Origin of the sequence: Mesorhizobium dulcispinae (assembly GCF_033977345.1) — a bacterium.
GTDB lineage: Bacteria > Pseudomonadota > Alphaproteobacteria > Rhizobiales > Rhizobiaceae > Mesorhizobium > Mesorhizobium dulcispinae.
Map to the genome: position 1 here is coordinate 1 of NZ_JAVIIY010000026.1, position 56536 is coordinate 56536.

General features: G+C 64.6%; 52 protein-coding genes and 1 pseudogene (1 of these 53 cut by a window edge). 25 read left to right on the forward strand and 28 right to left on the reverse strand.

Annotation, left to right across the window (positions count from 1 at the left end; genetic code table 11):
• The 3 genes from RFN30_RS30015 to RFN30_RS30025 form a co-directional block, all read right to left on the reverse strand.
• Positions 1–460, reverse strand: a 460-nt coding sequence (locus tag RFN30_RS30015) for a TCP-1/cpn60 chaperonin family protein (RefSeq protein ID WP_320265621.1), incomplete at its 3' end; no start/stop codon positions are given.
• Positions 461–522: 62 nt separating this feature from the next.
• Positions 523–819: a co-chaperone GroES gene (gene groES / locus RFN30_RS30020; protein ID WP_040975262.1), complete on the reverse strand. Its 297-nt coding sequence runs from the start codon at positions 817–819 to the stop codon at positions 523–525.
• A gap of 303 nt (positions 820–1122) precedes the next feature.
• Positions 1123–1884, reverse strand: a complete 762-nt coding sequence (locus tag RFN30_RS30025) for an SDR family NAD(P)-dependent oxidoreductase (RefSeq protein WP_320265622.1) — start codon at positions 1882–1884, stop codon at positions 1123–1125.
• Positions 1885–1989: 105 nt separating this feature from the next.
• On the opposite strand from RFN30_RS30025, the gene RFN30_RS30030 reads away from it, so the two are divergent.
• A complete protein-coding gene (locus tag RFN30_RS30030) occupies positions 1990–2889 on the forward strand; it encodes a LysR family transcriptional regulator (RefSeq protein WP_320265623.1) in 900 nt (299 codons plus the stop codon).
• Between the two features lie 235 nt (positions 2890–3124).
• Here RFN30_RS30030 and RFN30_RS30035 read toward each other — a convergent pair whose 3' ends face one another.
• The gene (locus RFN30_RS30035) at positions 3125–3751 is read right to left on the reverse strand and encodes a TetR/AcrR family transcriptional regulator (protein WP_320265624.1); all 627 of its coding nucleotides are present in this window, start codon (positions 3749–3751) and stop codon (positions 3125–3127) included.
• A gap of 134 nt (positions 3752–3885) precedes the next feature.
• Between RFN30_RS30035 and RFN30_RS30040 the strand changes: the two genes are divergently transcribed.
• The 3 genes from RFN30_RS30040 to RFN30_RS30050 are packed head-to-tail and all read left to right on the forward strand — an operon-like array spanning position 3886 to position 7497.
• Positions 3886–5070: an MFS transporter gene (locus RFN30_RS30040; protein ID WP_320265625.1), complete on the forward strand. Its 1185-nt coding sequence runs from the start codon at positions 3886–3888 to the stop codon at positions 5068–5070.
• Positions 5071–5083: 13 nt separating this feature from the next.
• Positions 5084–6364, forward strand: a complete 1281-nt coding sequence (locus RFN30_RS30045; protein ID WP_320265626.1) for a D-arabinono-1,4-lactone oxidase — start codon at positions 5084–5086, stop codon at positions 6362–6364.
• Positions 6361–7497, forward strand: coding sequence for an alanine racemase (locus RFN30_RS30050; protein ID WP_320265627.1), 1137 nt, complete (start codon positions 6361–6363; stop codon positions 7495–7497). Before RFN30_RS30045 ends, RFN30_RS30050 begins: the two co-directional genes overlap by 4 nt.
• A 6-nt stretch (positions 7498–7503) precedes the next feature.
• On the opposite strand, the gene RFN30_RS30055 is transcribed toward RFN30_RS30050, so the two are convergent.
• Complete coding sequence (locus tag RFN30_RS30055) at positions 7504–7686, reverse strand: transcriptional regulator (protein WP_320265628.1); 183 nt, start codon at positions 7684–7686, stop codon at positions 7504–7506.
• 140 nt (positions 7687–7826) lie between these two features.
• On the opposite strand from RFN30_RS30055, the gene RFN30_RS30060 reads away from it, so the two are divergent.
• The gene (locus RFN30_RS30060; protein ID WP_320265629.1) at positions 7827–8762 is read left to right on the forward strand and encodes a bifunctional helix-turn-helix transcriptional regulator/GNAT family N-acetyltransferase; all 936 of its coding nucleotides are present in this window, start codon (positions 7827–7829) and stop codon (positions 8760–8762) included.
• 137 nt (positions 8763–8899) lie between these two features.
• Here the strand turns inward: RFN30_RS30060 and RFN30_RS30065 are convergent, their stop codons facing one another.
• Positions 8900–9733, reverse strand: coding sequence for an AraC family transcriptional regulator (locus RFN30_RS30065; RefSeq protein ID WP_320265630.1), 834 nt, complete (start codon positions 9731–9733; stop codon positions 8900–8902).
• Between the two features lie 149 nt (positions 9734–9882).
• Between RFN30_RS30065 and RFN30_RS30070 the strand changes: the two genes are divergently transcribed.
• On the forward strand, positions 9883–11376 hold the full coding sequence (locus tag RFN30_RS30070; RefSeq protein WP_320265631.1) for a winged helix-turn-helix domain-containing tetratricopeptide repeat protein: 1494 nt from the start codon (positions 9883–9885) through the stop codon (positions 11374–11376).
• Positions 11377–11602: 226 nt separating this feature from the next.
• Here the strand turns inward: RFN30_RS30070 and RFN30_RS30075 are convergent, their stop codons facing one another.
• From RFN30_RS30075 to RFN30_RS30130, 12 genes are all read right to left on the reverse strand, one after another.
• Complete coding sequence (locus RFN30_RS30075) at positions 11603–11935, reverse strand: hypothetical protein (protein WP_320265632.1); 333 nt, start codon at positions 11933–11935, stop codon at positions 11603–11605.
• Positions 11936–11962: 27 nt separating this feature from the next.
• Positions 11963–12142, reverse strand: a complete 180-nt coding sequence (locus RFN30_RS30080) for a hypothetical protein (RefSeq protein ID WP_320265633.1) — start codon at positions 12140–12142, stop codon at positions 11963–11965.
• Positions 12117–15218, reverse strand: coding sequence for an efflux RND transporter permease subunit (locus RFN30_RS30085; RefSeq protein WP_320265634.1), 3102 nt, complete (start codon positions 15216–15218; stop codon positions 12117–12119). The genes RFN30_RS30080 and RFN30_RS30085 overlap by 26 nt, the downstream gene beginning before the upstream one ends.
• A 118-nt stretch (positions 15219–15336) precedes the next feature.
• The gene (locus RFN30_RS30090; RefSeq protein WP_320265635.1) at positions 15337–16908 is read right to left on the reverse strand and encodes an FAD-dependent monooxygenase; all 1572 of its coding nucleotides are present in this window, start codon (positions 16906–16908) and stop codon (positions 15337–15339) included.
• Positions 16909–16910: 2 nt separating this feature from the next.
• Positions 16911–18050, reverse strand: a complete 1140-nt coding sequence (locus tag RFN30_RS30095) for an efflux RND transporter periplasmic adaptor subunit (RefSeq protein ID WP_320265636.1) — start codon at positions 18048–18050, stop codon at positions 16911–16913.
• A gap of 216 nt (positions 18051–18266) precedes the next feature.
• On the reverse strand, positions 18267–19202 hold the full coding sequence (locus tag RFN30_RS30100; protein WP_320265637.1) for a phosphatidate cytidylyltransferase: 936 nt from the start codon (positions 19200–19202) through the stop codon (positions 18267–18269).
• An 8-nt stretch (positions 19203–19210) separates the two neighbouring features.
• Positions 19211–19861 (reverse strand): lysophospholipid acyltransferase family protein, encoded by a 651-nt coding sequence (locus RFN30_RS30105; RefSeq protein WP_320265638.1) that lies wholly within the window; start codon positions 19859–19861, stop codon positions 19211–19213.
• Complete coding sequence (locus RFN30_RS30110; protein ID WP_320265639.1) at positions 19858–20301, reverse strand: hypothetical protein; 444 nt, start codon at positions 20299–20301, stop codon at positions 19858–19860. Before RFN30_RS30110 ends, RFN30_RS30105 begins: the two co-directional genes overlap by 4 nt.
• On the reverse strand, positions 20298–21629 hold the full coding sequence (locus tag RFN30_RS30115; RefSeq protein WP_320265640.1) for a phosphatase PAP2/dual specificity phosphatase family protein: 1332 nt from the start codon (positions 21627–21629) through the stop codon (positions 20298–20300). The genes RFN30_RS30110 and RFN30_RS30115 overlap by 4 nt, the downstream gene beginning before the upstream one ends.
• 13 nt (positions 21630–21642) lie before the next feature.
• Complete coding sequence (locus tag RFN30_RS30120) at positions 21643–23430, reverse strand: bifunctional alpha/beta hydrolase/class I SAM-dependent methyltransferase (RefSeq protein ID WP_320265641.1); 1788 nt, start codon at positions 23428–23430, stop codon at positions 21643–21645.
• 36 nt (positions 23431–23466) lie between these two features.
• Positions 23467–24075 carry a CDP-alcohol phosphatidyltransferase family protein gene (locus RFN30_RS30125; RefSeq protein WP_320265642.1) on the reverse strand — a complete coding sequence of 203 codons (609 nt, stop codon included), beginning with the start codon at positions 24073–24075 and terminating at the stop codon, positions 23467–23469.
• An 83-nt stretch (positions 24076–24158) separates the two neighbouring features.
• Complete coding sequence (locus RFN30_RS30130; protein ID WP_320265643.1) at positions 24159–25028, reverse strand: glucosamine inositolphosphorylceramide transferase family protein; 870 nt, start codon at positions 25026–25028, stop codon at positions 24159–24161.
• Between the two features lie 213 nt (positions 25029–25241).
• Between RFN30_RS30130 and RFN30_RS30135 the strand changes: the two genes are divergently transcribed.
• From RFN30_RS30135 to RFN30_RS30150, 4 genes and pseudogenes are all read left to right on the forward strand, one after another.
• Complete coding sequence (locus tag RFN30_RS30135; protein ID WP_320265644.1) at positions 25242–25721, forward strand: MarR family winged helix-turn-helix transcriptional regulator; 480 nt, start codon at positions 25242–25244, stop codon at positions 25719–25721.
• Positions 25718–26896 carry an HlyD family secretion protein gene (locus RFN30_RS30140; RefSeq protein ID WP_320265645.1) on the forward strand — a complete coding sequence of 393 codons (1179 nt, stop codon included), beginning with the start codon at positions 25718–25720 and terminating at the stop codon, positions 26894–26896. The genes RFN30_RS30135 and RFN30_RS30140 overlap by 4 nt, the downstream gene beginning before the upstream one ends.
• A 336-nt stretch (positions 26897–27232) precedes the next feature.
• Positions 27233–28765: a DHA2 family efflux MFS transporter permease subunit gene (locus tag RFN30_RS30145; protein WP_320265646.1), complete on the forward strand. Its 1533-nt coding sequence runs from the start codon at positions 27233–27235 to the stop codon at positions 28763–28765.
• A 76-nt stretch (positions 28766–28841) separates the two neighbouring features.
• Positions 28842–29102: pseudogene (locus RFN30_RS30150) on the forward strand (adenylate/guanylate cyclase domain-containing protein); the annotation flags it as partial.
• 115 nt (positions 29103–29217) lie between these two features.
• Here RFN30_RS30150 and RFN30_RS30155 read toward each other — a convergent pair.
• Positions 29218–29898 carry a peroxiredoxin-like family protein gene (locus tag RFN30_RS30155; protein ID WP_320265647.1) on the reverse strand — a complete coding sequence of 227 codons (681 nt, stop codon included), beginning with the start codon at positions 29896–29898 and terminating at the stop codon, positions 29218–29220.
• 425 nt (positions 29899–30323) lie between these two features.
• Positions 30324–30842 (reverse strand): CAP domain-containing protein, encoded by a 519-nt coding sequence (locus RFN30_RS30160; RefSeq protein WP_320265671.1) that lies wholly within the window; start codon positions 30840–30842, stop codon positions 30324–30326.
• 289 nt (positions 30843–31131) lie between these two features.
• Here RFN30_RS30160 and RFN30_RS30165 point away from each other — a divergent pair, with 289 nt between their 5' ends.
• The gene (locus tag RFN30_RS30165; RefSeq protein WP_320265648.1) at positions 31132–31956 is read left to right on the forward strand and encodes a DUF2189 domain-containing protein; all 825 of its coding nucleotides are present in this window, start codon (positions 31132–31134) and stop codon (positions 31954–31956) included.
• Between the two features lie 8 nt (positions 31957–31964).
• Here RFN30_RS30165 and RFN30_RS30170 read toward each other — a convergent pair whose 3' ends face one another.
• The 4 genes from RFN30_RS30170 to RFN30_RS30185 all read right to left on the reverse strand — a co-directional run bounded on the left by RFN30_RS30170 (position 31965) and on the right by RFN30_RS30185 (position 36421).
• A complete protein-coding gene (locus tag RFN30_RS30170; RefSeq protein ID WP_320265649.1) occupies positions 31965–32597 on the reverse strand; it encodes a LysE family translocator in 633 nt (210 codons plus the stop codon).
• Positions 32598–32705: 108 nt separating this feature from the next.
• The gene (locus tag RFN30_RS30175) at positions 32706–33134 is read right to left on the reverse strand and encodes a YybH family protein (RefSeq protein WP_320265650.1); all 429 of its coding nucleotides are present in this window, start codon (positions 33132–33134) and stop codon (positions 32706–32708) included.
• A gap of 100 nt (positions 33135–33234) precedes the next feature.
• Positions 33235–35208, reverse strand: a complete 1974-nt coding sequence (locus RFN30_RS30180) for a pilus assembly protein TadG-related protein (RefSeq protein ID WP_320265651.1) — start codon at positions 35206–35208, stop codon at positions 33235–33237.
• Positions 35209–35233: 25 nt separating this feature from the next.
• On the reverse strand, positions 35234–36421 hold the full coding sequence (locus RFN30_RS30185) for a TadE/TadG family type IV pilus assembly protein (protein ID WP_320265652.1): 1188 nt from the start codon (positions 36419–36421) through the stop codon (positions 35234–35236).
• 299 nt (positions 36422–36720) lie between these two features.
• Here RFN30_RS30185 and RFN30_RS30190 point away from each other — a divergent pair, with 299 nt between their 5' ends.
• Together RFN30_RS30190 and RFN30_RS30195 are read left to right on the forward strand one after the other, a co-directional pair.
• Positions 36721–37581 carry a TIGR01459 family HAD-type hydrolase gene (locus RFN30_RS30190; RefSeq protein ID WP_320265653.1) on the forward strand — a complete coding sequence of 287 codons (861 nt, stop codon included), beginning with the start codon at positions 36721–36723 and terminating at the stop codon, positions 37579–37581.
• A 148-nt stretch (positions 37582–37729) separates the two neighbouring features.
• Positions 37730–38713: a bifunctional riboflavin kinase/FAD synthetase gene (locus RFN30_RS30195; RefSeq protein WP_320265654.1), complete on the forward strand. Its 984-nt coding sequence runs from the start codon at positions 37730–37732 to the stop codon at positions 38711–38713.
• 7 nt (positions 38714–38720) lie between these two features.
• Here the strand turns inward: RFN30_RS30195 and RFN30_RS30200 are convergent, their stop codons facing one another.
• Positions 38721–39260 (reverse strand): HdeD family acid-resistance protein, encoded by a 540-nt coding sequence (locus tag RFN30_RS30200; protein ID WP_320265655.1) that lies wholly within the window; start codon positions 39258–39260, stop codon positions 38721–38723.
• 138 nt (positions 39261–39398) lie between these two features.
• On the opposite strand from RFN30_RS30200, the gene RFN30_RS30205 reads away from it, so the two are divergent.
• Both RFN30_RS30205 and RFN30_RS30210 read left to right on the forward strand, forming a co-directional pair.
• Positions 39399–40949 carry an acid phosphatase gene (locus RFN30_RS30205; RefSeq protein WP_320265656.1) on the forward strand — a complete coding sequence of 517 codons (1551 nt, stop codon included), beginning with the start codon at positions 39399–39401 and terminating at the stop codon, positions 40947–40949.
• Between the two features lie 8 nt (positions 40950–40957).
• A complete protein-coding gene (locus RFN30_RS30210) occupies positions 40958–41185 on the forward strand; it encodes a hypothetical protein (protein WP_320265657.1) in 228 nt (75 codons plus the stop codon).
• Between the two features lie 96 nt (positions 41186–41281).
• On the opposite strand, the gene RFN30_RS30215 is transcribed toward RFN30_RS30210, so the two are convergent.
• A complete protein-coding gene (locus RFN30_RS30215; protein ID WP_320265658.1) occupies positions 41282–42763 on the reverse strand; it encodes a CYTH and CHAD domain-containing protein in 1482 nt (493 codons plus the stop codon).
• Positions 42764–42924: 161 nt separating this feature from the next.
• Between RFN30_RS30215 and RFN30_RS30220 the strand changes: the two genes are divergently transcribed.
• On the forward strand, positions 42925–43104 hold the full coding sequence (locus tag RFN30_RS30220; RefSeq protein ID WP_320265659.1) for a hypothetical protein: 180 nt from the start codon (positions 42925–42927) through the stop codon (positions 43102–43104).
• Between the two features lie 206 nt (positions 43105–43310).
• Positions 43311–43544, forward strand: a complete 234-nt coding sequence (locus RFN30_RS30225; protein WP_320265660.1) for a hypothetical protein — start codon at positions 43311–43313, stop codon at positions 43542–43544.
• 192 nt (positions 43545–43736) lie between these two features.
• Here the strand turns inward: RFN30_RS30225 and RFN30_RS30230 are convergent, their stop codons facing one another.
• Complete coding sequence (locus RFN30_RS30230) at positions 43737–44198, reverse strand: phasin (protein ID WP_320265661.1); 462 nt, start codon at positions 44196–44198, stop codon at positions 43737–43739.
• A gap of 305 nt (positions 44199–44503) precedes the next feature.
• Between RFN30_RS30230 and RFN30_RS30235 the strand changes: the two genes are divergently transcribed.
• The 3 genes from RFN30_RS30235 to RFN30_RS30245 all read left to right on the forward strand — a co-directional run bounded on the left by RFN30_RS30235 (position 44504) and on the right by RFN30_RS30245 (position 49420).
• On the forward strand, positions 44504–45301 hold the full coding sequence (locus RFN30_RS30235) for a MipA/OmpV family protein (protein WP_320265662.1): 798 nt from the start codon (positions 44504–44506) through the stop codon (positions 45299–45301).
• A gap of 250 nt (positions 45302–45551) precedes the next feature.
• The gene (gene ileS / locus RFN30_RS30240) at positions 45552–48536 is read left to right on the forward strand and encodes an isoleucine--tRNA ligase (protein WP_320265663.1); all 2985 of its coding nucleotides are present in this window, start codon (positions 45552–45554) and stop codon (positions 48534–48536) included.
• A 206-nt stretch (positions 48537–48742) separates the two neighbouring features.
• Positions 48743–49420 carry a hypothetical protein gene (locus RFN30_RS30245; RefSeq protein WP_320265664.1) on the forward strand — a complete coding sequence of 226 codons (678 nt, stop codon included), beginning with the start codon at positions 48743–48745 and terminating at the stop codon, positions 49418–49420.
• 19 nt (positions 49421–49439) lie between these two features.
• On the opposite strand, the gene RFN30_RS30250 is transcribed toward RFN30_RS30245, so the two are convergent.
• Positions 49440–49892: a nucleoside deaminase gene (locus RFN30_RS30250; RefSeq protein WP_320265665.1), complete on the reverse strand. Its 453-nt coding sequence runs from the start codon at positions 49890–49892 to the stop codon at positions 49440–49442.
• Positions 49893–49968: 76 nt separating this feature from the next.
• On the opposite strand from RFN30_RS30250, the gene RFN30_RS30255 reads away from it, so the two are divergent.
• The 5 genes from RFN30_RS30255 to RFN30_RS30275 all read left to right on the forward strand — a co-directional run.
• Complete coding sequence (locus RFN30_RS30255; protein ID WP_320265666.1) at positions 49969–52002, forward strand: pseudouridine synthase; 2034 nt, start codon at positions 49969–49971, stop codon at positions 52000–52002.
• Entirely contained in the window at positions 51983–52537 is a 555-nt protein-coding gene (gene rsmD, locus RFN30_RS30260) for a 16S rRNA (guanine(966)-N(2))-methyltransferase RsmD (RefSeq protein ID WP_320265667.1), read from the forward strand. The genes RFN30_RS30255 and rsmD overlap by 20 nt, the downstream gene beginning before the upstream one ends.
• Before the next feature lie 288 nt (positions 52538–52825).
• On the forward strand, positions 52826–54184 hold the full coding sequence (locus RFN30_RS30265) for a M16 family metallopeptidase (RefSeq protein WP_320265668.1): 1359 nt from the start codon (positions 52826–52828) through the stop codon (positions 54182–54184).
• Between the two features lie 293 nt (positions 54185–54477).
• Positions 54478–55737 carry a M16 family metallopeptidase gene (locus tag RFN30_RS30270; RefSeq protein ID WP_430699096.1) on the forward strand — a complete coding sequence of 420 codons (1260 nt, stop codon included), beginning with the start codon at positions 54478–54480 and terminating at the stop codon, positions 55735–55737.
• Positions 55734–56536, forward strand: partial view of a patatin-like phospholipase family protein gene (locus RFN30_RS30275; RefSeq protein ID WP_320265669.1) — the 5' portion only. The gene runs 52 nt beyond the window's last position; only the first 803 of its 855 coding nucleotides appear in the window; its start codon is at positions 55734–55736; the stop codon falls past the right edge of the window. The genes RFN30_RS30270 and RFN30_RS30275 overlap by 4 nt, the downstream gene beginning before the upstream one ends.

Genomic DNA, 56536 nt, shown 5'->3' on the forward strand with positions numbered 1-56536 from the left:
CATTGGCCGAGATCGTGCCGACCTGGGCGACTTCCTCGGAGGTCTTGATCTTCTTGGAGGCCTTGCCGAGAGCAGTGACGACTTCACCGACGGCGAGGTCGATGCCGCGCTTCAGGTCCATCGGGTTCATGCCGGCGGCAACCGCCTTGTTGCCTTCCTGGACGATGGCCTGGGCGAGAACGGTCGCGGTCGTGGTGCCGTCGCCGGCGATGTCGTTGGTCTTGGAAGCGACCTCGCGCACCATCTGCGCGCCCATGTTCTCGAACTTGTCCTCGAGCTCGATCTCCTTGGCGACGGTGACGCCGTCCTTGGTGATGCGCGGGGCGCCAAACGACTTGTCGATGACGACGTTGCGGCCCTTCGGACCGAGGGTCACCTTGACCGCGTCGGCGAGGATGTTGACACCGCGCAGCATGCGCTCACGGGCGTCGCGGGAGAATTTTACGTCTTTTGCAGCCATAGTTAGCTCCTGACAGGGGCTCGGACCGAGCCCGAAAATTCAGTTGATGGAGAGGCCGATGATCAGCCGATGATGCCCATGATGTCGGATTCCTTCATGATCAGAAGGTCTTCGCCATTGAGCTTGACTTCAGTGCCCGACCACTTGCCGAACAGCACACGATCGCCGGCCTTGACGTCCAGCGGCACGAGCTTGCCGCTTTCGTCGCGAGCGCCGGAGCCGACGGCGATGATCTCGCCTTCCTGCGGCTTCTCCTTCGCCGTATCCGGGATGATGATCCCGCCGGCGGTCTTGGATTCGGATTCAACCCGGCGAACGACCACACGGTCATGAAGCGGGCGGAACTTGGACTTTGCCATGTTGTCTTCCTCGAATGAGAACGGTGAGAACTGTTCCTCCATCCGGCGAGGCCGCCGGATATATGAGTTAGCACTCACCTAGGGCGAGTGCTAACGTGGCGCTGAGATAGGCTGGTGGCTTGCGAGAGTCAAGGCGCGCGGGAAGGGGCGATGGCGCGAAATTTTTCTGCCCATGACGCGATGGTGAAAAAGGCGGATCTCGGGTGGGTATCAAAATAGAAGCGCCGTGTTTCGCAGACAAACAGCGGCGAAGCACGGCGCGATGTCAAAGGCAAGCGGATCGGAGCGTATATTCCGGGCCGTTCAGATGTTCATGCCGCCCGACACCTCGATGCGCTGGGCGTTGACCCAGCGATTGTCCTCCGACAGCAGCGAAGCGATCATCGGGCCGATATCGTCGGCGACGCCGGCGCGGCCGAGCGCGGTCATCCCGGCAACGACGCGGTTGATCTCGGCGTCGTCGCGCACATGGCCGCCGTTGAAGTCGGTGGCGATGGCGCCGGGCGCCACCGTGTTGGCGGTGATCTGGCGCGCGGCGAGCTCCTTGGCGAGGTAGCGTGTGAACACCTCGACGCCGCCCTTCATCATCGCATAGGCGGCCGAGCCTGGAACCGAGAAACGCGCCAGGCCGGTCGACACGTTGATGATGCGGCCGCCATCGTTGATCAGCGGCAGCAGCGCCTGGGTGAGGAAGAACACGCCCTTGAGGTGGATGTTCATCAGCGTGTCGAATTCCTCTTCGGTCGTCTCCGCGATCGGCTTGCGCAGACCGGTGCCGGCGTTGTTGACCAGATAGTCGAAGCGGTCGCGCTGCCAGGTTTCCCGGAGCGCCTTCTTCAATGCCGCGACGAAAGCCGGGAAGGTGGCGACGACGCCGGTGTCGATCTCGACCGCCGCGGCGCGGCCGCCGGCCGCCTCGATCTCGGCGATCGCCGTCTTCGCCTCGTCGGCGCGCGAGCGATAGGTGAGGACGACGTCGACGCCCTTGCGGGCGAGGTTGAGCGCGGTGTTGCGGCCGAGGCCGCGGCTGCCGCCGGTGATCAGGGCGATGGGGCGGGTGGTCATGGCGAAATCTCCTTCATGCGATGGAGATGCATATACTCGCCTAACGGTGCGATATAATCGGGCACGGATTGCCAACACTATTCAGGCTATGCGAACAATTGCTCGATGGACAAGTTCGACAGCATGCGGCTCTTCACCCGCGTAGTGGAGAGGCGAAGCTTTACCGCGGCCGCCGCCGATCTCGGCCTGCCGCGCTCCAGCGCGACAGCATCGATCAAGCAACTCGAAGAGCGGCTCGGCGTGCAACTGCTTCGCCGCACCACACGCCACGTCACGACGACGCTCGACGGTGAAGCCTACTACCAGCGCTGCATCGGCATCCTCGCCGACATCGAGGATGCCGAAGGCGGCTTTGGCGCGCATGAGGTGCGCGGACGCCTCAGCGTCGACGTCAATGGCCACATGGCGCGCACCTTCCTCCTGCCTGAACTGCCGGCGCTGCTCGCCAGATATCCGGGCCTGACCGTGCATATCGGCGAGGGCGACCGCCTCGTCGATCTCGTGCGCGAGGGCGTCGATTGCGTCATCCGGGCCGGCACGCTGCCCGATAGCGAAATGATCGTGCGGCGCCTCGGCATCGCGCGCGAGATCACCGTCGCCAGCCCCGCCTATCTCGAACGTCACGGCGTGCCGCGCACGTTGGATGATCTTGCCGGCCACATGATGATAGGCTTCGTGTCGTCGCGCACGAGGCAGGTGATGCCGCTGGAATTCACCGTCGACGGCAAGGTTCGTGAAGTGGTCTTGCCGTCGCGAGTCACCGTTGCCAATTCAGACACCAGCGCCGCGCTCGTTCGGCTGGGCTTCGGGTTGTTCCAGGCGCCGAAACTCCGTTACGCGGATGATATCGAGGCCGGCCGGCTGGTCGAGGTGCTTGCCGATTTCCCGCCGACGCCCACGCCGATCTCGGTGCTCTACCCGCCCAGCCGCCTGCTGTCGCCGCGGGTGAGGGTGTTTGTGGACTGGCTGGTGGAGATCTTGGGGCCGAAGCTGGATGCCGGGTGAGGCAGCCAAGCACGGCGAGGGGGGTGCAGTGCCCATTGGGTCGTCATCCTAGGGCGGAGCAAGGAGCGAAGCGACGCGCGCAGACCCTAGGATCCATGCCGTGACGCTAAGGCGTTGCAACGGTTACAGAATCCTGCACGGTTGCACTCTACGCCAAGGATCACGGCATGGATACTCGGGTCAAGCCCGAGTATGACGACCGTTAGGGCGTCGAGCCAAGTCAGCACGCACTATCCTACAAAAACAACCGCAACTGCGCGTGGATGATCGAGCGATAATCCTCGATCGTGCGCCGTCCCTCCGCCTCATCCTGTGTCAGCGCCAGCCGCACGACGCCGCCGGCGAGCTGGAAGATCAGGAACACCACGCGCCCGAACGCCTCGCGATGCTCGGGCTTCAGCATCGGCGCCACATGGTCGCAGAACATCTTCGCCTGATGCCGCGTCTCGGCGATATCGAGATGCTGCAGCGCCTTGTCGGCCTGGATCGCATTCTGCAGGTCCTGGATCGCCGGGTCCGCCGCGACGCGGCCGTAATAGTCATCGAGCAGGCGGTCGGCCGCTTGTGTTACGTCGTCCACCCCGCGGATTTCCGCGATGATTGCGCCGAAGCGGGCGCGGCTCTCTTCCGAGAACCGCTCATAGAGCATCGCCAGGATCGCCGACTTGCTCGGGAAGTAGTGATAGACCGTCGCGATCGGCCCGCCGGCCAGCGCGCCGACTTCCTTCATCGTCACCGCGTCGATGCCTTTCTCACCGATCAGCCGCATGGTCGTGGCGAGGATCGCGTCAATGCGCTCGCGGCTGCGCTCCTGCTTGGGCCTGCGCCGCGGTTCCGTCGCCGTTCGTCTTGCGTCCGTCATGCGCCAAATCTCACACGGCCAAATCTCGCACGGAACATCCAAATTTCCGGTTGACATCAAACATGATCAAGTATCAGTTTTGCCAAATGCTGACAACTTGTCAGTTTTCTGCGGGCTGCAAGGGAGAGCATCTCGTGACCGCTGCCGATGCCGGACATGTGGAAGAGGGTGACTGGTTGGTCGGCAACCCGACCGGCCTGCAACTTGCCTCGGCACTTTGGATCGGCTCCGTCGGTCTGCTCATCCTGGGATTGCAGCCAGTGCTGCTCGGCGCCCTCTACACCGAGGGCCACGTCACCGGCGATGAGCTGGCGCTGGTCGCCACCGCCGAGATGATCGCGATCGCCATCGGTTCGGCCATCGTGGCGATGCTCTTGCCGGCACGCAACATGCGCTGGAAAAGCGCCGTGCTTTTGGTCGTGCTCGCGCTGGCGAATTTCTGGACTGCCTTTTCCGAAAGCCCCAACTCGCTGATTGCCGCGCGTACGCTCGCAGGCCTTGCCGAGGGCGGGCTTGTCGCCGTCGCCACCGAGTTGATTGCCCGCTCGCGCCGGGCCGAGCGGATCGGCGGCTATTTCGTCACGCTGCAGACCTTGGCGCAATGCGCGCTGGCTCTGCTGCTTGCACTCTATGCCGTGCCTGCGGCCGGCTCGGCCGGCGGCTTCGTCGCGCTCGGCATTGTCTGCCTCATCTCGCTGGTCGTCGCCTGGATTGTGCCGGACGATTATGCCGATCTTCCGAAGGACGAGCATTTTGCCAATGTGCTCACCGTGCCGGCGATGACCGCGCTGCTCTCGATCTTCTGCTACTTCATGTTCTTCGGCGCCGTATGGGCCTTTCTCGAGCCGCTTGGCGCCGAGTTCGGCATCGACGGCCGCACCGTCGGCCTGATGGTCTCGGCAAGCCTCGCCGCGCAGGTGGTTGGCGCCATGACAGCGACCGTCTTCGAGGCGCGCATAGATTATCGCTTCGCCGTCACCGTCATCGGCGCGGTCGCTGCAATCAGCTCGGCGCTGCTCGCGTCCGGCCCGGGGCTTGTCGTGTTCTGGGCGGTGGCGCTGGTGATGGGCTTCATCCTGCTCTTCATCGTGCCCTATCAGATCCGCATGGCGATCACCGCCGACGAGACGCGAACGGCAGTGCTCCTGGTGCCGGCCGCGCAGCTCTTCGGCCTCGCCATCGGCCCGATCGCCGCCTCGCTGCTGATCGACGGCGAAAATTTTCGGCCCGTGCCGGAATTCGCCGCGGCAAGCGCGCTCGCCAGCGTGGCTCTGCTCGGCGTTTTCGTGCTGGCCGGGCGGCGCCGCGTTCCAGCGTGAGCGAGAGGTGACGATGGCAAACGCCTGGAGCAACTGGTCGGGCTTCGTCAAGGCTGCACCGAAGCTGATCGCCACGCCCGCCGACATCGGCGAACTCGCCGAACTGGTGCGCTCGGCGCCCGGCCCGCTGCGCGTCGCCGGCGCCGGGCATTCCTTCACGCCGCTGGTGCAGTCGGACGGCACCATCGTCTCGCTGGAGAAGATCGAGGGGCTGGTCTCGCACGACGCCGCAACCAATCGAGCAAGGGTGAGGGCGGGCACGCGGCTCGGCGCGCTGATGCACATCCTGCAAGGCATCGGCCAGGGCCTGCCCAATATGGGCGACATCGACCGCCAGGCGATCGGCGGCGCGCTGGGCACAGCCACGCACGGCTCCGGTCCGACGCTGGGCGCCTACCACACGCAGCTCGAGACGGTGCAGTTCGTCGATGGCCGAGGCAAATTGCGCGAATACAGCCGGGCAGGGGATCAGGACATGATCCACGCCACCGGCGTCGCGCTCGGTGCGTTCGGCGTGCTCACCGAAGTGACGATGAACAACATCGCGACCTACCGGCTGCGGCGCCGCAAATGGGTGCTGCCGATCGGCGACATGCTGCGCGACTTCGAGACGATGATGGCCGCGCATCGCTCGGCCGAGTTCTACTACATCCCGTTTTCCGGCTACGCGCAGTTCATCGCCAGCGATCTGAGCGACGCAGCGCCGACGCCGCGGCCGACAGAAGACGACGAGGAAGGGCTGGCGACACTGCGCAAGCTGCGCACCGCGTTGCGCTGGCTGCCCTCGCTGCGCCGCGCGCTGATCAAAGGCGCCGTAAAAAAGGTGCCGTCCGAGGACTATGTGCAGGACTGGCTGAACGTCTATGCCAGCGACCGCCGCACCAAGTTCAACGAGATGGAGTACCACCTGCCTTATGAGGAAGGTCCAAAGGCGCTGGCCGAGATCATCGAACTGACGGAAAAGCACTTTCCGGAAGTCTATTTCCCGATGGAGGTGCGGTCGGTGGCGCCCGACGAGTTCTGGCTTTCGCCCTTCCACAAGAGGCTGACCTGCTCGATCGCCATCCACCACGATGCGGCGAACGACCCGCTGCCTTTCATGCGCGCGGCCGAACCGATCTTCTTGAGATATGGCGGCAGGCCGCATTGGGGGAAGATGCACAGCCTCAAGGCGGCGGATTTCAGAAAACTCTATCCGCGCTGGGACGACGCGATGGCGGTGCGGCGCGACATCGACCCTCAGAGCCGTTTCGTGTCGCCCTACATGGCCGGCCTGTTCGGCATCGAGTTATGAGCGTCGATTTCGCCGAGCTGTCGAAGGCGCTGAAGGCGGCCGAGATCTTTCGGCCCTGTCTGGTGCTCGACCGCGACCGGCTGGACGCCAACATCGCGCTGGTGAAGCAAAGGCTGGCACCTGGCCTCGCCGTGCGGCTGGTCGACAAGTCGCTGCCTTGTCTGCCGCTGCTTTCCTATATCGCGAGAGCGCTCGAAACCAACCGCTTCATGACCTTCCACCCGCCAGTGACGCAGGCCGTGCTCGACGCCTTCCCGGAGGGCGATCTTCTCTACGGCAAGCCGATGCCGCTGGGTGCTGCCAAGGCGGCACTGACCAGGGGCGGCGCCGGCTGGTGGTCGCGCGTCTGCTGGCTGATCGACACGCCGGAGCGGCTTTCCGAATATGGCGCGCTCGCCGCCGCGCTCGACACCGAATTGCGTTTCGCCTTCGAGGTCGATGTCGGCCTGCACCGCGGTGGGTTTTCTAGTCCCGCCGAGATCAAGGCGCTCTCGATTCCAAAAGGCCTGCGCTGCGAAGGCATGATGGCCTATGAAGCGCATGCGCCCGAGATCCCCGGCCTGTTCGGCGGGTTGGGAAAAGCGCTGAAGAAGGCTTCGGCCAAGGCCGCCGATTTCGCTGCCGTCCTCGATCCGGCCCAGCGCCGCATCCTCAACATCGGCGGCTCGAAAACGGCGTTGCTGCATGGCGCAGGCGCGGCCAACGAAGTGTCAATCGGCTCGGCCTTCGTGCTGCCCAAGGATTTCGACACGCCCGGCCTTGCCGGCTTCCAGCCGGCGGCTTTGATCGCCACGCCGATCCTGAAGGTGCTCGATCCGGTTTTGCCCGGCCCGGCGGCGGTTTCCAGGACGCTGCAGGCGCTCGGCCTCTTCCCGCGCAAGGGCAGCTATCTCTACGGCGGCAAGTGGATGGCCGAACCGGTGTTCCCGGAAGGCATGGGGCCGAATGGGCTTATCGGGCTGTCGTCCAACCAACAGTTCATGGGCCTGCCGGCCGGGGCGGACGTGAAACCCGGCGACTACGCCTTCCTGCGGCCGACGCAGAGCGAGGCGGTGCTGCAGCATTTCGGCTCGATCGCGGTGTTTTCGGGCGGGCGTATCGTGGAGCTTTGGCCGGCGCTGCCGATGGGGTGAGAGCGCTTATCTCGCTGCCGTCTCAATCGGATAATGCTTGGCTTCATAAGCCTCCGTAAGAGCTGCCAGGATATCGAAGCGGTCGGCCTCCTGGCTGCCGAGGGCGGGTTCCTTCTCGAAATAACGAGTGATCTCGGCAATCGCCCAGTCGTAGTCGGCTTCGGTCCTAATGGGTCGAATGTTTTCCATCACACTATCTCCGCGTCCGCCTCATCGTATCCGGCGTCAATGACGAGTGGAACCTCGCAAGCTTGCGAAGCTCCACTTTGATCACTTTATTGACTCAGTCAACTAAATGCTTGATCCTATCCGCGACAGGAGGAACTCCCATGACCATCCACGACCATCCCGGCAAGGAGCGCATCGATGCGGTGCGCGCCTTCAACCGCTTCTACACCCGCCAGATCGGCGTGCTCGATGAAGGCTGGCTGAAAAGCAGCTTCTCGCTGACCGAGGCACGGGTGCTGTACGAGCTTGCCCATCGCGACGGCCTCGTCGCCAGCGACCTGGTGCGCGACCTTGGTCTCGATCCAGGCTACGTCAGCCGTCTGTTGAAGAAATTCGAGGAGCGCGGTCTGGTCGAGCGCGCCGCTTCGGAGGCCGATGCGCGGCGCTCGCCGATTGCGCTGACGCCGGCGGGCAGGGAGGCCTTCGCGCCGCTCAACCAGGATTCGCACGACCAGGTGCGCGCGCTGCTCGATCGCCTGACGCCGGCCGATCGGGAGCGGCTGGTCAAGGCGATGCGCACCGTGCAGGACCTGCTAGGCGACAAACCCGAGCCCAAGGTACCCTACATCCTGCGGCCGCTGCAGGTGGGCGACATCGGCTGGATCACGCATCGCCAGGGCCTGCTCTACGCGCAGGAATATGGCTGGGATGAAACCTATGAGGCGCTGGTGGCCGAGATCCTTGGCGAGTTTGTCAAGAACTTCGTCCCGCAATGGGAGCGCAGCTGGGTCGCCGAACGGGAAGGCGAGGTGGTCGGCTCGGTCTTTGTCGTGCGCAAGTCGCCCAAGGTGGCGAAGCTCAGGCTGCTCTATGTCGAGCCGTCGGCGCGCGGTCTAGGTATCGGCGGGCGGCTGGTCGACGAATGCATCGCCTTCGCGCGCGCCAAGGGCTACAGGACGCTGACGCTGTGGACCAACGACATTCTTGGCTCGGCCCGCCGCATCTACCAGGCGGCAGGTTTCGCGCTGGTCGAGGAACAGCGCCACCATTCCTTCGGCAAGGACTTGGTCGGCCAGACCTGGAATTTGGAGCTATGATCCGGGTGAGGCCGGCCTGCAAATGGCGGCTTCCTGCGCTTCCGATGCTCACGTACTTCAAGTACGCTCCGCTCCGGTTCTCGGAACCCACCATTTTCGACTCGGCCTGACCCGGATTCGGGCAGAGCTCGTGCATCTCAATTCTTCACCGGTACCCAGATCTCCAGTCCGCCATTGCCGCTGCGCGGATCGAATTCGGGTCCGTAGCGCTCGAATTCCGGCGCGTCGGCGATCTCGTGGCCGGAGGCCGGCAGCCATTTGTTCCAGATCGTGTTGACGGTCCTGCGGATCGTCGAGATGTGCTCGCGATGCGCGAACACGGCGTATTTCTGCGCCGGCACCCTCACGCGATAGAAGTCCTTGGGCAGGTCGGAGAAATCCGACACTTCGACGCCGGCGACGTAGTCGAAATTGCCGGCATCGTCGCCGTTGACGCAGACGCCGTACGCGACGTCGCCGATCTGGCCGGGGATGTTGCCGAAATACGGGCCGAAGCGCTGCCACTGCATCGGTATGCCGGCACTTGATTCGCAACTGTAGCGCTCGCCGAGCCCGGCAATGAGCAGCGGCCGGCTGATCTCGAAGCGCGGCGGCTCGAGCGTGGCGAGAAGTGAACTGTCCATCAAGATCGGCTCCACGAGGTCGAGGTTTCGGGTCGAGCCTTGCGCGCGCACCAGTTCCGGCGTGGTGCCGAACTGGTCGCGGAAGGCTCGTGTGAAAGCCTCATGCGAGCCGTAGCCGGCATCGAGCGCGACCGCCAGGATATCGCTCGCGCCGCCGGCGAGGCTGCGCGCCGCTTCACTGAGTCTGCGCGCCCGCATATAGCCCATGACCGACCGCCCGGTGGCCGCGCCGAAGGCCCGCGTCACGTGGAAGCGCGACACGCCGCTGCTTTGAGCGACATCGTCGAGCGAGATCGCATCCGGCAGATGGCTTTCGACAAACCACAGCGCTTTCTCGGTCGGGTTCATGGCTCCTCGCATTTGGCGCGGCGACACTAGCCACCGCACCAACAGCCAGTTTGATCGAAATTGCGCAGTGGGCAATAATGGCAACGCGCATGCCGGGTTGAGTGGGATCGACTTGGCACTATGCGTACTAGGCGGGAAGGGGTGTCCCGATGACGACGGCGATGGCCGATCAGGTCTTCCGGTTTGGCGGGTTCACGCTCGACCTGGCCCGGGGGACGCTGCGCGGCGTCAACGAGCCGCTGTTCCTGCGCCCGAAAGCCTATGCGCTGCTTTCGCATCTTGCCCGCAACATGGGTCGCGTCGTGCCGAAATCGGAGCTGATGGATGTCGTCTGGCCGGGCGTCTACGTCACCGAGGATTCGCTCACCCAGTCGGTACGCGAGATCCGCAAAGTGCTTGGCGAGGACATGGTGCGCACCGTCCCCAAGCGCGGCTATATGCTTGCCGCGGAAGCCGAGGGCGCGCCCGAGATCAGCAGCCAGCCGATCGTGGCGGTGGTGCGCTTTCGCAACGACAGCGGCGATCCGGCCGACGAAGCGATGGTCGACGGCTTTGCCGAGGATATCATCAATGGCGTGGCGCGCTTCGGCACCCTCACCGTGCTCGCGCGGAACTCCAGCTTTTCCTTCTCCTCCTTCGGTCGCGCCGAGTGGCCGGAGATCCGCGCCCGCATCGGCGCCGATTATCTGGTCGAGGGGTCGCTGCGCCGGCAGGGCGAGCATGTCGTGGTGGCCGTCAGCCTCGTCGACATCGCCACCGCGAGCCAGCTCTGGGGCGACCGCTACCAGTCGCAGGGCGCCGGCCTGTTCGCGATCGAACGCGAGATCGTCGAACAGATCGTCAGCCGGCTGGTCACGCGGGTGACCAATGCCGGACTGGAGCATGCCGCGCGCAAGCCGGTGACCAGCCTTGCCGCCTACGAGCTCCTGCTGCGCGGCTTCGCGCTGCTGCGCGACCCGGCCCAGACCGACCAGCGCGGCGCCGAGGCATTGTTCGAGGCGGCGATCGCCAAGGACCCGAATTACGGGCTGGCCTACTCCTATCTCGCCCTGGCGCGCTCGCTGGACGGGGAGTTTGGACGCGCCAGCGACGCCGTCCTGGAAAATGCGCGCGACCTTGCCGACAAGGGCCTGGCCCTGTCGCCGGACCAGCCGACCGGCCATCGCGTGCAGTCATTGATCCGCCTCTATATGCGCGACCACGAGGCGGCCGAGCATCACATGCGCATCGCGCTGCAACTCAACCCTTACGATGCCGACAGCATCGAGCAGATGGGCATGCTGCTCACCATGCGCGGCCGGCCGCTGGAAGCGCTGACCTGGCTGGCTAGAGGCATCCGTATCGATCCGCTGCACCCGCACTGGTACCAGTTCGACCGCGCGCTCGCGCTCTACATGATGGGGGAATACCGCCAGGCGGCGGAGGCACTGGAGCTCGCGACGCGGCCGGCGCCCTGGATTCGGACAAGGCTAGCCGCCTGCTATGCCCAGATGGGCGAGATGGAGAAGGCGCGGCGGCAGATCGCCCTCATCGAGGAGGGCGATCCGTTCTCGCCCCTCGACTATGCGCTGCGCGGCGTGCCGTTCGAGTGCAGCGCCGATGCCGAGCATCTCGCCGAAGGCGTCAGACTTGCCCTCGGCTAATACATGTCGCCCAGAAGTGCGCAGCGGTTCTAGGATAACGACATGCATCAAAAACAAAAGCCTAACGCGCCTCGCCTGAATCCGTTTCAGCGCGACGTGCTTAATGCATGTCGCCCAGAAGTGCGCAGCGGTTCTGGGATAACGACATGCATCAAGAACAAAGACCTAAAGCGCGTCGCCTGAATCCGTTTCAGCGCGACGCGCTTTAGGCTGCGCCCGAGGCGCCTCAATCGACGACGACCACGATATAGCGGCCCTGATAGGCCCGGTAATAGGTGCCGCCGCAGCGCCAGACATCGAAGCCGTTGACCTTGGTGCGGACACAGCCTGCCGGCAGCGTGGCGACCCAAGCGGTGGTGTGCCTCAGCATCCGCCATGTCGTGGTGCGGCGGGCGACGCCGGCGGCGCTGCGCGGCGTCCATGGCGCGCCGATGCGGGCCTCGGCGGTGCCGACCAGCGACAGGGCCGGGACGGCGGTGCCGACGATCTCGACAACGGTTAGAGCGAGCGCGAAAAGGGCCGCCGCCGAACGGAATTTCTTCACGGATTTCAAAGGCATTTTCGTTTCTCCTGATGTTGATAAGGTCTAGTGGGAGGATGAGGCGGCAAGCCGGGTCGAACCCGCCATTACCGCCAGGTGAGCAACCACGAACAGCCAGTGCGCCGCGGTTGTGACGTAGCCGACGACGAGCACGTCGGCGGCGACGAAGAACTGCCACGGGGTTCCGCCGTGGCTTCGCTCAGGCGGCCAGTGGCTGAGCTTCATTGGTGGCCGGCATCGCATCAGCCGCCGGAGTGGTCTCAGCCGGCGCCTTGATGCCGAACCAGGCGACGTAGAGCGTCGGCAGGAAGACCAGCGTCAGCACGGTCGCCACCAACAGGCCGCCCATCACGGCGTAAGCCATCGGCCCCCAGAACACGGTCGGCGCGATCGGGATCATGCCGAGGATGGCGGCCGCCGCAGTCAGCAGGATCGGCCGCAGCCGGTGCGTGGTGGCGCTGATCACCGCGGCCCAGGGTTCTTCGCCTGCAGCGATGTGCTGGTCGATCTGCGCGATCAGGATCACCGAGTTGCGGATCACCATGCCGATCAGCGACATCACGCCGAGGATCGCGACGAACCCCATCGGTGCGCCGGAGACGAGCAGCGCGCCAGCGACGCCGATGATCGCAAGCGGAGCCGTGAGCAGCACCAGCACCAGGCGCTGGAAGCTCATCAGCTGCACCATCAGCACGGTGGCCATGATGAACAGCATCAGCGGGAAGACCACGAAGATGCTGGTCTGCGCCTTGGCGCTGTCCTCGATCACGCCGCCCTGTTCGACGCTGTAGCGCGCCGGCAGCTCCGCCTTGAAGGCGGCGATGGCGCTCTCCAGCCGCCGCGTCACCGAGGTGGCGTTGTTGCCCGGCGCGACGTCGGCCTGCACGGTAACGGTCGGCAGGCGGCCGCGGCGCCAGATCAGCGGCGGCTCGGTCTGGTAGGTGAGCTTCGCCACCTGTTCCAGCGGCACGCGCCGTCCGCCGGACGCGCTGATCGTCAGGCCGCGCAGCGTGTCGATGCTGGCACGTTCGGAGTCCACCGCCCTGGCCACGATGTCGACGAGGTAGGTGTCGTCGCGCATCTGCGTGATCTTCGAGCCGGACAGCACCGCGTTGATCGTCTCCGACAGCTGCTGCGAGGAGATGCCCAGCGCGCGCGCCCGGTCCTGGTCGACATCGACCTTGATGACCTTGGCCGGTTCGTTCCAGTCGTAGTTGATGTTGCGCACCGCGGCGTCGCTGCCCAGCACCTGCGCGAACTGCTGCGCGAGGCTGCGCGTCTTGTCCGGATCCGGACCGCTGACGCGGAACTTCAGCGGCCAGCCGACCGGCGGGCCGAGCTCCAGCGGCGTGACGCGGGCCATGACGTCGTCGAAGCCGGTCGACAGCTGCTTCTCCAGCCGGTCGATGACCGCCTGGCGCACGGCGTGGCCCTTGGTCACCACCACGGCTTGAGCAAAGAAGTCGTTGGCGAGCTGCGCGTCGAGCGGCAGGTAGAAGCGCACCGCGCCCTGGCCGACATAGAAGCTCCAGTGGTCGATGTCGGGATCGGCGGCAAGCAACTTCTCGACGCGCTCGACCACGGCGTCCGTCGACTTGATCGAGGCGGTGCGCGGCAGAGTGAGGTCGACCATGACCTCGGGCCGGTCGGACTTCGGGAAGAACTCCTGGCCGACAAAGCCCATGGCCACGACCGACAGCGCGAACAGCCCGGCCGTCGCCGACAGCACCAGCCACTTCGCCCGCATCGCCATCTCGAGCATCGCCTGGAAGCCGCGGGCAATGCGCGACGGCTCGTGGGTGCCATGGCCCTTGATGCGATCGGGCAGAAGGAAGACGCCGGTGAGAGGCGTGAACAGCACCGCCACCACCCAGGAGACGACCAGCGCGATGGCCACGACCGCGAACAGCGAGAAGCAGTATTCGCCGGCGCCGCTCTTGGCGAAGCCGACCGGCACGAAGCCGGCGATCGTCACCAGCGTGCCGGTGAGCATCGGGAAGGCGGTGGAGGTGTAGGCATAGGTGGCGGCCGAGATCTTGTCGTGGCCTTCCTCCATGCGCGCGATCATCATCTCGACCGCGATCATCGCATCGTCGACCAGCAGGCCGAGCGCGATGATCAGCGCGCCGAGCGAGATGCGCTGCAGCGAGATGCCGAAGTACTCCATGGTGACGAAGGTGATCGCCAGCACCAGCGGGATGGCAACCGCCACCACGACGCCGGGGCGCCAGCCGAGCGCCAGCAGCGACACGGCAAGCACGATGGCGATCGCTTCGCCGAGGCTCTTGGTGAACTCGCCGACGGATTCCTCGACCACATGCGACTGGTCGGCGACCAGGCCGAGTTCGGCGCCGAGCGGCAGCTCGGCCTCCATCTCATGCATCTTCTCCTTGACGTTCTCGCCCAGCGCCAGCGCGTCGCCGCCCGAGGTCATCGAGATGGCGATGCCGACCGCCGGCTTGCCGTTGAAGCGGAACATCGGCTGCGGCGGGTCGGAATAGGCGCGCTTGACCTCGGCGACGTCGCCCAGCCGGAAGTAATGGCCGTTGGCATAGAAGTTGATCGCCTTCAGGCTTTCCTCTGAGGTGAAGCTGCCGGAGACGCGGATGGCGATGCGCTCGGGTCCGGCGTCGACCGTGCCGCTCGGCGTCAGAGCGTTCTGCGCCTGCAGCGCTTGCGACAGCGTGCCGACATCGAGGCCGAGCGCCGCCACCTTCTGCGTCGAGAATTCCAGGTAGATCTTCTCGTCCTGCTGACCGATGAGGTCGACCTTAGCGACATCCTTCACCGTGAGCAGCCCGGCGCGCAGGCTGGTCGCCAGATCCTTCAGCTCGCGATGGCTGAGGCTGTCGGAGGTGAGCGCATAGATCAGCGAATAGGTGTCGCCGAACTCGTCATTGAAGAACGGGCCCTGCACGCCGGACGGCAGGGTCGGCTTGATGTCGTTGAGCTTCTTGCGCACCTGGTACCAGAGCGGCTGCACCTGGTCGCCGGCCACCGTATCCTTGAGGTTGACGAAGACCACGGATTCGCCGGGCTTGGTGTAGCTCTTGACGTAGTCGAGGTCGGGCAGCTCCTCGAGCTTCTTCTCGATGCGGTCGGTGATCTGCTCGACGGTGTCGCTGGTGCTGGCGCCCGGCCACATCGTCTTCACCACCATGGTCTTGATGGTGAAGGGCGGGTCTTCCTCGCGGCCAAGGCCGCGATAGGCATAGAGGCCGGCAAGAGCTGCCGCGATCATCAGATAGACGATGAAGCTCCGGTGGCGCAGCGCCCATTCGGAAAGATTGAAGCTGGTCATGACGCGATTCCCTCTCAGCGCGCGCAAAGGCGCGTTCCGCCGGCGGGCTGCCGGCTGGCCAAAACAATTGACGGTCGGGGTTCAGTCGGCGCCCGCCATGTGGCGGACGCCTGGCAATTCAGGCCAGGCTGTGCATGGTGCCCGGCACTCGGTAAGGCGCGCGCTCGGCAAGCCTCGGCCTGACGGCGAGGCCGGCGAGATAGCGCTGGAAGGCTGCTGCTTCCTGGACCGGCGAGGCGAGCGCGACGTGGCCGTCGGGCCTCACCAGATAGGCGGCGTCGCGCTGCAGGCCGGCTTTCGCGGCCTCGTCACTCCAGGCGAAGGCGTGAATCGGGATGCCGATCGGCGCGAGCATCGCCCGGAAATCGCAACTGACATCGCCATAGACATGGACCTGCCAGTCGAGCGACCGCAGCGGCTCGAAATTGTCGTCATTGGTGCCGACGACGACATAGGGCAGGCGGTCGCCGCCGCTCACCTTGCCCGCCATGCCCGAGCTGATCGGCCCGGCACGGTACTGGATCGCCGCCTGCGAGATCACGCCGAAGAAGAAGCGGGAGCCGAACGAGGTGTGGAGCAGCGCGTTCAAGATCTTCGGCATCAGGTAGCGGCGGAACAGCCCGATGAGCCGCGAGCGGCTGGTGATGAAGCGGAAGGCGGTATCGGTGCTCTCGATCAGCTTGCGCGCGAAGGCGATGCGCTCCGGCTCGTAGCTGTCGAGCAGGCGCGGATCGGCCCGGCCCTGTACAACCGCCGCGAGCTTCCAGGCGAGGTTCACCGCATCGCCCATGCCGGTATTCATGCCCTGGCCGCCGGCCGGGCTGTGGATGTGGCCGGCATCGCCGCAGAGGAACACGCGCCCGACGCGGAAGCGCTCGGCGACGCGGTGGTGCACGCGGTAGGTCGAGAACCAGTTGACCTCGTCGACAGTGACGCCGGTGTCGCGCTCGACATCGGCGCGGATCGCCTCGAAGCTGATCGTCTCGTCGGCCTCATGCGCCTTCGGCACGATGCCGATCAGCCTGACCGAACCGGACTGCCGGACCGGCATGACGATCGCGAAGCCATAGGCGCTGACCGTCGTATCCAGGCCGTTGCGAGTGATCTCGCCACGCCCCTTCACGTCGGCGACGTAAAAGGACTGCTCGTATGCGCCGCCGGGAAAGCCGATCTCTAGCCCATGGCGCACGGCGCTGTGGGCGCCGTCGCAACCGGCGAGATAGGCGGCGCCGACGGTTTCGGTCCGGCCTTCCTTGCTCAAGGTCGCGACGACCGCGTCGCCTCTGTCCTGGAAGGCGACGAGCTCGGTGCTCCGCTCGACCTTGACGCCAGCGCGCTCCAGATGCGTGATCAGCACGCGCTCGTGGATATCCTGCGGCAGGGCGAAGGCGAAGGAATAGGGGCTGACGCCGCGGCCGAAATCGGAGAGCGGCAGGCGCGCCGCTATTCCGGCCGGCGTATGCACGGTGAGCCGCTCGATGCGCACGCCCTCCGCCAGCACGTCGTCGACGATGCCGATCTGGCGGTGGAATTCCAGCGTGCGCGCCTGGACGGCAAGCGCCCGCGATGTTTCGCCGGGAGCCGCGGCCTTGTCGAAGATGCGCACTGGCACGCCGAGCCTGGTCAGCCAGAGCGCGAGCGTCAGCCCGGTCGGGCCAGCGCCGGCGATCAGGACCTTTGTCTTGGACATGGTCATTTTCCTTCTCCCTCAACGATACGGACTTTTTCATGTTCCCGCAGCCGGTTTACGCCGGCGGTGACGACCAGGTCGCCGTTGGCGAGCCCGTCGCTGACCACGACCCGGTCGGTCTCGTAGCGGGCGACCGTGACCGGCTTGAGCTCCACCGCCGACGAGGGCGAGACGACCCAGACGGCCGGCTGGCCGTCCTTGTCGAACAGCGCGCTGCCCGGCAGCATCATGACCGGCGCGTCACCCATCTCGGCGCGGCCGGCGACGCTTGCACCGAAGCGCATCTCGTCGGGCGCATTCTCGATCGAGACCTTCACCTGGAAGGTGCGGGTCGCGGCATCGGCCATCGGCGCGATCTCGCGGATGGTGCCGACCGCCGTGATCGCCGGATTGCTGAGCAGCGAGACGGTTACCCGCGGCGGCCGCTTCGTGTCAGGCGCGTTGGCGAAAGCAGCTTCCGCGATCGAGAACACGGCGTCGCGGCTCTCTGGATCGGCGACGCGCACCACCATCTGCCCGACATTGACGGACTGGCCGGCTTCGGCCCCGGTCGCGGTGACGATGCCGTCGAATTCCGCATGCAGCTCGGTATAGCCGAGCTGGTCCCTGGCCATCTCGAAGGCGATGCTCGCCGATTTGAGCTTGGCCTGTGCCGAGCGCAGATTCTTCAGCGTCGCGTCATAATTGGCGCGCGTCGTAAAACCCTTGGCGAGCAGCGCGCCGATGCGGGCCTCGGCGGCACTTGCCTCGACAAGCACGGCTTGCGCGGCGGCGACATCGGCCTCGGCGCTGGCGAGCCGATTGCGATAGTCCTGATCGTCGATGCGGGCGAGCACTTCGCCCTTCTTCACCGCCGCGCCGATCTCGGCGATGCGTTCGAGCAGCTTGCCGGATACGCGGAAGCCGAGGTCGCTTTCGAGCCTCGGGCGTATCTCGCCGACGGCGGTGCGGGTGTCAGCGCTGAGCATCGGGGCGACCGCTATCGCCTTGACGAACTTCGTCTCCGGTGGGGACGGCTTAGCGTTCGAGGCCTCGCTTCTTGCGCCGTGCCAGACTAGTGCTGCGCCGCAGGCTAGGAGGGCGATCGAGCCCGCGACGAGGCGGCGCCTCAGCGGCCTGTTGTGGAAAAGTGCGGCAATCATGTTGTCTCCATGCCCAGGTTGCGGTCGTGCGGGGAGGATGCGGCGACCGGAAATGTATCGGCTGGAGAGGAGATCGGGCGTTTGCGGCCTGCCTTTCGCCAGCCCGATCTTCTTGCTGTTTCCGCTCCGGGAAATCCCGAACGGTTTCTGAAAATTTTCCGATGTTTGGGTGAGACCGGCCTCTGGATCACCGCCGGCGCATGCCGACGGTGACGCTCAAACCGTCCAGAAATAGCGCACGATGTGGAAGAAGATCGGCGCGGCGAAGACCAGGCTGTCGGTGCGGTCGAGCATGCCGCCATGGCCCTCGATCAGATGGCCCCAGTCCTTGACGCCCTGGTCGCGCTTGATCGCCGAGGCGACGAGCCCGCCGAGGAAGCCCATCGTGCAGGCGACGAAGGCGACGGCCGAGGCCTGCAGCGGCGAGAACGGCGTGATGAAAGAGAGCAGCGCCCCGAGCAGACTCGACGCGACCAGCCCGCCGATCAGGCCTTCCCAGGTCTTCGACGGCGAGACTGTCGGCGAGAAGCGGTGCTTCCCGAACAGCTTGCCGAAGATGTACTGCAGCACGTCGCTGCCTTGCACGACGATGATCAGGAAGGCGATGAGCAGAAGGTTGCGGCCTTCGAAGCCCGGCACGTTGAGCGTGAGCAGGGCAGGGACATGGCTGACGCAGTAGACCGAGATCATGATCGCCCATTGCTGCGCCGCGATGCGCTCGAGGAAGCGCTCCGTATCGCCATGCAGCGCCGTGATCGCCGGCATCAGCAGGAAGCAGTAGACCGGGATGAAGATCACGAACAGCCCGTACCAGGCCGTCCACACCAGCCAGTACTGGAACGGAATGACGATGCCGAACATGCCGAGCAGCACCCAATGGTCGCTGCGGCGGCTGTGCGTCAGCGTCACGAATTCGCGCAGCGCGGCGAACGAGATCAGCGCGAACAGGATGGTCATGCCGTAGCGGCCGAAGAAGAAGGCGACCGTCATCAGCGCCACCATCACCCACCAGGCGTTGATGCGCTGCGTGAGGTTGACCAGCGTCGCGCTCAGCGGTTTTGGTGCACGCATCGAAAGGATGCCGGCGGTGACGCTGGCGGTGCTCAGCACCACGAAAAGGCCGATGATCAAAATACTGATTTCGTGGCGCATCAATCGTCTCAATCAGGGCGCGGGTTCAGCGCCAGAAGGGCTGCGCGGGCCCGCTCGAGGAAGGCGCGGCGTTCCTCGCCAGGTGCCACCGCCACCGGCGCGCCGAAGACGACGCGGCAAAGCAGCGGCACCGGCAGGAACTGGCCCTTGGGCAGCACGCGCGACATGTTCTCGATCCAGCAGGGGATCAATTCGACATCCGGCCGCGCCACCGACAGATTGTAGAGACCGGAGCGGAAGGGCAGCAGCTCTTCGCTCATGTTGCGGGTGCCTTCCGGGAAGATGATCAGCGAGTGGCCCTGATCGAGGACCGAGAGCATGATCGAGATCGGGTGCTCCGCTTCGCTCGTCCATTGCCGGCTGATCAGCACGGAGGACAGCATGTCCTCGGCGATGAACCGGCGCAGCCGCGACTTTCCCCAATATTCGGCCGCGGCGATCGCATGCGTCTTGGCGCGCTCCGTCTCGTTGAGGCAGGCCGACAGAAGGATGAAGTCGCCATGGCTGGTATGGTTGGCGAAGTAGATGCGCTGACGGTCGGAAGGCTGGCTGCCGTTCCAGATCGGTCGCACGCCGGTCACGGCCCAGGCCAGCGCCGACAGGCCGACGGAGGTCACCGTCTGCAGCAGGGTGAAGGTCCGGAGCGCAAGCCTGCTCATCGCGGCATCCAGAATCCAGCCGTCAGGAACGCGAGGACGAAAATCGCAAAGGCGATGCGCTGCCGGGCAAGCAGTCGGCGCGTTCCGGCAATGCGGTCGTCGAGCGGGCGCGGAGACGAGGGGGCCGGCTTCAGGCGCATGCGTGCCAGAATGTCGTCGACGGCGGCGCCCCCAGAGGCTTCGTCTTCATGGCTCGCCATCAAGCGAAACAGCATTGCGTCAAAAAGGAGAAGCGCCGTAAGCCCGAGCACCACGACGGCGCTTGCCGCCGCGATCAGCAGCGCTAGCACCGCGATCGGCGCCTGAAGCGCGCCGCGCGCCGAGGCGACCAGCGGCGCGATGCTGTCGCCGGCGAGCACGATCGCGGCCGGCCATGCCGCCTGCTTGACCAGCATGGCGGCGAAGGCGGCTGTCCGCTGCTGATAGGCTTCGTCCGTCATGCCGGCTCGTCCAGTCCGACCTGAAGATGCACCGGCCGGCCGGACGCGGCGAGCTGCTTGCGCGCCTGCGCCGGCGTATGCGATCGGCCGGTCGCGACCAGCCATTCGGCGATGACTGCGGCGCTGCGCTGGAAGCCGAGCGCGCAGCAGACCAGCACCATGCCTTGCCGGCGCGCCGGTTCGATGGCCGCCACCGCTTTGTCGAGCGTGTCCGCCGGTGGCGGCAGCAGATCGAGCATGCCGAAGCTCTCCCAGCGGCCTGGCGCGTCGCGCGGCCGCTCCAGCTCGGCGGCGAGATCGATCACCGTGCCGAAGCGATCGGCTTCGGCAGCATCGGGAAAGCGCCCGAGGAAGACGCCGTCGGTGACCGCAACGACAGGCGGCAGCTTGCGCGTCCATGCCCAGACATTGATCCGGGCGCCCAGCCTGTAAGGCCAGAGCAGGATGCGGCTTGCCAGCGACACATGGCCATCCGCCGTCTTCTGGAACACTTTTGGCCCGGCCCCGGCATAGGCGAAGGCAACGATGGCCAGCGCCAGCGAAGGCCACAAGAGACACAGCGCAGCGGCCGAACAGAGAACGCCGATGGATGCGCCGGCCAGCGCCAGAGCTGCGCCCAGCGCGTAGCAGAGCGAAAGCCGTCGCGCCTTGCCGTCGGCAGTCGTGCGGAAACCGGCGAAGGGCAACTCGCCCCGGGCCGGAAACACCCACAGCGCGAAGAAGCCGAGCAGCGCGCCGGTCGGGATGTCGATGAAATGGTGCTGCCAGGTCGTCAGCACCGAGGCGCCGATCAGGAAGCACCAGGCATGCCACAACCGCAGGATTGTCCCGCCGAGGCGCTGGCGCCAGTGATCCCAGATAATCACCAACAGCGCGATATGCAGCGACGGCGCCTGGTTGAACGGCTTGTCGAAGCCGCCGAGCACGGCAAACAGGAAACCCGGCAGGCCGCTCGTTTCCGGCCGCACGAAGGTGGCGGTCAGCGGAAACAGGATGAAGCAGCTGACGGCGACGACCTGCGCGGTGAGATAGCGGCCGGCCAGCCGGTCGACGCCCTGCCTGCTGTCGTTGAGCAGCAGCGACAGGCCGTAGAACAGGTTGATCGACCAGTAGGGCACGATCGTCCAGGCGATGAACGGGACGTGGTGCTCCCAGGAGAACACGATGCTGCCGACATGGTCGCGCGTCGAGGCGAGCCAGTTGGCGAAGCCGTAGGTCGAATAGAAGAATGGCGCCAGCAACGCGAGCCACAGTGCCGCCCGGACGACGATGCGACCGTAAGGCTCTGTGCTGGCTGAAAGTGGCTGGGGCTCGGCACTGGTCGGCATGCGTGGACGGTTCCTAAAGCCGCCTTGCCAGCGAGACGGTGAAGATGCCCCATTGGTCGATGCGCTGGTCGAGCTTCTCGAAGCCGGCCGCCTCGACCAGCTGGTCCATCTCGCCTTGCGTGCGGCGCCGCATCACCCAGGCCTGGCCGCCGCGATGCGAGGTCAGGCTGCGCGCGATCATTTCGAGCTGCGGGTGCCAGGGCTGGTTTGTGTAGATGAGCAGGCTGCCCGGCTGCATGGCGCGGGCAAGGCCGGCAAGCGAGCGCGCAATCAGTGCGTTGTCGCAGAAGAGCTCGTAGAGGCCGGAGACGATGGCAAGGTCGGGCGCAGGGTTGAGCGCGGCGAGCCCGTCGCCGTCGAAAGCGTCGGCGCGCCGGAACGAAACGCTCGCGGAGAGCTGGCGTTCGGCGATTGACTTGCGTCCAAGCTCGACATTGAGGTCGGAATAGTCCTGCAGCCGCACGCTGGCCGGCTGCTCGGCGCTCTTGGCGATGGCGTCGAGCACGTAGCGGCCGTGGCCGGCGGCGATATCGAGGATATGACCGGGCCGTCCGGCGGCCTTCAGCGTCGCCAGCGCCGAGCCGATCAGCTCTTCGAGGTGAAGCTTGCGCTGGCGGATGCCGCGCCAGCCGATGGCGTCGAGGAAGGTCCGGTCGACCATGCGGCCGACCGGCCCGAAGCCGCGCGGCTCGTCCTCATAGACATAGTCCAGCGTCGAACCGGAATCGAAGCCGGTGCCGACGCCGATTTTCATGCCTTGCGAGAACCAGCTGCCGATGCGGATGAAGGCGCGGCTCATCGCCCAGTAGAGGCCCTTGGGCGACAGAAGATCGAGCGGCGAGGCGAGCCGATCCGCCTCGTCGCGCGTATAGCCTGCAATGTCCGCCTGCTTCAGGTCGACGGATGCTGCCGGCGCCGCGAACTGCCCCTCGAGGAAGGGTCGGATCAATTCGAGCGCCTTCTCGCGGTCACGTTCGCCCAGCGTGTCGTGGAAGAAGCCCGGCAGCACATGCCGCTCCTTGATGCGGCTGCCGAGATTGACGAAGAACTCGTGCTGCGGCGCGTGCCGCACCACCCAGTCGCTGCCGGACAGAAGAAGCTGCGTCGGCACGGTGATGGCGCGCGCATCGGCAACGATGCGCGCCGCATGCTGGTAGAGCTCGACGAGAACGTTCGACGCGATCGGCCTTGTGATCAGCGGATCATTTTCGAAGGAGGCGATGCGTACCGGGTCATGGGTCAGCAGCTTCGCCTTGACGTAGGAATTGACGAAGAAGCGCCCCTTGATCCTCTGCCACAACGCAATGCCTTCCTTGGCGAAGGGGACATAGAGCTTGACCGAGAAGGCCGGCGAGGCGAGCACCATGGCGCGCAGTTTCGGCGCATAGTCGTGCACCCATGCTGCCGCAAGCACCGCGCCGAAGGACTGCGCGATGAGCGCAATGTCCTGCACGGCAATGCCATCTCTGGCGGTGATCTCGCGCATGAAGCAATCGATATCGCGCACGAGCGCCGAAAAGGACGGCGCAAAGCCGCGCTCGCCTTCGGACCGGCCGTTGCCGCGCGCATCCCAGGCGTAGAAGGCGTAGTCGGGCATGCGCAGTTCGTCGACGAGATGCGCCATGCGGCCGCCGTGCTCATGGCCGCGATGGAAGAGCACGACCCCGCCCTTGGCCTTGGCCGATACCGCCGGCCAGAAGCGGTAGAAGATCTCCGTGCCGTCATGGCTGCGGAAGGTGCGTTCCTGCGCCTGCCGCGCAAGGCCTTCCGCCGGCGCGCTGGCGACCTGTTCGTGAAGCATGGCGGTTCCCCCGGGCGGCATGGCGAGCCTCGATGCTCAGCCCACTTTGGCAGTAAGACCGGCGCGTATCCGGTTTATGGCGGTCAGCAGCGAAAGCGTAGCCATGGCCGGAAACACAAACGGCGCGATTGCCGCCGGCCACAGCCCGGCGGCGGCGAGCACGGCGACCACGCCCAGCGCCAGCGCCCTGTCGCTTTTGCCGAACGGCCCGGCATAGTTTCGCCCGATGCCGGCGGCGATGCCGAGCACGCCGGCAAACTCGGTGAGCGCCGCGGCGATGGCAAAGGCGACGACGCCCCAGCCGCCGAATTGCGGAAGGGCGGCAAACGGCAGGATCATGGCGAGGTCGGAGATGACATCGCAGATTTCGTTGAGGTACATGCCGAGGATAGAGGCTTGGCCATGTTCCCGCGCGAGCATGCCGTCGATGGCGTTGAGCGCCATGCGCAGGAAAAGCGCGACGGGAATGAGGAAAAGCGGCGCGCGCCATTCGGGCAAGACCGCGATCGCCGCTCCAGCCGCGACGGAAAGGACGGCCGCCAGAATGGTTACGCCATTGGCCGTCACGCCCATTGCGGCCAGCTTCCCGACCAGCGGCCGCAGCCTGTCCTGGAAAGCCGGCTTCAGCGCATAGAGCGTCGGCATTGCGTTGATCCCCCGATCCACGCCAATAGCTCTATCATGAACATGGCAAAAACACAGTGAATTTTCAGGCGGTTGACGCCTTACTATGAAGGCATCGCCTCAAGCCGTCGCCGCAGCATCGGCGTGCGCTCGACGCGTTTGACGTCGATCAGCGTGACACCGCCGCCATCCGACAGCGTGTGCAGGCCCTTGTCGAAGCCGTCGAGCCAGCCCTCCGGCGGCAGCCGCTTGACGATGCCGGCCGAAAATTCGTCCGGCGTCAGGCGATCGATGCGCAACAGGTTGATGGCGCTGCCATAACCAGCCGTGCAGTCCTGTGTCGGAAAATGGAGTTGCCCGTCATGTTCGAAGGGCGAGCCGGCGGGTCGTGACGATTCACGACCCGTGCGCACCGGATTTTGCGGGTGCCTGCGCCACGGACCGGTCAGGCTGTCGGCGAAGGCGGCATGCAGTTCGCGCGTGTCCCTGCCGTCATCGCCGTATAGCGCATAGAGCATCCACCAGCGCCGCTGATGCCGAAAGATGGTCGCGTCGACCGCCGGCTCGTCCAGCAGCACGGCGACCGGTTGCCATGCCTTCGGAAATTCGATCGCCTTGTAGAGCGTTAGCCGTCCGCTCTGGTAGGCCTCAGGCAGCATGAAGATGTCCTCGCCCTGTCGGATCAGCAGAGGATAGGAGAGGTGGAACGGCTCCTTCAGGGCCGCGCCGCGTTCCTTGAGCGCCCAATCTCGATCGTAGCTGTAATAGTGGATCTCGCCGCGCTTGACCCGGTAGTCATAGGCCTCGACCAGCACCGTGAAGCGGTCGTCGTGGAAAAGGCCGAACGGATCGGCGATGAAACGGAACGATCCCTGCGGCGGCAGCCAGACGACACGGCTCTTGTCCAGGCCTTGCGGGGCAAGCGCATTGCCGATCGGTTCGGGCACAATACCCACTTGCCAGATGTCGACCATGGATTCGCCCCTGCCACGCCGAATCTATGGAGCAAACCGTGCTGTCCGCAAACCCGGTATGCGGACCGGCAGGCCGCGAGAACCAGGCTTGCTGGCGCCGCCTTCAGCGTCCGAGCAACCATGAGCCCGCCGCATGGCTGTCATGCAATTTGCCGGCTTCTGGAACAACGCATTCCGCTTGAATAGTAAGCACGCTTATTATATATCTCGCTCATGGTTTCAGACGGCATCGATAGATTGGGATTTTTGATCCACGACGTGCAGCGCCTCATGCGCAAGCGCTTCGAGGCGCGCGCCAGTGGATTGGGCCTCTCCTCGGCGCAATGGCGGCTTCTCGTCCGCGTCGCCAAGGAGGCGGGCGTAGCCCAGGCGCGGCTCGCCGAGCTCCTCGAGATCGAGCCGATCAGCGTCTCGCGCCTGGTCGACAGGATGGAAGAGGGCGGGTGGATCGAGCGCCGCCAGGACGCAGCCGACCGCCGCGTTCGCATGATCTTCCCGACCGAGAAGGCAAACGCGGCCTATGCCGACGTCAAGAGCCTTGCCGGCGAGGTCTATGAGGAATCGCTCACCGGCGTGTCGCCGGAAGACCGCCGCATCCTGATCCGGGTGCTCGACGCGATCGTGCAGAATCTGACGGACGGCGAAGCGTCGTCGCTGGAAAAGATGAAGAATACGGAAGGCGCAGCAGCATGAACGCGGCAGCCAAGATAGACGAAAACGTCACCGAGCTTGAAATGGAAGCTCCGGCTCAGCCGACACCAACTCCGGTTTCCATGGCGCCCGCGCCGCAGCCGGCGCCCGCGCCGAAGAAGAAGCGCCGCCTCGGCCGCTTCCTGTTGATGGTCGCGCTGCCGCTGGCGCTGCTTGCCGGCGGCGCCTATGTCTGGGTGACCGGGGGCCGCTACCAGGAGACCGAGAACGCTAACCTGCAGCAGGCCAGGATTTCGATCGCTTCCGATACGGCCGGCCGCATCGTGAAGGTCGGCATCGCCGACAACCAGACGGTCAAGACGGGAGATCTCCTCTTCGTCATCGACCCCGAGCCTTACAGGATCGCGCTGGCCCAGGCCGACGCGGCTGTGGCCGCAGCGCGCCTCAATGTCGAGCAGCTGCGTGCCGCCTACAGCCAGGCGACGGCGCAGGAAAAGTCGGCCAGCAGCGAGGTCGACTACGCGCAGTCGCAATATGGCCGCGCCGCCGATCTCGCCCAGAAGGGCATCAACGCCAAGTCGTCGCTGGACGAGGCCCGCAACGACCTCGACAAAGCCAGGCAGCAGCTGGCGGTCGCCGAGCAGGGCATCGTCAGTGCCAAGGCGGCGCTTGGCGGTAATCCGGGCATCGAGACCGACAAGCATCCGACCGTGATGTCGGCGATCGCCGCGCGCGACAAGGCCGCCTACGATCTCGCGCAAACCACTGTCAAGGCGCCGGCCGACGGCGTGGTCTACCAGGCCTCGTCCTTCAAGGTCGGCCAATATGTCGCCGTCGGCACGCCGCTGTTCGCGCTGGTCGAGACCGGCGACACCTGGATCGACGCCAATTTCAAGGAGACCCAGCTCACCCATATGAAGCCGGGCCAGAAGGCCGAGATCGTCGTCGACACCTATCCGGGCCGGACCTTCGAGGCGACCGTCAAGGCGATCGGCGCCGGCACTGGCGCCGAGTTCTCGCTGCTGCCCGCCCAGAACGCCACCGGCAACTGGGTCAAGGTCACCCAGCGCATCCCCGTGCGCCTGGAACTGACCGACCCCGATGCCAGGATGGCGCTGCGCACCGGTATGAGCGTGACGGTCACTGTCGACACCGGCGTGGCGCGCGGCCTGCCGTCGATCTTCGGTCACGCCACGGCCGGCGAACACGCCGAGTAATCAAAGCAATTCCAGGAACAGTGTGAAGCGGTTTTCCGTCCGGAATTGCGAAGAAAAACAGGGTTGGAGCAGGGAATTGGTCTGATGGGAGGAGTGAGAAAGCCAAGCGTTTGAGGCGAGCCGCGTCGCTGCTCGATCAAGGCTGAAGCTTTCGCCGCTGACTCGTCGGTCCTCAGGTTTCCGGGCGGCAGGCATCCGCTCGTACAGAGACTTTCGGTCGATGTAACCCCCACGTCGATCCTCGCGTCCCACCGCGATGAGGGTCTCTCAACGGAAGGCCTCGCCGCCCGGAAACCCAATGTACACGTTTTTGTTACCTGCTGGAAGTTCAGCGCCATGAGCACGCCCGAACCCTTCAAGGAAGTGCCGCACCGCGGCCTGATCACGGTCGCGCTGATGCTGGCGACGATCATGCAGGCGCTCGACACCACGATCGCCAATGTCGCGCTGCCGACCATGACCGGCGATCTCGGCGCCTCGCCCGACAACATCAACTGGGTGCTGACCTCCTATATCGTGGCGGCGGCGATCATGACGCCGGTCACCGGCTGGCTTGCCGACCGCCTCGGCCGCAAGGAACTGTTCCTGGCCTCGGTCGTCGGCTTCACCATCTTCTCCATGCTTTGCGGCATGGCGTGGAGCCTCGAGACCATGGTGCTCTTCCGCCTGCTGCAGGGCGTGTTCGGCGCGGCCATCGTGCCGCTGTCGCAGACCTTCCTGCTCGACATCAATCCGAGGGAACGTCACGGCCAGGCGATGGCCATCTGGGGCGCCGGCATCATGCTGGGGCCGATCCTCGGGCCGACGCTCGGCGGCTGGCTGACCGAGAATTTCAACTGGCGCTGGGTGTTCTTCATCAACCTGCCGGTCGGCATCCTCGCCTTCATCGGCATGGCCGCTTATCTGCCCGTCGTCGCCAAGCGCGTGCGCAGCTTCGATTTCTTCGGCTTCGCCATGATCTCGCTCGGCGTCGGCGCGCTGCAGCTGATGCTCGATCGCGGCGGCGAGGTCGACTGGTTCTCCTCGACCGAGATCTGGATCGAGCTCGCGCTGTCGATCACCGGCTTCTGGGTGTTCATCATCCACACGGTGACGTCCGAACGTCCCTTCATCGATCCAAAAATCTTCCTCGACCGCAATTTCGTGACCGGGTTGGGCTTCATCTTCGTGATGGGCGTGCTGATCCTGGCCTCGATGTCGCTGTTGCCGCCGATGCTCGCCAATATCTTCGGCTACCCGACCGTCACCATCGGCGTCGTGCTGGGGCCGCGCGGCATCGGCACGATGATCTCGATGCTGTTCGTCGGCCGCATCATGCACCGGATCGATGCAAGGATCCTCGTCGCCATCGGCTTCCTGCTCACCGCGCAGTCGCTCTATACGATGGCGAGCTTCACGCCGCAGATGGACAACTGGCTGATCATCTCTTCGGGCGTCATCCAGGGCCTCGGCATGGGCATGGTGTTCGTGCCGCTGTCGGCGGTTGCCTTCGCCACGCTCGACGCGCGCTACCGCACCGACGCCACCTCGCTGTTCAGCCTGGTGCGCAATCTGGGGTCCTCGATCGGCGTGTCGGTGGTCGCGGCGCTCATGGTGCAGAACACGCAGATCAACCACAGCGAGCTCGGAGCCTTCATCAACCCCTACAACCCCAATCTGTGGGCGGCCTCGCCGGCTGCGGCCGCCGGCGATCCCTCAGCACTTTCGCAAGTCGACAGGCTGGTGAATGTCCAGGCAATGATGATCTCCTACATCAACGACTTCAAAATCCTGATGGTGATGACGCTGCTTGCCGTCCCGTTCGTCATCCTGCTGCGCAAGCCGAAGGCGGCACCGGCGGGTGGCGCGCCGGCGGCCCATATGGACTGACGTTTCGCGGCGGCCTTCTGGTAGCCGGATTCAGGCGGCGTGCTTGGCGATGATCGCGGGGTCAAAGTGTCCGCTAGAGTACTTCGCCGATGGCATCTCCGAAGACATCATCACGGCTCTGTCGAAGCTGTCGCAGCTGTTCGTCATCGCCCGCAACTCATCGTTCACCTTCAAGGGCCGGAACGTGAACGTCCAAGTGGTGGGCCGCGGCCTCGGCGTGCGCTACGTGCTGGAGGGAAGTGTCCGTAAATCAGGCAGCAGGGTGAGGATCACCGCACAGCTGATCGACGCGACATCAGGCGGCCATCTGTGGGCGGAGCGTTTCGATCGCGACCTCCAGCGTGGTCGACGGCAACGTCTGCTTTCAGGCGGTGGCAGGGCTCACGTCAACGGCCAACACCCGGGCCGCCGCGCTTGAGCACCTTGATCATGGCCTCAAACCCATAGAATCGTTACAGGGCGCGGTCGTCGAGCGAATTTTTCGGCAGCCTATGATGTGCGACTTGGGACGCTACCGATATCAGTTCCTCGGGTTTCGGCGCCCTGAACGTTTGGAGACCAACCTCCAGAACTTCAGTGAAGCTCCAGCGCACGATGCCCTCCCGGTCGATTAGGAACTGACCGACAAGCTGCCCCTGGCCGGAAGCCATCATCTGCTGATCGGCTTCCGTAATCTCATATCCTTCCTTCTTGTTGAGAAACTCGTTCATTGCCATCACGTCCATAGGTTCTGGCAACTCGCCCGGAAGGTCAATCCGTATCGCCGTGACCGTGTCCATCCCGACCTCGCGCAAGCCGAAAGCACGATGCGAGGCACGCTCCGGGTCGGACGCGGCGAGAAGGTGGGGCATCGGGTGGTAGCGGAAATAGAGCCGTGCCCGTTCGACCGGCGTATTGACCACTGCCAGGCATTCGACGCCTTTCTCACGCAGAGCCGGATTGAGTTGCGCCATGGCCGCGACGTGACGGCGGCAGAACGGACAGTGCAGACCGCGAAACAAACCGATCAACAACGGGCTACGGCCTCGAAAATCATTGAGCGCAATCTTGCCTTCGCGCGAGATAGCATCGAGCACTATATTGGGCGCTGGGTCGCCCGGCTGCAGTGGGCGGTCAACACTACACATGGACATGGACAAACTCCTCGCCCAAGCTCAGTCGGCAAAAGGCAGCAACACTACATTTCGGGTTGGGCCCGTGCTGGGCGCAAACTCCCGCGCCAGAGCAAACAGCGTTCGGCCTCTGCCATATTGCTGAGGTCAAGATTGCAAGCCCATCATAGCACGGAAAAAGCATCTGCGGCTCACGCGTGTCGCGAGCCGTCTCCGGCGCCGCGGCAAACAGTGGTCGTCTCATCCGTGCCATGGGACGACCACAGCGGCGAGACCGACAGGATCTTTCAGATGCGCGTTCTGACGGTGCTCAGCGCTACGTGCTCGTTCTGGCCGATGAGGCGAACGGCAACTTCCCACCCATTGAAGCCCTTTAGAATTCTCTAATATCTGGTGGGCTGTACTCGTTGATGGTGGAGCCGCCCGCAGGCGGCGGCTCTTCAGTCTCAACGGCCCAGCACCAGCGCCCAGTAGCGCAGGCTGGGATCACGACCGTCGCGCACATAGGCAAGCCCGAAACGGCTGAAATCCGGGTCGAGCATGTTGCGGCGGTGGCCGTCCGAATGCATCCAGATGTCGAACAGTTTCGCAAGGTCGAAGCGCCCCTCGGCGATGTTTTCGCCCGCGGCGCCGCGCACCCCGTTGTCCTTCATGCGCGAGGCGAAATCCTTGCCCCAGCCGGTCGTGTGGCTCATGCGGGCGCGCGACGCCATGTAGCCGGCCTGCTGCAGCGCCGCCTGCTCGAGCTGTGTGTCCGGGACAAGCGCAGGCAACCCGGCTGACGCACGGATTGTGCTCAACGTGCTTGTAGCGGAGGACGATACGCCAGCACCTTCGCCGGTCGGCAGCGAAACGGTGCTGCAGGCCGCGATGCCAGCAAGCGCAGCCATGCCGGCGGCCTTGAGCAGGATGCGACGGTTGGGAATGGGAAGGGACGAGTGGGCTTCGGTGGTCGAGGTGGTCATGCCGCCTCTGATACCGGCGATCATGGCTTTTGCCGGGCAGTCGATGAAAATCGCGCGAGGAGCAAAAAGCCGTTGATGTAGGACATTCCCCGGAAGATAGGCTATCATGCCCGCGTTCTTGAAAGTGGCAGCCACGGGCGGGCCACCCAGGCGGTGACCGCCCATTACAGCGCCGCGCGTCCAATTGGACGCGCAAAGGACGCTGTAAAACTTTGGTCTGGCGCATGATCCTTTCCGAAAACCGATTTCCGGTTTTCGGGGTCATGCGCGAGCAATACGGAGGACGGTTATGGCCGGTTTTCATGTCATGGCGGACGCGCGCGGGATGCATGTGCAGCCCACGGTGCGCCACATCACCACGTCGGATCTCTGGGATGCGTTGCGGCTCGGCGCCGAGGATTTCTGGGCCAAGCCCTCGCACTACGTGTTCCTGTGCCTGATCTATCCGGTCGTCGGCCTGATCCTGACGCAGTGGTCGTCGGGCTCCAACGCCATCCAACTCGTCTATCCGCTGATGTCGGGTTTCGCGCTGATCGGTCCCTTCGCGGCGATCGGCCTTTACGAGATCAGCCGCAGGCGCGAGCTCGGCATGAGCAGCCGCTGGCACCATGCGCTTGACGTGCGCCATTCGCCGGCGCTGCCCTCGATCGCGGTGATCGGCATCCTGCTTTTCGCGCTGTTCCTCCTGTGGCTGTTCACTGCGCAATCGATCTACACCAGCCTGTTCGGCGCCGAGCCGCCGGCTTCCGTCGGCACTTTCCTGCGCGACGTGCTGACGACCAGCAAGGGCTGGACGCTGATCCTGCTCGGCAATGCGGCCGGCTTCGTCTTCGCGGTCGTCGTGCTTGCCACCACCGTGATCGCCTTTCCGCTGCTGCTCGACCGCGATGTCGGCGCCGTCTCGGCGATCGAGACCTCGGCGCGCGCGGTAATGGCCAATCCGTTGCAGATGGCGCTCTGGGGCCTGACGGTCGCCGTGCTTCTGGTGATCGGCTCGATCCCGATCTTCGCGGGTCTCGCCGTCGTCATGCCGATCCTCGGCCATGCGACCTGGCATCTCTACCGCAAGGTGATCGAACCGGAGCAGATCCGGCCGGTCCGCCGACCGATGTAAGGCGCGCTCTAACGCTGCGCTTCGGTCGCCATCCGGAGCGCCAGCGCCGTCAGCACCGTGCCCATCATCCAGCGCTGGACGACCAGCCAGAACGGCCGTCCGGCAAGGAAGGTGGCGATTGAGCCCGCCGTTACCGCGATGATGGCGTTGACGGTGAGGCTGATCGAGATCTGCGTCACGCCAAGCACCAGAAGCTGCGACAACACGTGGCCCTTGGTCGGGTTGATGAACTGCGGCAAGAGCGACAGATAGAGCACCGCCACCTTCGGATTGAGCAGGTTGGTCATCAGCCCCATGACGAACAGCTTGCGCGGCCTGTCCTTCGGCAACTCGCGGATCTGGAACGGCGAGCGTCCGCCGGGCCTCAGCGCCTGCCAGGCGAGCCACAGCAGGTAGGCCGCGCCGGCAAAGCGCAGCGCGTCATAGGCATATGGCACGGCAAACAGCAGCGCCGTGATGCCGAAAGCGGCCGACAGCACATAGAACAGAAAGCCCAGCGCCACGCCGCCCAGCGAGATCAGTCCGGCCCTCGGCCCTTGCGACAGCGAGCGCGAGATCAGGTAGATCATGTTTGGCCCGGGTGTCAGCACCATGCCGAGGCAGATCAGAGCGAAGGTGAGGTGGTTGGCGGCGTCAGGCATGGAGGTCTCCGCAGGAAGCGCGTGAGATGTGCGCTGCTTCGCGGGAACGTGCAAGAGCTTGGCGGCGCCGGCCGTTGCTCCAGAAGCACTACAGGCGTTGGTAGCCTTCTATTCACCGACGACCGAGGCCGCCGGGCGAGGCGAGGTTATAGGATCGGCATGACGAAGGACGATTTTCCACGCGCCTTCCTCCCGCCGAAATATAGTGGTGGTTCGAAGTGCAAACGGCACCAGCTTGTCGCTGCCGCCGACCTTGGATCGGAACCGCTCGATCTCAATGGTGTAACCCAAATCCGTCGTCGCGTACTCGGAAATGCGCTCAAAGCCGATAGCCTCGCCGTCCCGGTAGTTGGTAGCGGCGCGGTCCATCGTTTCGGCTGCTTTCCTCCATCCTTTGGCCGGCGGGCCGAACGGATTGGCGATGACGACGTCATCCCGTTGTGAATAGAGACTTTTCAAAGGCTCGGGATCGCCCTTGACGAACGCATCCACGGCTAAATGATCCTGCTCGATGAGTTTCGCGAGGTCGGCCAACATCTCAGCATCCTCAGATGATAGGGAAAGAGGATACTATCTGAAAACCAGCCGCTGCTCCTGCCTTTTCGTTTCTTGGCGCGCCGGCATCCGTCTATGTGCCTTACCCCACCACCCGCAAATTCGACAGCTCGTTCGCAATTTCCTTGAAATTGTCGGACAGCGTCGCGCCGGTCGCGTTCCAGAACAGCTTGGCGGGCTTGCTCGGGTCGGCCGGATCCTTGCGGAAGCGGGAATCGGATGAGCAGGTTTTCAGAGCGTCCATTGCCTTCTTGTCGCCGGCGTCGGTCGAGGACATGTCGAGCGCGACCGTCATCACCATGATGTTGGCCGCCTTGGCGTTGTCGCAGAGCTTCGCCATCTGCTCGTTGAGCGCGTTGGTGTAGTTGCTCGAGGAATAGTTGAACTGGCCGATATCGCTGGGCGTGCCGCCGAACAGGCGGGTGACCGAGGTGCCGTTGTAGCCGACGCCGGTATAGCCGTAGGCTGCATAGGTCGACTTGTTGCCGGCCGGGTCGGAGCTCGCCGTCGAATAGGTGTTCTCGCCGTCGGTGAGCACGATGACGACCTTGTCGTTGCCGCGTTCGGTCTCCGGCCGCCCTTCGGTGAAGGGCTCGGTGCTGGAAACGGTGCGCCAGCCCCAGGCCATGCCTTCCGGCACGTTGGTGTTGCCGTTGGGCTGCATCAGGTCGATCGCCGCTTTGACGGCTGTGAGCCCGTCGGCATTGGTGACGTCGGTGAGCGGCGTAATCGGCGTGGTGGTGCAGCTATAGTTTGGGCCAGCGCCGGCGCTGAGCACCGGGGCATTCATCGGCCGCGGCATGAAGTACTTGGCCATGTTCGACTGCCTGGTCTTGCCGGTGGTGCTCGACGGATCGTCGTTCCACCAGCTGTTGGCGGCGCCGTAGGTCTTCGGTGGCAGTTCGTCGGGGTCCTGCGTGACGTACCAATGGTTGCCGGGCTCGTCGGGTGCGAACATCGGCACGAATATGGTCGCCGGGTCGCCGACGCCGATGCCGGTGTTGTTGGGGCCGCCCGATGCGGGCGTGTCGTCGACATTGTAGGGGTAGGGACGCACCTCCACGCAACCCTGCCAACTGGCGAAGGGCCCATAGGTGTCGTTGTAGTCATATTCGTCGTGGCTGCGCTTGCAGGTGTGATTGGATCGGTACTCGTCGCAGACCACTCGCTTGCTGCCGACGATGCGCTCGTGACTGGTGACCACCTTCATGTCGCGATAGAGCTCGAAGCGGGTCAGGATCTGCCCTTCTTCGGTCCCCCAGCCGGTGCCCTTCTTGTACCAGATGCCATTGATCTTCTGCGCGTATTTGTCCGAGGCGTTGAGCGTCGACCAGTCGAAATTCTCGTTGGCGATCGGCGACAGGCCGTAGGTGTCCATCCACGACGCGTTGTCGTTCTGTGACCCGACATTGACCGAGGCGGCGAAGGGCACGAGGCTGAACTGGACCGGCTTGTCGATCTGCTTGATCTGAGTCGCCTGCTGGGCGAGGGTGTCGACAAGCTGCTTGGCGGCCTGTTTGAGCAGGTCGATGCGCTTCTGCCCGGTGCCGGATCCCTTCGTCGACATCGAGCCCGAATTGTCGAGTACCATCGCCACTTCCAGCGTGTTCTTCAGCCGCACCTGCGAGCACGGCGCGAGCGTGATCTGCTTGTTCGCGTCGCCTTCGGACGCGCCGTTGAGCAGCGCCGCCGCCGGGTAGAAATAGGGGTGGTAGTTGAGGGTCGCGCACAAGGTCACCAGGCCGCCGCCGGCCTGGCTGCTGGGCAGCGTGACGTCGAGCGAGATGTTCGCCGGATCGATGTTGTTGAGATTGGCGTTGAAGAAGTCGACCGCATAGGCCTTGACCTTGTCGTCGGTGGCGCCTTCCGCCAACCGCCTCGCGGCGGCAAAGTTCGCGGCGTCGAGCGCGTTCAGCACCATCTGCTTCTGGCGATTGAGTTCGGTGACATCGACGGCGATCGCCAAGGCGCCCACCAGCGGCACCATGGCGATTGCCGTCACGAGGGCATAGTTGCCGCGCCGGTCGCGGCAAAATCGAAGCCAGAATTCGCGCATCTGTCGTAAGCGGCCCTGCATGCGGTTACTGCGTCATCACCGTCTCGGACGGCCGCTGGTTGAAGGCGCACTTGCCTTGCACGGTGTAGAAGAAGTCGGCATTGGAAACCGGCGCCGGCACCGCGTTGCCGCCGTCTTCCCAGGCCTGGTAGCTGGTCTGGCCGCAGGGCACGGCGCTGAAGATGTCGACGGTTTGGCCGGTCGCCACCTCGGGCATATCGGTCTGGCTGACGCCCATGTAGAGCCGGTTCGAGGTAGTGGCATCGTTCGACTGCAGCGTCTGCGGATTGCCCGAAGGCACCTTCATCTGCAGGTAAAGCTGGTTCATCTGGCTGACGTCGATAACCGCGCCGGAGCCGTTGGCGGGATAGAACGTATTGGAGCAGGCGGTGTTGAAGTAGATCGTCTTGTTGGTTCTGCTGTCCTTGGTGCTGCCGGGGATCGACCCTGACGGCGGATTGCTGAAGGCACTGGTCGAGCCCGTCGTCGAGCAGACCTGCTCCTGGACCTTCGTCTCCGTGCTTCCGTTCACCGTGTATACGGTGGTGGTCCCGTAGCCCTTCGGCTCGCCTACGCTATAGTTGGTGCTGCCGGATTTGTAGGTGTATTTGTAGTTGTTGTAGGTGTAGTCGATCTTCATCAGGCTCTGCGCGTTCGTCTGGGCGAACTGGGTGCCGTAAAGATACATGGTCTTGTTCCAGTATCCCGACACCTTTGAAACCTTGAAGGTGGACTGCACCAGCGCCGGCGTCTTGCGCACCGAGGAGGCGACGCCGATCGGCACGGACTTGATCCTGGCGATGCCCATGAAATTGGTCGGCATCGGATAGCTTGCCGTGGCGCTGAATGCCGCCGTGCCGTCGGCGGCGACGTCGACAGTGTTGAGCGTCACCGTGCCCTGACCGCTGTTTGCCGCATAAGCCTGCTGCAGCGCCGTCTGGCGGTCGGCCTTGGTCGTGGTGGTCGGCATCGTGGTGATCGACAGGATCGCGGCGTCCAGCGCGCTCTGCATGTTGCTCCTGGTGGTCACCGCCGAGGTGTAGTCGACGGAGAAGCCGACCGCGAGCAGCAGCGACATCATCATCATGACCACGATAGGCATAAGCGAGCCGTCGCCGGAGCGAAGGAATTGTCTGATCGTTCCAGCTATCGTGGCAATGGCGGCCGCCGGGGCGTGATTGTCCCGCCTGTCGCCGAAAAACTCACGGACCATTGCGCTCAGCCCCCGCCAAGGATCCCATGTTGATATACGACCATAGTCTTAGTCGACGTGCTACCATGGTCATAAATCGTTAAATTTCAGCTTGCGCGAAACAATCAAGAACGCACCGCCGTTTTGACGGCGCATTAACCTTCTGGTTCCGAGCCGGCGATATCGGAGCCCGCCGGCCGGCGAAGGCGAAAGCTGGTGACAGGATGGAGCGCTTCGGTTATGCGGGACCGGCCGCGGCGGCCTCCGAACCAAAGGATGGCTGTCGCGGCCTTGCCTAAGATCAGCTTCAGGAAAACGGCATGGCGGATTCGCCGGACATCATCGCTTCGCTCGCCGATCTGACGGGAAATTACGCAGCCATTCTGTGCGACGTGTGGGGCGTGGTGCACAATGGCAAATGGCACTTTCCCATCGCCGCGGAGGCGCTCGCCCGGGCGCGCGCGGCAAAAGTGCCGGTGGTGCTGATCACCAATTCGCCGCGCCGCAGCGCCGACGTCGTTGCGCAGATGAATGCGATCGGCGTCCCGGCAGATGCCTATGACCGTCTCGTCACCTCGGGCGACGTCACGCGCGACCTCATCGCCGAGGGGCCGAGGAAGATCTTCCACATCGGACCCGAGCGGGACTTCACCCTCTACGACGGCCTGGACGTCGAACTGGTGGAGGAGTTCGAAGCCTCCGGCATCGTCTGCACCGGGCTCTATGACGACGAGGTGGAGAAGCCCGCCGACTATGCGGAACTGCTGCAGCGGCTGCGTGCCCGCAACCTGCCCTTCATCTGTGCCAATCCAGACATCCTGGTGGAGCGCGGCGAGCGCACGATCTGGTGCGCCGGCGCGCTTGCCCGCGACTACGCGCAGCTCGGCGGCCGCACGTTGATTGCCGGCAAGCCTTTCGCGCCGATCTACAATGTCGCCATGAAGGAAGTCGCCGGCCTGCTCGGCCACCCGGTCGAGCGCAGCGAGGTCCTCGCCATCGGCGACGGCATGATGACCGACGTCAAGGGCGCCGCCGACAACGGCTTCGACGTGCTCTATGTCTCGGGCGGCATTCATGCACGCGACTATGGCGACCCGCTGCGGCCAGATCCCGAAAGGCTGGCGGGATTCCTCGCAAAGCACGGCTATCGGCCGGTCGCCGTCATTCCGCGGCTGCAATAGAGCATGATCCGGAGAAGTGTGCAGCGGTTTTTGGCAAAGATCATGCTCAAACAAGAAGATAAAGCGGAAGGACGATTCGAAGAAAAGTCATCCCGCTTTATGCTGGTAGCGTAGCCATGACGGGCGCCCCCACATCACGCAGGTTGACATGACGCAAGCTTTCGAACGCATTTCGGCGGTCGCGCCGTTGCCTGCCCACCTGCGTGGCGGCGTCGTGGCGATCGGCAATTTCGACGGCGTCCACCGCGGCCATCTTTCGGTGCTGGAGCGGGCGCTGGCCGAGGCCGGCCGGCGCGGCGTGCCGGCGCTCGTGCTCACCTTCGACCCGCACCCGCGCAAGGTGTTCAGGCCGGACATGCCGCTTTTCGTTCTGACGCCGCCGCCGATGAAGGCCAGGCTGCTCGCGAAGCTCGGCTTCGCCGCCATGGTCGAGCAGCCGTTCACGCGCGATTTCGCCGCGCTCTCGGCCGAGGCTTTCGTGACTGACGTGCTGCAGAACAAGCTCGGCATATGTCATACGGTCACCGGCTTCGACTTCCATTTCGGCAAGGACCGCCAGGGCGGCCCGGCCTTCCTGATGGCGGCCGGCGAACGACACGGTTTCGACGTCACGCTGGTCGATGCCTTCCGCGACGAGGGCGCCGAGGTGGTCTCGTCGAGCCGCATCCGCGCCCTGCTTTGCGAGGGCAAGGTGGAAGAGGCCGCCGGCCTGCTCGGCTACCGGTTCACCGTCGAGTGCGAGGTGATCGGCGGCCAGCGGCTCGGCCGCACGCTCGGCTTCCCGACGGCCAACATGAGGCTTTCGCCGGAAACCACTCTGAAGGAAGGCATTTATGCCGTCCGCTTTCGCCGCGCCGACGGCACGCTTCATGACGGCGTCGCTAGTTTCGGGCGCCGCCCGACGGTCGACGACAATGGCGCGCCGCTGCTCGAAACCTATGTCTTCGACTTCTCGGGCGATCTCTATGGCGAGATCTGTCAGGTTTCGTTCTTCGGCTATCTGCGCCCCGAGCTGAAGTTCGACGGGCTCGATGCGCTGGTGGCGCAGATGAAGCTGGATGAGGCCGAGGCGAGGGCGCTGCTCGCAGGCGTGCGCCCGCTATCGGAATTGGACGCCGCAATCTGCTTCTGAGAACCGGCTACCTCTTCAAAGCCAGCCCGATGGCAATAAAACTCCAGCCCTGGAAGATCAGGTCGATCGCCAGGAACATGCCGAGCACCCACAGGCTGTTGACCGGCCAGCCCATGGCGATGATCAGGCCAAGCAGGATAGTGATGATGGCGGCCGCGAGCAGCCATCCCCAGCCTTGCTCTGGCCGGTGGTTGTAAGCGACCCAGGCCCTCAGCGCTCCGGAAGCGACGAGGGCGACGGCCAGCAGCAGCGTCAGCACCGCCGAGGCGAGCAGAGGATTGTCAAAGGCGAAGAAGCCGGCGACAGCGTAAAGAAGGCCGCTCGCCAGCCAGTAGAAGAAGCGCCCCCAGGTCTTGACCCCGAAAGCGTGGATGATCTCGATGGCTCCGGCCATAAGCATCAGCCAGCCGACGACATAGACGGAAGCGACGGTGGCGATGAACAGATTGCCGAAGGCGATGCCGCCGAAAATCAGGAGCAGCACGCCGAGCGCCACGAACCATCCCCATTTGTCGCGCGTCCGTCCGATTGCATCTTGCAAGGTCATGGTCGCATCTCCCTCCGGATTTGGCCGCGCATCTTGCGGTTGAAGGAACGGTAATCCCAATGGCACTGCCCGTCCAGCGCGGTGGCTATTGCCAAGGTGCGCCGAAGCTGGTGTCATCTCATTTTGCACCAGGGAGGTATGACGATGAAGCGATCCTCTGGACTCGCCCTGTTCTCCTCGACTCTCGCTCTGTGCACTTCGGCTTCCGCTTTCGCGGCTCAGCCCGGCGATCCGCCGGACGGCATCGCGAAGATTGAAACGGTGGTCGTCATCTTCGCGGAGAACCGTGCCTTCGACAATCTCTATGGCCATTTTCCCGGTGCCGAGGGCATCGACAAGGCGAGCAAGGAAAGCCTTGAGCAGCGTGACCGGGATGGATCGGTGCTGTCCGAGCTGCCGCCGGTCTGGGACGGGTTGACCGCCAAGGGCGTCACGCCGCCGGTGACGCAGGCGATGACCGAGCACCTTCCGAACGAGCCATTCACCGTCAACGACGAGAAAGGCTTCAACGTTCCGCTGAGCGTCGTCACGCACGATCTCTGGCACCGCTACTACCAGAACCAGATGCAGATCAACGGCGGCAAGAACGACATGTTCGTTGCCTGGGCCGATTCAGGCGCCATGCCGATGAGCAACTGGGACGCCTCCAAGACCGATATGTGGGCGGTCGCGCAGAAATACGTGCTGGCCGACCATTTCTTCATGGGCGGCTTCGGCGGCTCTTTCTTCAATCACCAGTGGCTGATCTGCGCCTGCGCGCCTTACTACGCTGATGCCGACAAGAATCCGGCCAAGCCGTCGATTTCGGTGACGGACGACAGCGGCACAGCGTTGAAGATCGCCGACAACTCGCCGAAATCGGCGCGCGACGGCATCCCGAAATTCGTCTCCGACGGCAATCTGACGCCGGATTTCTACGCTGTGAATACGATGCAGCCGCCTTACCAGCCGAGCGGCAACGATCCGGCGCCCGGCGGCGATCCACGTCTGGCGGATCCGGCCAAGCCTACGACATTGCCGCCGCAGACCGAGCCGACCATCGGCGACATGCTCAGTCTCAAGCGCGTCAGCTGGGCGTGGTATTCGGGCGCCTGGCAATACACGCTCGACCACGGCAACCACACGCCGACCCCGAATTTCCAGTATCATCACCAGCCGTTCAACTACTACGCCAACTATGCGCCGGGCAGCGAGGCCAGGCGTGAGCATCTGCGCGACGCCGGCTTGAGCGGCGTGAGCTTCATCCAGGCCATCGACGACGGCGCCCTGCCGCAGGTTTCCTTCTACAAGCCGCAGGGCAATCTCAACGAGCATTCCGGCTATGCCGACATCCAGGCCGGCGACCGCCATATCGCGGACGTCGTCGCCCATCTGGAGAAAAGTCCGCAATGGCCGCATATGCTGGTCATCGTTACCTATGACGAGAACGGCGGCATCTGGGATCATGTCGCTCCGCCCAAGGGCGACCGCTGGGGACCGGGCACGCGCATCCCTGCGATCATCGTTTCGCCCTTCGCCAAGCACGGCTATGTCGATCACACGCCCTATGACACGACGTCGATCCTGCGCTTCATCACCGAGCGCTTCGAACTGCCGGTCCTGCATGGCATCGTGGTGCGCGACAAGGCCGTCGCCGCGCATGGCGAGCCGCCGCTCGGCGATCTTACCGGCGGGCTCGACCTGAATTGAGGGCGCGTATGCGGAAGACGAAGATGGACGTCGACAGGATCGTCGCCCTGGTCACCGCTGCCGGCATAGAGCTCACCGATCGCCGCCGTAGCGCCAAGGGCGACGGTTGGTCGCTTAGCTTCTCCAACGGCGCCGCGGTAGAGGTGGGCGACGACGGATCGGCCCGCGTTGCGGGCAAGGGCGCCAAGGCTGTGGCGAAGCTCCTGGACCTGCCGACAGCGCCGCGCGGAAGCTGATCCGCGCGAGCGATCCGCCTGCGAGACGACCGCTCTTGACCCGGAACTGACGTCCGTCTTCCGATGCCGGGCCTTCGTCGCCCCTCCGCATGCCGCTCAACGCCAGAAGCGCCTGGTATTGACAAAGGCGTCGTGTGCTTCCGCGGCGTCCTTGAGAAGCTTGGACTTGTCCTCGGCGCTGAAAAGATCCTTCGCACCCGCCACGTCCGATAGCTCCAGCGCTGCCAACATATCGGGCGCGGTGGCGATATCGTTGAGGCTGCCAAGATGATCCTGCAGGCCCTTCATCGCCTCGATGAACCGTCGATGGCGTTTGGCTTCTGCCTTGCCGTTGTAAAGCGGCTCGAAGAACTCCGCCGCATAGCGCAGTTTCTTTGCGGCGATCCGCACTTTATGGCGGGTCTCGTCATCGGCATCGATGAGATCGTTGCCGCCCTTCGCGACCTTTTTCCAAAATTTGTCGAATACACCCGAGGCCAAATTCCTCGACGACTGCTCGTGCAACTCTTCGTCCGATTGGGTTCGCCAGTCCCCGATGGAAATCCACTCGGTGGCATCGATCATCAAGGAGCGAGCGCGCACCGAGGAGAGCGATGCTTCGACCGCCGCGTAGGCGTCGTCGCGCGCGTCTTGAAGACGGCTTGAAAGGGCCTCGCTCGAAGCGCGACCGATCATCACGTCGATGTTGCGTGCCTCGCCAAGCTCCGAGGCGAGCCATTTCAATTCTTCTCGCAAGTGGTCGAAACGGCTGTCGTCGAACAATGACTTGCAGATCGAGCATAGTGAGCGCAGCCGTCGCAGCGACACGCGAGCCTGGTGCAGGGCGTCGGCATCGCGAGACCAGCCGAGCGCCGTTTCATTGAGCCGAAACTGTTTGAGACAGGCCGCAGCGATGCGCGCGAAAGCTGTTGCCGCGCTCATCTCGGAAGTGAGCGTGGTCGCGGCGGATTTCACAGCACCGGGCGCCGAACCAAGCAGACGATAGCCCCGTTCCGCTTTGCTCAGCACGCCGAGATGCGCCGGCGTGATCAGGTCGACTTTGCGGGCGAGCGCAAACAGCGCTCTCGGTGAACCCGCCTTCTTTTCCAACTCGATCTCGCAGAGCGGAGCTTCGCGATCAGCGGCAACGACCTTGCCAAGATCCAAAGCGACCTCGATCGTGGCGTCGTCATCCGACACATTCCAACGATGCCGTTTGACATGAACTTCAAATAAGGGCGCGAGCTTTGGGGCCTCTCCTGCGAGCACGTCACGAATCTGCGGATCATCAAGGACCGGTGCATCGCCGGCGACCGGGCTCTCCCATTCCTCGCGGGTGAAAGATCCGGCCGCGGCGTCATCGCCGGCTTTGACGGTTTGTATCCTTTCATTTCCCGATTGCCGAATGCGAAGCGACAGGCCGCGCTTGGACAGATCCCATCCGGCGGTATCGAAATAGATGGATCTCTGCTGAAGAATGGTGGGCGATGACCCGAACGGATTTTTCTTGAGGAGCGACCGCGCACCCGATTGCGAAAGCTCGAGCTTCAGTTCCGTTTCCTGCATGATGTCCTCGGCGCCGCTTCGCTTTACGGTCATCGAAGGGAGCCCACCTGTATGGTGCGTCATAAAGCTGTCACAAACAACCGCCCGCCTTGACCAACTGTGGCCGGACCTCAAGCCGGCACACGACAATGCGCGAGCGGAACCACACTTCTCAGTTCTCGTTCATCCGATGATGCAAGAGAAGGACACATGTCATGGCTACCAAAGAAAAAAAGAAGAAGGCGAGCCGCGTTGTGAAGGGGCAAGAGCTGGAGGTAGAGCATCTGACGGAAATTGCCGACGTCACGCCGAAACAGGCGCGCGCCTTGTTGCGGAAGCATGGTGCCGACTGGACCAAGCTCAAAGACGAAGCTGAAGATTTGAAGAAGGAGTGAACTGTCGGCACGGCTTCGCCATGTTCCGAGCGGCACCGGCCGGCGGGCTGGTTGACGCCATGGCGGCAAAGCGCTTTCGCCCTTATGAGACAGCTAACCCAGCCCCGGAACGCGCTGCCTCGTCTCCGATTGTAACGTGAATTCAGTTTCAGCTAACAGAGGCGCTCTGCTAAACTTGCCAGCGGGGCCAGGGACGGAGCTTCCCAATGGATGCAACCGAATTGCAGACGATCAGCGACACTCTGATGCGGATTGTGACGCCAGATATGACGCCGAAAAAACTACTGAAGGCGGCAAGGAAGGAACACCCGGACGCGTCAAAGAAAGACATCGCCCGTGCGGCTTTCTTTTCGATTATCGCCAATGCCGAACAGGACCACGGAAAGGTCAAAAACCTACAGGCATTCGCCATCGCAGGCCGAGTGAGCGGTGACGCCTAGTGAGATGAGCCTTGCGTCTAAGGATTGCCGAGCACTCTGCAACTTATTGCGGACGGGCTGAGAAACCTCGAAACCAGCGATATCACTCCGATGCAGTCGGGCGGACAAAAGCCGCCGACCAAAATAGAAGTAGGCCGGCGCGACGCGCCCAGGGAGCAGGCACGACCCTTCGGCCTGGGATGCCTTAGGCAATCAGGCAGCCTTGCGTTCCTTCAAAGCCTTCTCAAAGACATCCTTGATCGGCTTGGACATGTCCTCGCTAGCTCTCATCATCGCAGCCTGGAGGCTTCTGGCCTGCTCGGCGGATTTTTCGATCTGCTTGCGAAGGAAAGCGGTCTGAAGTTCGATGCACTCGGACAGCGACTTCGCGGCAACCAGTGCCTCAAGGTGCGTGAAGCCCGCTTCGGCATTGTCTCTCAGAGCCGCAATCATCTTCAGGGACACCTCGTTGCCGGTGGTCTTGGCCATTTCAAAGGTCGACTGAAGAGCCTTTTGTGTCGTTTCGGCGTCCGAACTCAATTTGGAAAATGCCTGCTTCGACTGCTCAACGCCCTGGTCGACAACAGCGCGAACTTGCTCCGTAGCCTTGGACGGGTCGAAGATAGGGGATTCGACGTTTTCAATCGTTTCGGTCTTGTCCGGGATCTTGGCCATTTTTCCATCCTTTTTTGCAGGGGCGGTCACAAAACAAAGCCGCCACCTCAATTTACGAAATCGTCGCAACGGATTTATGTAACCGACATGAATTTGCGCGCGACACCGAGGTCCCAGGCGGGGCTGAAACGTCCGTCCGCGGTTTCGAGTTTTGCGATGATGGCGAGAGATTGAATTAGCTGGGACTCAAACAGTCCAACCGCCGTCACCGATGTTACGGATATTAAGTCAAATTTTACCGCACTGGCGCCATGCCTTCTGCGCTGCCGGTGTTCCTACCGGCCTGTTTCGCGTAAGGGGTGTGGATGCGTATTATCGGGACGATTCCGCTGGTTCTCGCCTCTGGCCTGATGGCCGTCTCCGCGGCCCAGGCGGGCGAGGGGAGCTGGATTTCGGGCGACTGGTACCTGACGCTCGGCGCAACCGGTCTGGTCGCGCCGAATTTCGAGGGCGGCAAGAAGTACATGCTGAGCGCCCAGCCCATCATTTCGCTCGGCAAGGCCGGTCCCGAGGCGCGCTTCACCTCGCGCAACGACAACATCTCGCTGGCGCTGATCGACGACGGCAGCGTGCGCGCCGGCCTCACGGGCAAGTTCCTGTTCGCGCGCGACAGCAAGGACGAGCTCAAGGGCCTCGACCCCGTGCGCTGGGGCGGCGAGGCGGGCGGCTTCTTCGAATTCTATCCCTTCGAATGGATGCGCGCTCGCGCCGAGCTCAGGCACGGCATCCGCGCCCATGACGGCTTCGTCGCCGACATCGCGGCGGATGCCTTCTACGACGTCACCCCCACGGTCCGCATCTCCGGCGGCCCGCGCGTGTCCTTCGCTTCGTCGGGTTATTTCGACGCCTATTACGGCGTCAGCGCCAAGGAGGCGGCGGCTTCGGGCTTGAGCGAATACCATCCGGGCGGCGGGCTGAAGTCGACGGGCCTCGGCGGCGCGATCACCTGGAAAGTGAGCGAGCCGATGACGGCCAGCGTCTTCACCGAATATTCGCGTCTGATGGGGCCGGCAGCCGATTCCAGCCTGGTCAAGGAGCGCGGCGACCGCAACCAGTGGACGGTCGGTGTCTCGACCACCTATCGCTTCAATTTCTCGATGTAGGGCAAGAAACCAGCGCTCTGCCTTGAAATCCGCGCTTTATTCCTGCCGCGCCATCCGCTAAAAGCCCACCCATGACGAGCTTTTCGCGCCTTTTCGCGATCGCGATACGAATTACGGGCCCGGTGTTCCGGGCGGCCTGAGCGCCGCCGGAGCCGCCGGGAGTTTTCGCGCGCGCCCCTCGCGCTTTTTCCAGAACATGATACTTCAGCGCCCGAGCCTTCCGCCGCCGGGCAATTGAGATGACAGATCGATGACCGATACCTCCACGACCGATACGTCCGAGACGATCGACTATTCCAAAACGCTCTATCTGCCGCAGACCAATTTCCCGATGCGCGCGGGCCTGCCCGAGAAGGAACCCGGCCTGGTCAAGCGCTGGCAGGACATGGACCTTTATCGCAAGCTGCGCGAGGAAGCCGCCGGACGCGAGAAATTCGTGCTGCACGACGGCCCGCCCTACGCCAACGGCAACATCCATATCGGTCATGCGCTGAACAAGATCCTCAAGGACGTCATCAACCGCTCCTTCCAGATGCGCGGCTACGACGCCAATTACGTGCCGGGCTGGGACTGCCACGGCCTGCCGATCGAATGGAAGATCGAGGAGCAGTACCGTGCCAAGGGCAAGAACAAGGACGAGGTGCCGGTCAACGAGTTCCGCAGGGAATGCCGCGACTTCGCCGCTCATTGGATCAAGGTGCAGGGCGACGAGTTCCAGCGCCTCGGCGTCATCGGCGACTTCCACAATCCCTACACGACCATGGCCTACCACGCCGAGGCGCGCATCGCCGGCGAGCTGCTGAAGTTCGCGATGTCGGGCCAGCTCTATCGCGGTTCCAAGCCTGTGATGTGGAGCGTGGTCGAGCGCACCGCGCTCGCCGAGGCCGAGGTCGAGTACCAGGACTATGAGAGCGACACGATCTGGGTGAAGTTCCCGGTCGCAAGCCTCGCGCGCCCGGTTTCCGAGGGTGCGGAGCCGGCAACGTTGAACGAGGCCGCGCTCGACCTCCTGGAAGCTCATGTCGTCATCTGGACGACCACGCCGTGGACGATCCCTGGCAACCGCGCCGTCAGCTATTCGCCGCGCGTCGCCTACGGCCTCTACGAGGTGACCGCGGCCGAAAACAGCTTCGGCCCGCAACCCGGGGAGAAGCTGATCTTCGCCGACGCGCTGGCGGAGGACGCCGCCTCCAAGGCCAAGGTGACGTTGGCGCGTCTTCACAGCGTTTCGGCCGAACAGCTTGCAAGCCTTACGCTTTCACATCCGTTCAGGGGGCTAGGCGGCGGCTACGAATTCCCCGTGCCGATGATCGCCGGCGAGCATGTCACCGACGATGCCGGCACCGGCTTCGTGCACACCGCGCCCAGCCACGGCCGCGAGGACTTCGACGCCTGGATGGACGCGGTGGCCGAGTTGCTCAAGCGCGGCGTTGACACCTCGATCCCGTTCCCGGTCGACGATGCCGGCTTCTTCACCAGGGACGCGCCGGGCTTCGGCCCGGACCGCGAGGACGGGCCGGCGCGCGTCATCGACGACAACGGCAAGAAGGGTAATGCCAACCAGGCGGTCATCGAGAAGTTGATCGAGCGCAACGCGCTCTTCGCGCGCGGGCGGCTGAAGCACAGCTATCCGCATTCGTGGCGCTCGAAGAAGCCCGTCATCTTCCGCAACACGCCGCAATGGTTCGTCTATATGGACAAGGACCTCGGCGACGGCACGACGCTGCGCAGCCGCGCGCTGCAGGCGATCGACGACACCCGCTTCGTGCCGGCGGCCGGCCAGAACCGCATCCGCGCCATGATCGAGGAGCGCCCCGACTGGGTGCTGTCGCGCCAGCGCGCCTGGGGCGTGCCGATCGCCGTCTTCGTCGACGAGGACGGCAATGTGCTGAAGGACGAGGCGGTCAACCAGCGCATCATGGATGCCTTCGAGAAGGAGGGCGCCGATGCTTGGTTCGCCGAGGGTGCCAAGGAGCGCTTCCTCGGCAATCACGACGCCTCGAAATGGCGTCAGGTGACGGACATCCTCGACGTCTGGTTCGATTCCGGCTCGACGCATGTCTTCACGCTGGAGGATCGCCCCGACCTCAAATGGCCGGCCGACGTCTATCTCGAAGGCTCCGACCAGCATCGCGGCTGGTTCCATTCCTCGCTGCTCGAAAGCTGCGGTACCAGGGGCAGGGCGCCCTACAACACGGTCATCACCCATGGCTTCACCATGGACGAGGAAGGCCGCAAGATGTCGAAGTCGCTCGGCAACACGGTCGTGCCGCAGGACGTCATCAAGCAGTCCGGCGCCGATATCCTGCGGCTCTGGGTCGTGACGACCGACTATTGGGAAGACCAGCGGCTCGGCAAGAACGTGCTGCAGACCAATATCGACGCCTATCGCAAGCTGAGGAACACGATCCGCTGGATGCTGGGCACGCTTGCCCATGACGATGGCGAGGAGGTTCCGCCGGAGGCGATGCCGGAGCTGGAGCGGCTGATGCTGCACCGCTTATCCGAACTCGACGAGGTGGTGCGCCAGGGCTACGACGCCTTCGAGTTCAAGCGCATCACCCGCGCGCTGCTCGACTTCATGGTGGTGGAGCTCTCGGCTTTCTACTTCGACATCCGCAAGGACGCGCTCTACTGCGACGGGCCTTCCAGCCTGCGCCGCAAGGCGGCGGTGCAGGTCGTGCGCCACCTCTTCGAATGCCTGGTGAAGTGGCTGGCGCCGATGCTGCCCTTCACCATGGAAGAGGCCTGGCTCGACCGTCATCCGGAGGCCGTGTCGGTGCATCTCGACCAGTTCCCGGCCATCCCGGAAAACTGGAGGAACGAGGCGCTGGCCGAGAAATGGCGCAAGGTCCGGCAGGTGCGAAGCGTCATAACCGGGGCCTTGGAACTGGAGCGGGCCCGCAAGACGATCGGTTCCTCCCTGGAAGCTGTGCCTGTCGTGTACATGACTGACGCGGTGCTGGAGGAAGCCCTGTCGGGAACCGATCTGGCGGAAATGAGCATTACCAGCGACCTGATAATCTCGCATGACGACGTGCCGGTCGATGCCTTCGCACTGCGCGAAGTTCCAGGTGTGGCCGTGGTCGTGGAGAAGGCCGAGGACCGCGGTCTGGTCAAATGCGCGCGTTCATGGCGCTACACGGCCGATGTCGGGCAGGACCCGCAGTTCCCGGATGTCTCGGCCCGCGATGCGGCGGTGCTGCGTGAGCTGAAGGCGCTCGGGCGTTTGTAGGCACCTGTTTATAAGCCGGTGCAGAAATGCCACGCTGGGCGGCGCAAATCCGCCCGCGCGTTGCCCTTAATAAGTGGTTGAGGTAAACACGCGACACTCCGGCAGACAAATTGTCGCCGGATTTCCATCGCAAATGCGAGGAAGAAGGGGACCGCGCCCCTGTGGCCGGTGGCGACCGAAAGGCTGTTAGAGTGGGACTTTTTGGCATGACCGAAAGAACGTTTGCGCGCGCCGCGCTGCTGGCGCCGCTTGTGGCATCGGCCATCGCCATGTCGGGCTGCGTCGGCTCCCCGACCTACGGAACCGACAAGACCGCCGCCGAACAGCTGGCCGATGACGTTTCCGGCGCCATCGCGATCACGCCGAAGCACCGCGATCCGATCGACTACAAGCCGCGCCCCGATCTGGTGAAGCCGGCTCCCGGGCAGAAGGAAAACCTGCCACCGCCCCAGGAAAGCATCCAGACGGCGAGCGCCGACTGGCCCGAATCGCCCGAGGCGCGCCGCGCCCGCATCCGCGCCGACGCGACCGCCCACCAGAACGATCCGAACTACCAGCCAGAAGCCGTCGAGGACGTGCAGACCGATCCGGTGGCGGTGAAGAAGGCTATGGCCGATTCGGCTTCCAGCCATCCGCCGCGCTGGTCGCCGGACGATTCCAGCGCGACCCGCACCGCCGAGATCCAGCGCCGCCTTGCCGAGCAGAAGCAGGGCAATCCCAACGTCCGCAAATATCTGAGCGAGCCGCCGCTCGCCTATCGTCAGGCCGCCGACACCGCGCCGCAGAACGAGCTCGGCGAGGACGAGTACAAGAAGGAGCGCCGCCTCAAGGCGCAGGCGGAAGGCAAGAAGAGCGGCGGCTGGTTCGACTGGCTGGGCCTGTAAGCGCCGCCCGACGAAGCCTTTATATTTCCCGCCTCTCGCGGAAAAAATCCTTGAGGATGAGGGCGGCTTCGCTTTCGCCTAGTCCCGGATAGACGTCCGGCGTGTGGTGGCAGGTGGGCGAGGCGAAGAAGCGCACGCCGTTGACCACCGCGCCGCCTTTCTCGTCGGCGGCGCCGAAATAAAGCCGCCGGAGTCTCGCAAAGGAAATGGCGCCGGCGCACATGGCGCAGGGCTCCAGCGTCACATAGAGGTCGTGGCCGGTAAGCCGCTCGCTGGCAAGTTTTTGACAGGCCTCGCGGATCGCCAGCATCTCGGCATGCGCGGTCGGGTCGGCAAGCTCGCGCGTTCGGTTGCCGGCCTTGGCCACCACGCTGTTGCCGTTTGCGACTACCGCGCCGACAGGCACTTCGCCGCGGCTTGCGGCCGCCTCGGCCTCTTCTAGCGCCAGCGCCATGAAATCCGGCCGCTTCACGCGGTTTCCATTCCGATTACTCCTCGCCACCCGACGGTGATCCTGTTATCTAGCCGCCCAAACGAGCAAAGGCCACATGGACGACAACGACAAGAAATTTCCGCGCAAAGGCACGGGCAAAGGCGGATCGAAACCGGAGGGCCCGCGCGGCCGCGGCGGAGCCGCAGGCAAGAGTGGCAAGCCATCCTTCGGCGGCAAGACGCCGTTCGCCAAGCGCGAGCGGCCAGCCGCGGCAGAGGGCGGGCGCCCTGCTCGCGATTTCAAACGCAGCTACAAGCCGCGCGAAGCGGGCGAGGGCGCGGAACGCGGCGAAAGGCCGTTCCGCAAACGACCGCGCCCCGAGGGCAAGCCGTTCGAGAAGCGCGATGGCGCGCGAAAACCTTATACGCCACGTGGTGATCGGCAGGTGGCGGCCGAAGGCGAGCGCCGGGATTTCAAGCGCAGCTACAAGCCGCGTGAAGCGGGCGAGGGCGGTGGCGAAAGACCGTTCCTCAAAGGACCGCTGCGCGAGGGCAAGCCTTTCGACAAGCGCGAAGGCCGCAAGCCCTACACGCCGCGCGGCGACCGGCCGATGGCCGCCGAAGGCGAGGGCGAACGGCGCTTCGACCGGCCCAAGCGCGATTTCGCCGACCGCCCAAAGCGCGAAGATGGAGGCAAATTCGCGGAGCGTCCGAAGCGCGACTTCGCCGATCGTCCGATGCGTGACCGTGCCGCGAGAAAGCCGGAAGGCGGCTTCAAGCCGCGCCCGCGCCCCTCGGAAGCAGCGTCGGAGGCCGGCGAGCGCATCGCCAAGCGGCTGGCGCGCGCCGGCATCGCCTCGCGGCGCGACGCCGAGGAACTGATCGCTGCCGGCCGCGTCAAGGTCAACGGCAAGGTGCTGTCGTCACCGGCCTTCAACGTCATGCCCGACGATGTCATCCACCTCGACGGCACCGAGATCCCGCCGATTGAGCGCACGCGGCTGTTCCTGTTCCACAAGCCGGCGGGCGTGGTCACCACCACCCGCGATCCGGAAGGCCGCAAGACCGTCTTCGACGTGCTGCCGGGCGACCTGCCGCGGCTGATGACCGTGGGGCGCCTCGACATCAACACGGAAGGGCTGCTGCTGCTCACCAATGACGGCGGGCTGTCGCGGGTGCTCGAACTGCCGGCCACCGGCTGGCTGCGGCGCTATCGCGTGCGCGTCCACGGCAAGGTCGAGGAGAGCGCGTTGGCCGCCTTGCGCGACGGCATTGCCGTCGACGGCGTCTTCTACGGTTCGGTCGAGGCCTCGCTCGATCGAGAGCAGGGCAGCAATGCCTGGCTGACGATCGGCCTGCGCGAAGGCAAGAACCGCGAGGTGAAGAACATTCTCGGCGCACTTGGCCTCGACGTGACGCGGCTGATCCGCATCTCCTATGGGCCGTTCCAGCTCAACGAACTGCCGGAGGGCCATGTGCTGGAGATCAAGGGCCGCACGCTGCGCGAGCAGCTTGGTGAGCGGCTGGTCGAGGAGTCCGGCGCCAATTTCGAGGCGGAGATCCAGAAACCCTTCTCCAACAAGCCGGTGCGTCGCAGCGAGCCGCGCCATGAGGAGGGCGATCGGCCAAAATTCACCCGCGACGGCGACCGCCGGCCGATCGGCGAAGGCGGGCTGATCAAGGCCCGCAAGCGTCGCGAAGGCAGCCGCGACGAGGCGCTGAGCAAGCTTTCGACGAAGCCGGAAAGGGCCTTCGGCGACCGCGGCCCCCAGTCTGGCTTCGACAAAAAGTCTGGCCCCGACAAAAAGTCTGGCTTCGACAAATCCGAGCGCGACTTCGGCAAATCCGACCGCGGAGGCTTCGGCGGCAAGGCTGGCGGCAACAAGCGCGAGCCGCGCCCGATCGAACCGCCCGGCCAGCGCAAGGCCAATGTCTGGATGGCGCCGGGCGCGCGACCGATCGGCAAGGGCAGGGCGGAGGCCGACGCCGCCAAGGCCGCGGAGGCGAAGGCGCGCAAGGCATCGTTCAAGCCCGGCAGCAAGGGCAAGCCGTTCGGCAAACCAAGAGGCGATCGACCCGAGGGAAGCGGCGGCGACAGGCCGCGCGGTCCGAAGGGTCCGAGGGGCGGCAATGCGGATCGTCGGCGGTGAGTTTCGCGGGCGTCCGCTGGCGACGCCCCGTTCCAACGCCATCCGCCCGACCACCGATCGCACGCGCGAGGCGGTGTTCAACGTGCTGGCGCATCGTTACGCCGAAAAGCTCCAAGGCGGCCGCGTGCTCGATCTCTTCGCCGGCACCGGCGCGCTCGGGCTGGAAGCGCTGTCGCGCGGCGCCTCCTACGGCGTCTTCATCGAGGAATCGGCGGAAGGGCGCGGGCTAATCCGCGACAATGTCGAGGCCTTCGGGCTCACCGGCCGGACAAAAATCTTCCGCCGCGACGCCACCCATTTGGGCGAAGCCGGCACGCTCTCGCCCTTCGGTCTGGTCTTCGCCGACCCGCCCTACGGCAAGGGCCTCGGTGAGCGCGCGCTGCGCTCGGCCAAGGCAGGCGGCTGGCTTTTGCCCGGCGCCCTCTGCGTCGTCGAGGAGGCGGCCTCGGCGCCGTTCGAGCCGGGCGCAGGTTTTTCCGTGGTGGACGAGCGTGGCTACGGCGATACGGTGATCAGGTTCATCGAGGTGAGGTGAGGGCCAGGCTCTCCCTTCTCCCCTTGTGGGAGAAGGTGTCCGAGCGAAGCTCGGACGGATGAGGGGTGTTGGACGGATCTCGACATTAGGGGCTAAGCGACTGGATTCACTGGATCTTTTGCACGTCTCATTCCTTCCGGCACCCCTCATCCGTCTCGGCGCTGCGCGCCGATCCACCTTCTCCTACAAGGGGAGAAGGTTAGGCCCCGCCTCGAAAATGACGAACAATTCACTTTGCCTCGCCAGCGAAGCTTTTCTATCGTCGCGCGACCGAGACCGGAGCATTTGATGACATTCACCACCAGAGGGCTGCGCGCAGCACTTCTTGCCGGCACGCTGGCACTCGCGGTACAGGCGCCTGCACGCGCCGCTGACGCGGAGGTCAAGGACTTCCTGCTCGACAACGGCATGGAAGTGGTGGTCATTCCGGACCATCGCGCCCCGATCGTCACGCATATGGTCTGGTACAAGATCGGCAGCGCCGACGAGCCGCCCGGCAAGTCCGGCATCGCGCATTTCTTCGAGCATCTGATGTTCAAGGCGACCGCCAACCACGACGCCGGCGAGTTCGACCGGGCCGTGGCCGACATCGGCGGCTCGAACAACGCCTTCACCTCCTATGACTACACCGCCTTCCATGAGACGGTGCCTCCTTCGGCGCTCGAGCAGATGATGGGGTTCGAGGCCGACCGCATGCGCAACCTCGTCCTCACCGACGACGTCATCAAGACCGAGCGCGACGTGATCCTCGAAGAGCGCCGCTCGCGTATCGACGGCAATCCGCAGGCGGTGCTCGACGAAGAGGTCGACGCGACACTCTGGCAGAACCAGCCCTACCGCATTCCGGTGATCGGCTGGATGCAGGAGATGGAGCAGCTGAACCGCGAGGACGCCAAGGCTTTCTACGACACCTTCTACCGGCCGAACAATGCCGTGGTGATCGTCGCCGGCGATGTCGATCCGGACGCGGTGAAGGCGATGGCCGAAAGGACGTACGGAAAGGTGGCGCGCGGGCCCGATCTGCGGCCGCGTATCCGCCCGGTCGAGCCGGAGCAGAACACGCGGCGCACCGTCACGCTCACCGACGCGCGTGTCTCGGTGCCGAGCTTTTCCACGCAATGGGTGGTGCCGTCCTATCACACCGCCAAGCCCGGTGAGGCCGAGGCGCTCGATCTCCTGGCCGAGATCCTGGGCGGCGACAACCGCAGCCGGCTCTATCAGCAGCTGGTGGTGAAGCAGGGCATCGCCTCCGAGGCCGGCGCGTTCTTCCAGGGCACCATGCTCGACGCCACCAACTTCAGCGTCTATGGCTCGCCGCGCGGCGACGCCAGGCTTTCCGACGTCGAAGCCGCCGTCGACGCCGAGATCGCGCGCATCGTCAAGGACGGGGTGACGGACGACGAACTCGAGCGGGCCAAGACGCGCTACGTCCGCTCGATGATCTTTGCCCGCGACAAGCAGGACGACATGGCCAATATGTACGGCTCGACGCTCGCCACCGGCGGCAACGTGAAGGATGTTGAGGAATGGCCGGACCGCATCCGCAAGGTCACCGCCGCAGAGATCAAGGCGGCGGCCGCCCGCTACCTCGTGCTCGACCATTCGACGACCGGCTATCTTCTGCCGCAGCAACAGGCGGGGAACTGATGATGAGTGTGGTTTCCGGACGCCGGCAGTTCTTCCCTTCTCCCCTTGTGGGAGAAGGTGGATCGGCGCGCAGCGCCGAGACGGATGAGGGGTATTGGAAGAAACGCGACCTATCTCGTCGGGCGTCGAGAACTGGCGGTCTCCAAGGTCGCTCTCCGTCCAGCACCCCTCATCCGTCGCCTTCGGCGACACCTTCTCCCACAAGGGGAGAAGGGGGGCTCTACCGCGTCTTCGCCACTCTCTGCTTCGCTCTGTTCTTCCTGCTCTTGCCGGCGCTGGCCGCCCACGCGGAGATGAACATTCAGGAGGTGAAGTCGAAGAAGGGCATCACCGCCTGGCTGGTGGAAGACCATTCGATCCCGCTGGTTGCAGTCCGCTTCGTCTTTGACGGCGGCACCGCCCAGGATCCCGCCGGCAAGGAAGGCCTGGTCAATTTGATGACGGGCCTGTTCGACGAGGGCGCCGGCGACCTCGACAGCGAGGCCTTCCAACTGAAGCTCGACGATGCCGGCGCCGAGATGAGTTTTCAGGCGGCACGCGACGGCACCTATGGCTCGATGCGCATGCTGTCCGAAGAGAAGGATGAGGCTTTCGGCCTGCTGAAGCTGGCGGTGAACAGTCCGCGCTTCGATAACGCGCCGGTCGACCGCATCCGCGCCCAGGTGCTCTCCGGCATCCTCGCCAATGAACGGGATCCCGACACCATCGCCCAGCAGCGCTGGCTGCGCGCGATCTATGGCGAGCATCCCTATGCGCGGCCGGACCAGGGCACCAAGGAGAGCCTCGCTTCCATTACCGCCGACGACCTCAGGGCCTTTCACAAAGCGAATTTCGCGCGCGCGGGCCTGCATGTGGCGGTGGTAGGCGATATCGACGCCGCCACGCTGAGCGGCAAGCTGGATGAGGTGTTCGGCGAGCTGCCGGACAAGCAGACGCTGGCTCCGGTCACCGATATCAAGCCCAAGCTCGGCCAGCAGCTGGAAGTGAACTACGACCTGCCGCAGACCTCGCTGCAGCTTGCCTGGCCCGGCGTGAAACGGAGCGATCCCGATTTTTACGCCGCCGTGCTGATGAACGAGATTCTCGGGGGCTCGACATTCACGTCGCGGCTTTACGAGGAGGTGCGCGAGAAGCGCGGCCTTGCCTATGGCGTCAGCTCCGACCTCGTCGACCACGAGCATTCCAACGCGCTGCTGGTCACCACCGCGACGCGCTCAGACCGAGCCGCCGAGACGCTGTCGATCGTGCGCCAGGTGGTGAAGGAGATGGCGGAGAAGGGACCGACCGAGGAGGAGCTTGCGGCGGCCAAGAAATACATGATCGGCGCCTATGCCATCAACAACCTGGACTCCTCCAGCTCCATCGCCGCGGCGCTGGTCGAGCTGCAGCTCGACCATCTCGGCATCGACTATATCAAGCGCCGCGCCGCGCTGATCGACGCGGTGACGCTTGCAGACGTCAAGGCAGCGGCGAGGAAGCTCTTGTCGACGGATCCGGCGGTGATGGTGGTCGGTCCGCCGCTTGTCGAGATCGCGGGGAGCGGCAAGGGATGAGCACGACCTTCGCGGTTGCCTTCGGCGGCGGCGGCGCGCGCGGACTTGCGCATATCCACGCCATCGAGGCGCTGGACGAGCTCGGTATCAGGCCGGTGGCGATCGCCGGCTCCTCGATCGGCGCCATCATGGGCGCCGGTATGGCCGCCGGCATGCGAGGGACTGAGATCCACGACTACAGCCGCTCGATCCTCGGCAGCCGCGCCGAGGTGGCGGCGCGCATGTGGCGCTCGCGTCCAGGCACGATCGCCGAAGCCATGCAGGGCGGCATCCGCGTCGGCCAGTTCAATGTCGAGCGCATCCTGAAAGCCTTCCTGCCAGACGCCATTCCCGCCACCTTCAAGGAGCTGAAGATCCCGCTCAAGGTGACGGCGACCGACTATTTCGGCCACAAGCTTGCGGTGTTCTCGGAGGGCGATTTGCAATCGGCGCTGGCGGCCTCGGCCGCCATTCCGGCGGTGTTCCGACCGGTGACGCGCGACAGCCGCGTGCTGATCGACGGCGGCATCTACAACCCGGTGCCCTTCGATCTCGTCGAGAAGGATGCCGACATCGTCATTGCCATCGACGTGGTGGGGGCGCCGAGTGACGTCGAGCGCAAGCACCCGACCACGGTTGACCTGATGTATGGCGCCACGCAACTGATGATGCAGTCGATCATCGCCAACAAGCTCAGGCAGCATCCGCCGGATATCCTCATCCGCCCGGCCGTATCGAAATACCGCGTGCTCGACTTCCTGAAGATCGAGGCGCTGATGGCCGACACCGCCGAGATCAAGGACGAGCTGAAGCGCGCCGT

Coding starts and splice junctions, on each gene's coding strand:
- groES (WP_040975262.1), bottom strand. CDS start 819: ATGGCAAAGTCCAAGTTCCGCCCGCTTCATGACCGTGTGGTCGTTCGC.
- RFN30_RS30025 (WP_320265622.1), bottom strand. CDS start 1,884: ATGACCACCCGCCCCATCGCCCTGATCACCGGCGGCAGCCGCGGCCTC.
- RFN30_RS30030 (WP_320265623.1), top strand. CDS start 1,990: ATGGACAAGTTCGACAGCATGCGGCTCTTCACCCGCGTAGTGGAGAGG.
- RFN30_RS30035 (WP_320265624.1), bottom strand. CDS start 3,751: ATGACGGACGCAAGACGAACGGCGACGGAACCGCGGCGCAGGCCCAAG.
- RFN30_RS30045 (WP_320265626.1), top strand. CDS start 5,084: ATGGCAAACGCCTGGAGCAACTGGTCGGGCTTCGTCAAGGCTGCACCG.
- RFN30_RS30050 (WP_320265627.1), top strand. CDS start 6,361: ATGAGCGTCGATTTCGCCGAGCTGTCGAAGGCGCTGAAGGCGGCCGAG.
- RFN30_RS30055 (WP_320265628.1), bottom strand. CDS start 7,686: ATGGAAAACATTCGACCCATTAGGACCGAAGCCGACTACGACTGGGCG.
- RFN30_RS30060 (WP_320265629.1), top strand. CDS start 7,827: ATGACCATCCACGACCATCCCGGCAAGGAGCGCATCGATGCGGTGCGC.
- RFN30_RS30065 (WP_320265630.1), bottom strand. CDS start 9,733: ATGAACCCGACCGAGAAAGCGCTGTGGTTTGTCGAAAGCCATCTGCCG.
- RFN30_RS30070 (WP_320265631.1), top strand. CDS start 9,883: ATGACGACGGCGATGGCCGATCAGGTCTTCCGGTTTGGCGGGTTCACG.
- RFN30_RS30075 (WP_320265632.1), bottom strand. CDS start 11,935: ATGCCTTTGAAATCCGTGAAGAAATTCCGTTCGGCGGCGGCCCTTTTC.
- RFN30_RS30080 (WP_320265633.1), bottom strand. CDS start 12,142: ATGAAGCTCAGCCACTGGCCGCCTGAGCGAAGCCACGGCGGAACCCCG.
- RFN30_RS30085 (WP_320265634.1), bottom strand. CDS start 15,218: ATGACCAGCTTCAATCTTTCCGAATGGGCGCTGCGCCACCGGAGCTTC.
- RFN30_RS30090 (WP_320265635.1), bottom strand. CDS start 16,908: ATGTCCAAGACAAAGGTCCTGATCGCCGGCGCTGGCCCGACCGGGCTG.
- RFN30_RS30095 (WP_320265636.1), bottom strand. CDS start 18,050: ATGATTGCCGCACTTTTCCACAACAGGCCGCTGAGGCGCCGCCTCGTC.
- RFN30_RS30100 (WP_320265637.1), bottom strand. CDS start 19,202: ATGCGCCACGAAATCAGTATTTTGATCATCGGCCTTTTCGTGGTGCTG.
- RFN30_RS30105 (WP_320265638.1), bottom strand. CDS start 19,861: ATGAGCAGGCTTGCGCTCCGGACCTTCACCCTGCTGCAGACGGTGACC.
- RFN30_RS30110 (WP_320265639.1), bottom strand. CDS start 20,301: ATGACGGACGAAGCCTATCAGCAGCGGACAGCCGCCTTCGCCGCCATG.
- RFN30_RS30115 (WP_320265640.1), bottom strand. CDS start 21,629: ATGCCGACCAGTGCCGAGCCCCAGCCACTTTCAGCCAGCACAGAGCCT.
- RFN30_RS30120 (WP_320265641.1), bottom strand. CDS start 23,430: ATGCTTCACGAACAGGTCGCCAGCGCGCCGGCGGAAGGCCTTGCGCGG.
- RFN30_RS30125 (WP_320265642.1), bottom strand. CDS start 24,075: ATGCCGACGCTCTATGCGCTGAAGCCGGCTTTCCAGGACAGGCTGCGG.
- RFN30_RS30130 (WP_320265643.1), bottom strand. CDS start 25,028: ATGGTCGACATCTGGCAAGTGGGTATTGTGCCCGAACCGATCGGCAAT.
- RFN30_RS30135 (WP_320265644.1), top strand. CDS start 25,242: ATGGTTTCAGACGGCATCGATAGATTGGGATTTTTGATCCACGACGTG.
- RFN30_RS30140 (WP_320265645.1), top strand. CDS start 25,718: ATGAACGCGGCAGCCAAGATAGACGAAAACGTCACCGAGCTTGAAATG.
- RFN30_RS30145 (WP_320265646.1), top strand. CDS start 27,233: ATGAGCACGCCCGAACCCTTCAAGGAAGTGCCGCACCGCGGCCTGATC.
- RFN30_RS30155 (WP_320265647.1), bottom strand. CDS start 29,898: ATGTCCATGTGTAGTGTTGACCGCCCACTGCAGCCGGGCGACCCAGCG.
- RFN30_RS30160 (WP_320265671.1), bottom strand. CDS start 30,842: ATGACCACCTCGACCACCGAAGCCCACTCGTCCCTTCCCATTCCCAAC.
- RFN30_RS30165 (WP_320265648.1), top strand. CDS start 31,132: ATGGCCGGTTTTCATGTCATGGCGGACGCGCGCGGGATGCATGTGCAG.
- RFN30_RS30170 (WP_320265649.1), bottom strand. CDS start 32,597: ATGCCTGACGCCGCCAACCACCTCACCTTCGCTCTGATCTGCCTCGGC.
- RFN30_RS30175 (WP_320265650.1), bottom strand. CDS start 33,134: ATGTTGGCCGACCTCGCGAAACTCATCGAGCAGGATCATTTAGCCGTG.
- RFN30_RS30180 (WP_320265651.1), bottom strand. CDS start 35,208: ATGCGCGAATTCTGGCTTCGATTTTGCCGCGACCGGCGCGGCAACTAT.
- RFN30_RS30185 (WP_320265652.1), bottom strand. CDS start 36,421: ATGGTCCGTGAGTTTTTCGGCGACAGGCGGGACAATCACGCCCCGGCG.
- RFN30_RS30190 (WP_320265653.1), top strand. CDS start 36,721: ATGGCGGATTCGCCGGACATCATCGCTTCGCTCGCCGATCTGACGGGA.
- RFN30_RS30195 (WP_320265654.1), top strand. CDS start 37,730: ATGACGCAAGCTTTCGAACGCATTTCGGCGGTCGCGCCGTTGCCTGCC.
- RFN30_RS30200 (WP_320265655.1), bottom strand. CDS start 39,260: ATGACCTTGCAAGATGCAATCGGACGGACGCGCGACAAATGGGGATGG.
- RFN30_RS30205 (WP_320265656.1), top strand. CDS start 39,399: ATGACGATGAAGCGATCCTCTGGACTCGCCCTGTTCTCCTCGACTCTC.
- RFN30_RS30210 (WP_320265657.1), top strand. CDS start 40,958: ATGCGGAAGACGAAGATGGACGTCGACAGGATCGTCGCCCTGGTCACC.
- RFN30_RS30215 (WP_320265658.1), bottom strand. CDS start 42,763: ATGACCGTAAAGCGAAGCGGCGCCGAGGACATCATGCAGGAAACGGAA.
- RFN30_RS30220 (WP_320265659.1), top strand. CDS start 42,925: ATGGCTACCAAAGAAAAAAAGAAGAAGGCGAGCCGCGTTGTGAAGGGG.
- RFN30_RS30225 (WP_320265660.1), top strand. CDS start 43,311: ATGGATGCAACCGAATTGCAGACGATCAGCGACACTCTGATGCGGATT.
- RFN30_RS30230 (WP_320265661.1), bottom strand. CDS start 44,198: ATGGCCAAGATCCCGGACAAGACCGAAACGATTGAAAACGTCGAATCC.
- RFN30_RS30235 (WP_320265662.1), top strand. CDS start 44,504: ATGCGTATTATCGGGACGATTCCGCTGGTTCTCGCCTCTGGCCTGATG.
- ileS (WP_320265663.1), top strand. CDS start 45,552: ATGACCGATACCTCCACGACCGATACGTCCGAGACGATCGACTATTCC.
- RFN30_RS30245 (WP_320265664.1), top strand. CDS start 48,743: ATGACCGAAAGAACGTTTGCGCGCGCCGCGCTGCTGGCGCCGCTTGTG.
- RFN30_RS30255 (WP_320265666.1), top strand. CDS start 49,969: ATGGACGACAACGACAAGAAATTTCCGCGCAAAGGCACGGGCAAAGGC.
- rsmD (WP_320265667.1), top strand. CDS start 51,983: ATGCGGATCGTCGGCGGTGAGTTTCGCGGGCGTCCGCTGGCGACGCCC.
- RFN30_RS30265 (WP_320265668.1), top strand. CDS start 52,826: ATGACATTCACCACCAGAGGGCTGCGCGCAGCACTTCTTGCCGGCACG.
- RFN30_RS30270 (WP_430699096.1), top strand. CDS start 54,478: ATGAACATTCAGGAGGTGAAGTCGAAGAAGGGCATCACCGCCTGGCTG.